Annotated in this window: 61 protein-coding genes (1 of these 61 only partly in view); 43 read left to right on the top strand and 18 right to left on the bottom strand. The window is 65.9% G+C overall.

The genetic code is table 11. The features are described from left to right. Positions 1–521 (bottom strand): carboxyl transferase domain-containing protein (locus tag R4P95_RS06295; protein ID WP_317756798.1); only part of this gene is annotated, 521 nt, incomplete at its 3' end. 104 nt (positions 522–625) lie between these two features. Here R4P95_RS06295 and R4P95_RS06300 point away from each other — a divergent pair. Genes R4P95_RS06300 through R4P95_RS06320 form a run of 5 tightly spaced genes read left to right on the top strand, consistent with a single transcriptional unit; the run spans position 626 to position 4,697 of the window. Continuing rightward, entirely contained in the window at positions 626–1,486 is an 861-nt protein-coding gene (locus R4P95_RS06300; protein WP_213577269.1) for a biotin--[acetyl-CoA-carboxylase] ligase, read from the top strand. A 16-nt stretch (positions 1,487–1,502) separates the two neighbouring features. Beyond that, positions 1,503–2,060: an HdeD family acid-resistance protein gene (locus tag R4P95_RS06305; RefSeq protein ID WP_213577270.1), complete on the top strand. Its 558-nt coding sequence runs from the start codon at positions 1,503–1,505 to the stop codon at positions 2,058–2,060. A 16-nt stretch (positions 2,061–2,076) separates the two neighbouring features. After that, entirely contained in the window at positions 2,077–2,634 is a 558-nt protein-coding gene (locus R4P95_RS06310; protein ID WP_213577271.1) for a PH domain-containing protein, read from the top strand. Positions 2,635–2,673: 39 nt separating this feature from the next. Then, positions 2,674–3,354: a response regulator transcription factor gene (locus R4P95_RS06315; RefSeq protein WP_109331309.1), complete on the top strand. Its 681-nt coding sequence runs from the start codon at positions 2,674–2,676 to the stop codon at positions 3,352–3,354. 8 nt (positions 3,355–3,362) lie between these two features. Beyond that, positions 3,363–4,697, top strand: a complete 1,335-nt coding sequence (locus R4P95_RS06320) for a HAMP domain-containing sensor histidine kinase (protein WP_317746421.1) — start codon at positions 3,363–3,365, stop codon at positions 4,695–4,697. A gap of 15 nt (positions 4,698–4,712) precedes the next feature. Here the strand turns inward: R4P95_RS06320 and R4P95_RS06325 are convergent, their stop codons facing one another. Further along, entirely contained in the window at positions 4,713–5,255 is a 543-nt protein-coding gene (locus R4P95_RS06325; protein ID WP_109331307.1) for a GtrA family protein, read from the bottom strand. A gap of 131 nt (positions 5,256–5,386) precedes the next feature. Between R4P95_RS06325 and R4P95_RS06330 the strand changes: the two genes are divergently transcribed. The 3 genes from R4P95_RS06330 to R4P95_RS06340 are packed head-to-tail and all read left to right on the top strand — an operon-like array spanning position 5,387 to position 7,585. After that, positions 5,387–6,646 carry a 5-(carboxyamino)imidazole ribonucleotide synthase gene (locus tag R4P95_RS06330; RefSeq protein WP_317746422.1) on the top strand — a complete coding sequence of 420 codons (1,260 nt, stop codon included), beginning with the start codon at positions 5,387–5,389 and terminating at the stop codon, positions 6,644–6,646. Further along, entirely contained in the window at positions 6,630–7,157 is a 528-nt protein-coding gene (gene purE, locus R4P95_RS06335; protein ID WP_317746423.1) for a 5-(carboxyamino)imidazole ribonucleotide mutase, read from the top strand. The genes R4P95_RS06330 and purE overlap by 17 nt, the downstream gene beginning before the upstream one ends. A gap of 47 nt (positions 7,158–7,204) precedes the next feature. Then, positions 7,205–7,585: a hypothetical protein gene (locus R4P95_RS06340; RefSeq protein ID WP_213577274.1), complete on the top strand. Its 381-nt coding sequence runs from the start codon at positions 7,205–7,207 to the stop codon at positions 7,583–7,585. Here R4P95_RS06340 and R4P95_RS06345 read toward each other — a convergent pair. Together R4P95_RS06345 and R4P95_RS06350 are read right to left on the bottom strand one after the other, a co-directional pair. Next, complete coding sequence (locus R4P95_RS06345) at positions 7,570–8,289, bottom strand: TIGR03089 family protein (protein WP_317746424.1); 720 nt, start codon at positions 8,287–8,289, stop codon at positions 7,570–7,572. The genes R4P95_RS06340 and R4P95_RS06345 overlap by 16 nt on opposite strands. A gap of 23 nt (positions 8,290–8,312) precedes the next feature. Beyond that, positions 8,313–9,767, bottom strand: a complete 1,455-nt coding sequence (locus R4P95_RS06350; protein WP_317746606.1) for an LCP family protein — start codon at positions 9,765–9,767, stop codon at positions 8,313–8,315. A gap of 127 nt (positions 9,768–9,894) precedes the next feature. Here R4P95_RS06350 and rfbD point away from each other — a divergent pair, with 127 nt between their 5' ends. The 3 genes from rfbD to R4P95_RS06365 are packed head-to-tail and all read left to right on the top strand — an operon-like array spanning position 9,895 to position 12,747. After that, the gene (gene rfbD, locus R4P95_RS06355) at positions 9,895–10,743 is read left to right on the top strand and encodes a dTDP-4-dehydrorhamnose reductase (protein ID WP_317746425.1); all 849 of its coding nucleotides are present in this window, start codon (positions 9,895–9,897) and stop codon (positions 10,741–10,743) included. Between the two features lie 34 nt (positions 10,744–10,777). Continuing rightward, positions 10,778–11,671 (top strand): glycosyltransferase family 2 protein, encoded by an 894-nt coding sequence (locus R4P95_RS06360; protein WP_213577278.1) that lies wholly within the window; start codon positions 10,778–10,780, stop codon positions 11,669–11,671. Further along, complete coding sequence (locus tag R4P95_RS06365; RefSeq protein ID WP_159925857.1) at positions 11,668–12,747, top strand: sugar phosphate nucleotidyltransferase; 1,080 nt, start codon at positions 11,668–11,670, stop codon at positions 12,745–12,747. Before R4P95_RS06360 ends, R4P95_RS06365 begins: the two co-directional genes overlap by 4 nt. A gap of 53 nt (positions 12,748–12,800) precedes the next feature. Here R4P95_RS06365 and R4P95_RS06370 read toward each other — a convergent pair whose 3' ends face one another. From R4P95_RS06370 to cofD, 3 genes are read right to left on the bottom strand one after another with little or no spacing between them, the layout of a single operon-like run. Then, positions 12,801–13,349 (bottom strand): NUDIX hydrolase, encoded by a 549-nt coding sequence (locus R4P95_RS06370; RefSeq protein WP_213577280.1) that lies wholly within the window; start codon positions 13,347–13,349, stop codon positions 12,801–12,803. A gap of 10 nt (positions 13,350–13,359) precedes the next feature. Continuing rightward, positions 13,360–14,700 (bottom strand): coenzyme F420-0:L-glutamate ligase, encoded by a 1,341-nt coding sequence (locus R4P95_RS06375; protein ID WP_317746426.1) that lies wholly within the window; start codon positions 14,698–14,700, stop codon positions 13,360–13,362. After that, positions 14,697–15,683: a 2-phospho-L-lactate transferase gene (cofD, locus tag R4P95_RS06380; RefSeq protein WP_317746427.1), complete on the bottom strand. Its 987-nt coding sequence runs from the start codon at positions 15,681–15,683 to the stop codon at positions 14,697–14,699. The genes R4P95_RS06375 and cofD overlap by 4 nt, the downstream gene beginning before the upstream one ends. 466 nt (positions 15,684–16,149) lie before the next feature. On the opposite strand from cofD, the gene R4P95_RS06385 reads away from it, so the two are divergent. Then, positions 16,150–16,410 carry a WhiB family transcriptional regulator gene (locus R4P95_RS06385; protein WP_201453656.1) on the top strand — a complete coding sequence of 87 codons (261 nt, stop codon included), beginning with the start codon at positions 16,150–16,152 and terminating at the stop codon, positions 16,408–16,410. On the opposite strand, the gene R4P95_RS06390 is transcribed toward R4P95_RS06385, so the two are convergent. Continuing rightward, on the bottom strand, positions 16,411–16,902 hold the full coding sequence (locus R4P95_RS06390; RefSeq protein WP_201453459.1) for a metallopeptidase family protein: 492 nt from the start codon (positions 16,900–16,902) through the stop codon (positions 16,411–16,413). 80 nt (positions 16,903–16,982) lie between these two features. On the opposite strand from R4P95_RS06390, the gene R4P95_RS06395 reads away from it, so the two are divergent. From R4P95_RS06395 to secA, 17 genes are all read left to right on the top strand, one after another. Next, positions 16,983–17,378 carry a DUF3499 domain-containing protein gene (locus R4P95_RS06395; RefSeq protein ID WP_109331273.1) on the top strand — a complete coding sequence of 132 codons (396 nt, stop codon included), beginning with the start codon at positions 16,983–16,985 and terminating at the stop codon, positions 17,376–17,378. 114 nt (positions 17,379–17,492) lie between these two features. Next, positions 17,493–18,860 (top strand): phosphomannomutase/phosphoglucomutase, encoded by a 1,368-nt coding sequence (locus R4P95_RS06400; RefSeq protein ID WP_317746428.1) that lies wholly within the window; start codon positions 17,493–17,495, stop codon positions 18,858–18,860. Positions 18,861–18,945: 85 nt separating this feature from the next. After that, positions 18,946–20,019 (top strand): tobH protein, encoded by a 1,074-nt coding sequence (locus tag R4P95_RS06405; RefSeq protein WP_213577283.1) that lies wholly within the window; start codon positions 18,946–18,948, stop codon positions 20,017–20,019. Then, the gene (manA, locus tag R4P95_RS06410) at positions 20,019–21,251 is read left to right on the top strand and encodes a mannose-6-phosphate isomerase, class I (protein WP_213577284.1); all 1,233 of its coding nucleotides are present in this window, start codon (positions 20,019–20,021) and stop codon (positions 21,249–21,251) included. Before R4P95_RS06405 ends, manA begins: the two co-directional genes overlap by 1 nt. A 135-nt stretch (positions 21,252–21,386) precedes the next feature. Then, entirely contained in the window at positions 21,387–22,895 is a 1,509-nt protein-coding gene (locus R4P95_RS06415) for an amino acid permease (RefSeq protein WP_213577285.1), read from the top strand. Positions 22,896–23,092: 197 nt separating this feature from the next. Then, positions 23,093–24,316, top strand: coding sequence for an alkane 1-monooxygenase (locus R4P95_RS06420; RefSeq protein WP_213577286.1), 1,224 nt, complete (start codon positions 23,093–23,095; stop codon positions 24,314–24,316). After that, positions 24,313–24,498, top strand: a complete 186-nt coding sequence (locus R4P95_RS06425) for a rubredoxin (protein WP_213577288.1) — start codon at positions 24,313–24,315, stop codon at positions 24,496–24,498. The genes R4P95_RS06420 and R4P95_RS06425 overlap by 4 nt, the downstream gene beginning before the upstream one ends. Next, positions 24,495–24,677 (top strand): rubredoxin, encoded by a 183-nt coding sequence (locus tag R4P95_RS06430; protein WP_109331265.1) that lies wholly within the window; start codon positions 24,495–24,497, stop codon positions 24,675–24,677. The genes R4P95_RS06425 and R4P95_RS06430 overlap by 4 nt, the downstream gene beginning before the upstream one ends. Before the next feature lie 76 nt (positions 24,678–24,753). Then, positions 24,754–25,380: a TetR/AcrR family transcriptional regulator gene (locus tag R4P95_RS06435; RefSeq protein WP_109335204.1), complete on the top strand. Its 627-nt coding sequence runs from the start codon at positions 24,754–24,756 to the stop codon at positions 25,378–25,380. A gap of 84 nt (positions 25,381–25,464) precedes the next feature. After that, complete coding sequence (gene ahcY / locus R4P95_RS06440) at positions 25,465–26,949, top strand: adenosylhomocysteinase (RefSeq protein WP_213577289.1); 1,485 nt, start codon at positions 25,465–25,467, stop codon at positions 26,947–26,949. 57 nt (positions 26,950–27,006) lie between these two features. Continuing rightward, positions 27,007–27,705 (top strand): dTMP kinase, encoded by a 699-nt coding sequence (locus tag R4P95_RS06445; RefSeq protein WP_249354533.1) that lies wholly within the window; start codon positions 27,007–27,009, stop codon positions 27,703–27,705. Positions 27,706–27,750: 45 nt separating this feature from the next. Beyond that, positions 27,751–28,428 carry an MtrAB system response regulator MtrA gene (gene mtrA, locus R4P95_RS06450; protein ID WP_213577290.1) on the top strand — a complete coding sequence of 226 codons (678 nt, stop codon included), beginning with the start codon at positions 27,751–27,753 and terminating at the stop codon, positions 28,426–28,428. Then, positions 28,425–30,239, top strand: a complete 1,815-nt coding sequence (gene mtrB, locus R4P95_RS06455; RefSeq protein WP_213577292.1) for an MtrAB system histidine kinase MtrB — start codon at positions 28,425–28,427, stop codon at positions 30,237–30,239. Before mtrA ends, mtrB begins: the two co-directional genes overlap by 4 nt. Then, complete coding sequence (lpqB, locus tag R4P95_RS06460; RefSeq protein WP_317746429.1) at positions 30,236–32,026, top strand: MtrAB system accessory lipoprotein LpqB; 1,791 nt, start codon at positions 30,236–30,238, stop codon at positions 32,024–32,026. Before mtrB ends, lpqB begins: the two co-directional genes overlap by 4 nt. Before the next feature lie 45 nt (positions 32,027–32,071). Beyond that, a complete protein-coding gene (locus R4P95_RS06465) occupies positions 32,072–32,770 on the top strand; it encodes a ComF family protein (RefSeq protein WP_213577295.1) in 699 nt (232 codons plus the stop codon). Between the two features lie 212 nt (positions 32,771–32,982). Then, positions 32,983–33,666: a ribosome hibernation-promoting factor, HPF/YfiA family gene (hpf, locus tag R4P95_RS06470; protein ID WP_213577297.1), complete on the top strand. Its 684-nt coding sequence runs from the start codon at positions 32,983–32,985 to the stop codon at positions 33,664–33,666. A gap of 151 nt (positions 33,667–33,817) precedes the next feature. After that, complete coding sequence (gene secA / locus R4P95_RS06475) at positions 33,818–36,685, top strand: preprotein translocase subunit SecA (protein WP_317746607.1); 2,868 nt, start codon at positions 33,818–33,820, stop codon at positions 36,683–36,685. Positions 36,686–36,694: 9 nt separating this feature from the next. Here secA and R4P95_RS06480 read toward each other — a convergent pair whose 3' ends face one another. Next, positions 36,695–37,216 (bottom strand): Rv3235 family protein, encoded by a 522-nt coding sequence (locus R4P95_RS06480; protein WP_317746430.1) that lies wholly within the window; start codon positions 37,214–37,216, stop codon positions 36,695–36,697. 104 nt (positions 37,217–37,320) lie between these two features. On the opposite strand from R4P95_RS06480, the gene R4P95_RS06485 reads away from it, so the two are divergent. From R4P95_RS06485 to R4P95_RS06510, 6 genes are all read left to right on the top strand, one after another. Beyond that, a complete protein-coding gene (locus tag R4P95_RS06485; protein WP_213577301.1) occupies positions 37,321–37,758 on the top strand; it encodes an HAD-IA family hydrolase in 438 nt (145 codons plus the stop codon). Further along, a complete protein-coding gene (locus R4P95_RS06490) occupies positions 37,752–39,173 on the top strand; it encodes a WS/DGAT/MGAT family O-acyltransferase (RefSeq protein ID WP_213577303.1) in 1,422 nt (473 codons plus the stop codon). The genes R4P95_RS06485 and R4P95_RS06490 overlap by 7 nt, the downstream gene beginning before the upstream one ends. Before the next feature lie 30 nt (positions 39,174–39,203). After that, positions 39,204–39,713, top strand: coding sequence for a DUF6912 family protein (locus tag R4P95_RS06495; RefSeq protein ID WP_317746431.1), 510 nt, complete (start codon positions 39,204–39,206; stop codon positions 39,711–39,713). 108 nt (positions 39,714–39,821) lie between these two features. After that, a complete protein-coding gene (locus tag R4P95_RS06500; protein WP_213577307.1) occupies positions 39,822–40,937 on the top strand; it encodes a ferredoxin reductase in 1,116 nt (371 codons plus the stop codon). Between the two features lie 64 nt (positions 40,938–41,001). Continuing rightward, positions 41,002–42,258: an acyl-CoA desaturase gene (locus tag R4P95_RS06505; RefSeq protein ID WP_317746432.1), complete on the top strand. Its 1,257-nt coding sequence runs from the start codon at positions 41,002–41,004 to the stop codon at positions 42,256–42,258. 111 nt (positions 42,259–42,369) lie between these two features. Further along, the gene (locus R4P95_RS06510) at positions 42,370–43,608 is read left to right on the top strand and encodes a fatty acid desaturase family protein (protein ID WP_213577311.1); all 1,239 of its coding nucleotides are present in this window, start codon (positions 42,370–42,372) and stop codon (positions 43,606–43,608) included. 34 nt (positions 43,609–43,642) lie between these two features. On the opposite strand, the gene rsgA is transcribed toward R4P95_RS06510, so the two are convergent. After that, entirely contained in the window at positions 43,643–44,632 is a 990-nt protein-coding gene (rsgA, locus tag R4P95_RS06515) for a ribosome small subunit-dependent GTPase A (protein WP_109335200.1), read from the bottom strand. Then, a complete protein-coding gene (aroA, locus tag R4P95_RS06520) occupies positions 44,629–45,945 on the bottom strand; it encodes a 3-phosphoshikimate 1-carboxyvinyltransferase (RefSeq protein WP_317746433.1) in 1,317 nt (438 codons plus the stop codon). The genes rsgA and aroA overlap by 4 nt, the downstream gene beginning before the upstream one ends. Before the next feature lie 101 nt (positions 45,946–46,046). Here aroA and R4P95_RS06525 point away from each other — a divergent pair, with 101 nt between their 5' ends. After that, entirely contained in the window at positions 46,047–46,799 is a 753-nt protein-coding gene (locus tag R4P95_RS06525; RefSeq protein ID WP_317746608.1) for an SOS response-associated peptidase, read from the top strand. Here the strand turns inward: R4P95_RS06525 and ybaK are convergent. Then, complete coding sequence (gene ybaK, locus R4P95_RS06530) at positions 46,786–47,280, bottom strand: Cys-tRNA(Pro) deacylase (RefSeq protein ID WP_109331250.1); 495 nt, start codon at positions 47,278–47,280, stop codon at positions 46,786–46,788. The two genes, R4P95_RS06525 and ybaK, sit on opposite strands and share 14 nt — an antisense overlap. A 201-nt stretch (positions 47,281–47,481) precedes the next feature. On the opposite strand from ybaK, the gene R4P95_RS06535 reads away from it, so the two are divergent. Then, positions 47,482–48,138, top strand: a complete 657-nt coding sequence (locus R4P95_RS06535) for a sigma-70 family RNA polymerase sigma factor (RefSeq protein WP_374432561.1) — start codon at positions 47,482–47,484, stop codon at positions 48,136–48,138. Next, positions 48,135–48,416 carry a mycothiol system anti-sigma-R factor gene (gene rsrA, locus R4P95_RS06540; protein WP_109331247.1) on the top strand — a complete coding sequence of 94 codons (282 nt, stop codon included), beginning with the start codon at positions 48,135–48,137 and terminating at the stop codon, positions 48,414–48,416. The genes R4P95_RS06535 and rsrA overlap by 4 nt, the downstream gene beginning before the upstream one ends. Positions 48,417–48,487: 71 nt before the next feature. Here the strand turns inward: rsrA and R4P95_RS33535 are convergent, their stop codons facing one another. Further along, positions 48,488–48,562, bottom strand: a complete 75-nt coding sequence (locus R4P95_RS33535; RefSeq protein WP_022597109.1) for a 50S ribosomal protein bL37 — start codon at positions 48,560–48,562, stop codon at positions 48,488–48,490. A 92-nt stretch (positions 48,563–48,654) separates the two neighbouring features. Between R4P95_RS33535 and R4P95_RS06545 the strand changes: the two genes are divergently transcribed. Both R4P95_RS06545 and R4P95_RS06550 read left to right on the top strand, forming a co-directional pair. Next, positions 48,655–48,870 (top strand): biotin/lipoyl-binding carrier protein, encoded by a 216-nt coding sequence (locus R4P95_RS06545; protein ID WP_005240095.1) that lies wholly within the window; start codon positions 48,655–48,657, stop codon positions 48,868–48,870. Between the two features lie 24 nt (positions 48,871–48,894). Continuing rightward, positions 48,895–50,406, top strand: coding sequence for a sensor histidine kinase (locus tag R4P95_RS06550; RefSeq protein WP_317746434.1), 1,512 nt, complete (start codon positions 48,895–48,897; stop codon positions 50,404–50,406). Positions 50,407–50,486: 80 nt separating this feature from the next. Here R4P95_RS06550 and R4P95_RS06555 read toward each other — a convergent pair whose 3' ends face one another. Both R4P95_RS06555 and R4P95_RS06560 read right to left on the bottom strand, forming a co-directional pair. Further along, entirely contained in the window at positions 50,487–50,741 is a 255-nt protein-coding gene (locus R4P95_RS06555; RefSeq protein WP_005240099.1) for a WhiB family transcriptional regulator, read from the bottom strand. Between the two features lie 239 nt (positions 50,742–50,980). Further along, on the bottom strand, positions 50,981–51,934 hold the full coding sequence (locus tag R4P95_RS06560) for a diacylglycerol kinase family lipid kinase (RefSeq protein WP_317746435.1): 954 nt from the start codon (positions 51,932–51,934) through the stop codon (positions 50,981–50,983). Between the two features lie 75 nt (positions 51,935–52,009). Between R4P95_RS06560 and R4P95_RS06565 the strand changes: the two genes are divergently transcribed. Next, entirely contained in the window at positions 52,010–52,423 is a 414-nt protein-coding gene (locus tag R4P95_RS06565) for a hypothetical protein (protein ID WP_109331244.1), read from the top strand. A 3-nt stretch (positions 52,424–52,426) separates the two neighbouring features. Here the strand turns inward: R4P95_RS06565 and R4P95_RS06570 are convergent, their stop codons facing one another. Further along, positions 52,427–52,906 (bottom strand): GNAT family N-acetyltransferase, encoded by a 480-nt coding sequence (locus R4P95_RS06570; protein ID WP_159925907.1) that lies wholly within the window; start codon positions 52,904–52,906, stop codon positions 52,427–52,429. Continuing rightward, a complete protein-coding gene (locus tag R4P95_RS06575) occupies positions 52,903–53,517 on the bottom strand; it encodes an acid phosphatase (protein ID WP_317746436.1) in 615 nt (204 codons plus the stop codon). The genes R4P95_RS06570 and R4P95_RS06575 overlap by 4 nt, the downstream gene beginning before the upstream one ends. Positions 53,518–53,586: 69 nt before the next feature. On the opposite strand from R4P95_RS06575, the gene R4P95_RS06580 reads away from it, so the two are divergent. Beyond that, positions 53,587–54,384 carry an AAA family ATPase gene (locus tag R4P95_RS06580; protein ID WP_317746437.1) on the top strand — a complete coding sequence of 266 codons (798 nt, stop codon included), beginning with the start codon at positions 53,587–53,589 and terminating at the stop codon, positions 54,382–54,384. Here the strand turns inward: R4P95_RS06580 and R4P95_RS06585 are convergent. Continuing rightward, a complete protein-coding gene (locus R4P95_RS06585; RefSeq protein WP_317746438.1) occupies positions 54,356–55,186 on the bottom strand; it encodes an SDR family oxidoreductase in 831 nt (276 codons plus the stop codon). The two genes, R4P95_RS06580 and R4P95_RS06585, sit on opposite strands and share 29 nt — an antisense overlap. A 69-nt stretch (positions 55,187–55,255) precedes the next feature. Between R4P95_RS06585 and R4P95_RS33540 the strand changes: the two genes are divergently transcribed. Further along, on the top strand, positions 55,256–55,635 hold the 5' portion of the coding sequence (locus R4P95_RS33540) for a hypothetical protein (RefSeq protein WP_397517647.1). Its footprint extends 43 nt past the window's final position; the window shows 380 of its 423 coding nt (coding positions 1–380); it begins with the start codon at positions 55,256–55,258; its stop codon lies off the right edge, out of view.

The raw sequence follows: 55,635 nt of genomic DNA on the forward strand, positions 1-55,635 counted from the left end.
GAGGCCTGGACGTTGCGGTGGAAGATTTCGCCGTACAACCCGAGGGAGACGACGCCTTCCTGGATGCGGGCGCCGGCACCTTCGTTGATGCCGATCAGGGGGCGGCCGGTCTTGAGGGCGAGGTCCATGACCTTGACGATTTTTTCGCCGTAGATTTCGCCGAGGGAGCCGCCGAAGACGGTGGCGTCCTGGGAGAAGACGCACACGTCGCGGCCGTCGATGGTGCCGTAGCCGGTGACGACGCCGTCGCCGACGGGGCGGTTGTCGGCGAGGCCGAAGTTCACGCTGCGGTGGCGGGCGAGGGCGTCGAGTTCGACGAAGCTGCCCTCGTCCAACAATGCGGTGATGCGTTCGCGGGCGGTGAGCTTGCCCTTGGCGTGGACCTTCTCGACCGCTGCTTCACCGCTGGGGTGCTGCGCCTCGGCCTGACGATTACGCAGGTCGGCGAGCTTTCCCGCGGTCGTGTGAATATCGGGCGTGCTCGCCGACTCCGGCGCGCTCGGCTCCTGAACAGTGGTCATGACAGGTCAGCTTAACGAGAGTGGCGGGGCCGTGGCCAAGGGAGGTGGGCGTCCGAACGCGGCTACTGACCAGTACATTTTCCGGCCCACCATAGGCTGGAGAAATGTGGACTGATCTGAACCGACCCCCGCTCGACGCCGACGCACTGCGTAAAGCCCTCGTCCGCGGCGACGACGAAGGATCCGCCGGCGGCGATCCGCGCGCGTTCTGGTCGCGGCTGGACGTCGTGCAGGAGACCGGTTCCACCAACGCGGACCTCCTTTCGCGGGCTGCTCACGCGGACTGTGACCGGCACGTCCTGCTGGCCGAATTTCAGGGGAGCGGGCGTGGGCGCCACTCGCGCGCCTGGGTCAGTCCACCACAGGCGCAGATCGCCGTCTCCGCGCTGCTGACGATGCCCGGCATGAGCGTCGGCGACATGGGCTGGCTGCCGTTGCTGACCGGAGTTGCGGTGGTCGACGCGGTGCGCGCCGTCGCGAAGGTGCCCGCCGAGTTGAAGTGGCCGAACGACGTGCTGATCGACGGCCGCAAGGTGGCCGGAATTCTTGCCGAAGTGGCCACCACGACGCCTGATCCGGCGGTCGTCGTCGGAATCGGGATCAACGTCACCCTCGCCCGGGACGAGCTGCCCGTTCCACACGCGACGTCGTTGATGCTCGAAGGCGCGGAGGTCACCGACCGGAACACACTCGTGCGAGCGGTGCTGCGCGCCATCGCGGGTCGGTGGCAGCAATGGCACGACACGAACTGGGACGTCACCGATCTCGCGGACGCCTACCGTGCCCGCTGCGGCACACTCGGTCAGCGGGTGCGCGCCGAATTGCCCGGCGGCACCGAACTTCTCGGGATCGCGACGGACATCGACACCGAAGGGCGGGTGGTGATCGCGCCGGACGGCCGAGCCGACACGGTAGCGGTCTCCGCGGGCGACATTACACATTTGCGTCCGGTGCGCAAGGAGTGATGCCACACTGTGGTATATGAGTACCTCGACTCCCAAATCGGCCGACCTCACCGTTCGGCGCACAATGACCGGTCTCACCGTGGTACTCGGACTGCTGACACTGGGTCTCGGGGTCGCGGTGCTGGTTTGGCCGGACGTCACGCTCACGGTGGTCGCCGTCCTCATCGCCATCCAGTTCTTCGGTTTCGGTCTGGTTCAGATCATCCGGGCGTTCGCCGACGTCGACGCGGGCGGGGCCGCTCGAACGCTCGTCGGCGTATCCGGCGCGCTCGCAATACTTCTGGCGTTCCTGGTGCTGCGGAGCCCGCTCCAGACGGTGGTGATCATCGCCCTCGTCGTCGGTGCGTGGTGGGTGTTCCGTGGTGTGCTCGAGATCGTCGAGGGCGCATCGGGAACTGCCGCGGACCGTGGGCTGAGCATCGTGCTCGGCGTCATCAGCGTCGTGGCCGGAGCGATCGTACTGCTGCAACCCGAACTCTCGCTCGAGGTATTCGTCATCGTCGTCGGAGTATGGATGGTGCTGTACGGCATCGTCATCGTCATTACCCCGATCGTGCTGAGCCGTATGCGGTGAGGGCAGACTCTTCCGTATGGGATACCCCGAGGACGCCCTCGCCGACGACGAGGAACTCTTACTCCATCGTCATCCGCACTGGAAGATGTTGCTGCTGCCCGCCGTCACCCTGGTAGCGGCAACGGCTGTTGCAGGATTCGCGCTCGGCTTCGCCGGGAACAAACTCGACGGGTCGTCGCTGAACGTCGCAATGATCGTCGTGGCCGCGCTCTGGCTCGCGGTCGTGATCTGGCGATGCCTGGCGCCGTTCCTCAGCTGGAAGTCCACACACTTCATCGCCACCGACCGTCGGGTACTCATCCGGCACGGCGTGCTGACCCACACAGGCATCGACATTCCGATGGGACGAATCAGCAACGTCCAGTTCAGGCACGGCCTGCTCGACCGGATGCTGCGTACCGGCACACTGGTCATCGTCTCGTCCTCCGACGATCCCCTCGAGTTCGACGACATTCCCGACGTGCAGCGTGTCCACTCGCTCCTGTACCACCAGGTGTTCGATGCGATGGATCTGCACCGTGGTCGCGAGCGCGAAGACCCCCGCGGGGACGTCGATCCCGGCAAAGGCTGGTAACCGGTCACAGCTGTTCGCGCATCTCCGTACCCTGTGTAGGTGACCGCCGTATTGCTTGCCGAAGATGACGAAGCCATTGCCGCCCCGCTGTCGCGGGCACTGGGTCGGGAGGGATACGACGTCACCATCGAGCACACGGGGCCGGCGGCGTTGGAACAGGCGCTCGACGGTGCGTACGACCTCTTGATCCTCGACCTCGGACTACCGGGAATGGACGGTCTCGAGGTCTGCCGGCAAGTCCGCGCCCACAGTTCCGACCTGGCGGTGCTCATGCTCACCGCCCGCACCGACGAAGTGGATTTCGTCGTCGGTCTCGACGCCGGCGCCGATGACTATGTCGGCAAGCCGTTTCGGCTGGCTGAGCTGATGGCGCGGGTCCGCGCCCTCCTGCGTCGCCGCGGCGGCGGCGAGGATTCCGTCGTCGAGGTCGGGGGCATCCGTCTCGAACCGGCCGCCCGGCGAGTAATGGTGAACGGCGCCGAAATCGCGCTGGCCAACAAGGAGTACGAACTGCTTCGGGTCCTGCTCGAGCATGCGGGACAGGTGGTCTCGCGCGACACCATCCTGGCGGAGGTGTGGGGCGACGTCGAGCTGCGAGGGTCCAAGACGCTGGACATGCACATGTCGTGGCTGCGCCGAAAGATCGGTGACGAGGGGCCCGCCGCCGAACGTCGGATCGCGACGGTCCGCGGCGTCGGTTTCCGGATCAACACCGACTAGGCCGGTTCGTGCGCCGCAGAATTCTCCAGTCGATCCTCGCTGTCGTCATCCTCACGGCGTTACTGCTCGGTGTCCCGCTGATCTACACCGCCTGGTTGTGGGTCGAGGACTTCACCCGCAGTGACCTCCAAATCCGCCTCGACCGGATGGCGACGGAAATCATCGCTCAAGAAGGTGCGGACGGTGTCGTGGAGGGGGCCCTCGACATTGATTCGCTGCGTCTTCTGACCCCGTCGGACGGCCGGTTGGTGGTGGTATATCCGACCCCCGACGACGGTGCCGCCCGCGTTGATATCGGGGAACCCGTCGTCCCCTCACCGTTGGTCGAGTCGCTGGCGATGGGCACGTCCGGTTCCCTGCGCCTCGAGGTGCCGTCCGACGAGATGCGCACTCAGCAACGCCAGGCGGTGGGCGCCGTGGCGCTGCTGGTCCTGGTGTCGGTCGCAGCCGGAACCGTGGTCGCGGTCGTCACGGCCAACCGGCTCGCCGACCCGCTGCGGGACGTGGCCGGCCGAGCTGCCCGTCTCGCCGAGGGCGATTTTCGCCCGGACAGTCGTCGCCACGGCATTCCCGAACTGGACAGGGTGTCCGATGTCCTCGATTCCGCCACCGTCGAGATCGCCGGCAGGCTGCAGCGTGAGCACGCCCTCGTCGCCGATGTGTCGCACCAGTTGCGTAGCCGCCTGACTGCTGTGCGCCTGCGCCTCGACGAACTGTCGGAGCACTCCGATCCCGCTGTCGTGGTCGAGGCGGAAGAGGCGATGGCGCAGGTGGACCGCCTCACAGTCGCGATCGACGAACTGGTGCGCTCCTCGCGTAACAGCGGTACCGAAAACCATGTGTCCGTGATCCGGGAACTCGGCGTCGTCATCGCCGACTGGAAGCGGCCTTTCGAGGATGCCTCCCGCGACCTGGTGCTGCGCGGTGATGCCACGGTGATGGCGTCGACCACGGGCTCACGGCTGCGTGAGGCCGTCGCGGTGCTCGTCGACAATGCCCTCATGCACGGCGCCGGTACCTGCACTGTCGCGGTGCGGCTGATTCACGGGCAGACGCTCAGGGCGGCGGGTCCGGATGCTTCCATCCGCGAAGCGACAGTGTGCGTGGAGGTCTCCGACGAAGGCGACGGGGTGAGTAACGACCTCGCGCCGCACATCTTCGACCGCGGGTTCTCCGGGGCCGGATCCACCGGTGTCGGGCTCGCGCTGGCCAGGGCGCTGATAGAGGCCGACGGGGGCCGGCTCGAGTTGCAGCGGCGCCGGCCGGCGCTGTTCGCGATCTTCGTCCCGGTCGCGCGGGAGCACGTGCCGACCCGGGTGGCCGGGATCAGGGAGCCACGGTAGGAGCGCTCCCTCGGCTCACGCGTGGCCGATTTCTTCCTCGGCGGCCTCGTCGACCAGATCTGGATCGATGCGGACGGTCTGTTCCGGGAAGGCGAACCGGCGCAGTGCCCAGAACCGGAAGACCATCTGCAGAAGATTCCCGATGATGTAGTTGAGCACGAAGTCGACGATCACCAGAGTGGTGAGATTTTCCTGGTTTGCACGGATATCGAAGACGTTGTTGGCGGTCCACAAGGGTGCAGCGGCGATGAGAACTCCGATGCCGCTGATGGTGAAGAACAGCAACGCCTCGTGGTGGCGCTCGCGTCCACCGCGATTCTTGAAGGACCATTCGCGGTTGAGGATGTAGCTCAGCACTGTCGCCAGGACGCCGGAAAGAACCTTCGCGACGACCGGCTTCTCTTCCAGGATCGTGAGGCTGAGCGAGTAGAAGATGGCCAGGTCGAAGACCATGGTGGTGCCGCCGACGATGGCGAACTTGATCAGCTCGTGATGCCGCAACGCGAGAGCCCGGAAGGGCTGGGGTACGCGTGCAAGGACACCATCGACGAATGACACAACGGAGAAGTTTACGAAAGCAGGACGCAATACCACTAACTGGCGGTGAAATCATCAGGAGAATCACAGAAACTGGCGTGCTACCACCTCGGCGCGGGGACCCGGCAACCGACGTGACAAACTTATGACCCGTGACCGGCAACTCTGACTCCTCACCGCGTCCCACGACCCCCCGCGATCTGCACGCCGGGCAACCCGTCGTGACGATGATCGGCGGTGGCCAACTCGCGCGGATGACGCACCAGGCCGCGATTGCGCTCGGGCAGACGCTGCGCGTGCTCTCGGGTGCACTCGACGAACCTGCCGCACAGGTGAGCCCCGACGTCGTTCTCGGCAGCCACACCGACCTGAACGCGCTGCGTGAGGCGGCAGTCGGTTCGCATGCGCTGACCTTCGACCACGAGCACGTCCCGACCGAGCACCTCGACGTCCTCGTCGCCGAGGGCGTCAATGTGCAGCCGCCGCCGCAGGCTCTGGTGTATGCGCAGGACAAGCTGGCGATGCGTCGCAAGCTCGGCGAGCTCGGTGCGCCCGTCCCGGCCTTCGCCGAAGTGACATGGGCCGAGGACGTCGTGAAGTTCGGCGCGCAGCACGGATGGCCGCTGGTGATCAAGGCCGTCCGCGGCGGATACGACGGCCGGGGTGTCTGGATCACCGACGATTCGGACGAAGCCGAGCGCATCGTCACGCAGCAACTCGACAACGGTGTCGCCCTCCTAGTGGAGGAGAAGGTCGACATGCGCCGCGAGCTGTCGGCGATGGTGGCACGGTCACCGTTCGGCCAGGGAGCCACGTGGCCGGTCGTGGAAACCGTTCAGCGGCACGGCCAGTGCGCCGTCGTCCTGGCTCCGGCTCCGCAGCTGCCCCAGTCCCTCGCCGCAGAGGCAGAGGGACTGGCGTTGCGGCTCGCCTCCGAACTCGGTGTGGTGGGCGCCATGGCGGTAGAGCTCTTCGAAACCTCCGACGGCACCCTCGTGGTCAACGAACTGGCGATGCGCCCGCACAACTCGGGCCACTGGACCATGGACGGCGCCCGCACCTCGCAGTTCGAGCAGCATCTGCGTGCCGTCCTCGACTACCCCCTCGGTGATACCGCGCCGATCGCGCCGCTCACCGTCATGGCGAACGTCCTCGGGGCGCCCACCGCTCCGGAGATGAGCATGGACGAACGGGTCCACCACCTGTTTGCGCGGATGCCCGACGCCAAGGTGCACCTCTACGGCAAGGGCGAACGCAGGGACCGCAAGATCGGCCACGTCAACATCGTGGGCGGCCCCGGGTCCCTCGACGACCCCGAGTACGTGGCCGCGGTGCGTGAGCGGGCCGAGCGGGCGGCGCATTGGCTTTCACACGCGGAATGGACCGACGGATGGGATGTACACGGTGAGTGAATCGGCAGCAGAGCAGGGCGCGCAGGTCGGGCTCATCATGGGCAGCGACTCCGACTGGCCCACCATGGAAGCCGCCGCCGAGGCCCTCGCGGAGTTCGGTGTCCGGTTCGAGGTCGGTGTGGTGTCCGCCCACCGCACACCGCAGCGGATGCTCGACTACGCGAAGTCCGCCGCCGGTCGCGGCATCAAGGTGATCATCGCCGGCGCCGGCGGCGCGGCCCATCTGCCCGGCATGGTCGCCTCGGCCACCCCACTGCCCGTCATCGGTGTGCCCGTTCCGCTGAAGTACCTCGACGGCATGGATTCCCTGCTCTCGATCGTGCAGATGCCTGCGGGCGTTCCCGTCGCGACGGTCTCCATCGGCGGAGCCCGTAATGCGGGTCTGCTCGCCGTCCGCATCCTCGGTGCCGCCGACCCCACCCTGCAACGGCAGATGGCCGCGTTCCAGGACGGGCTCGAATCGATGGTGCTCGACAAGGACAAGGCCCTGCGCGAGAAGCTCCTCGGCTGAGTTCGTCTGCACTCCGGTACCGAGCCGCAAGCACCTATCCTCCACGAATGAGACGCAGTCGTGGGATCGCGGTCATCCGTGCGTCACGGGGTAATGCACAGTCGGTGGCGATCACCCGCTTGGCGTTGGTGTATGGGCGGGCGTGGGGTGGACGGATTGCCTTCGACGACGAGTTCGGCATCTTCGTGTGCAGCGGCATGAGGGGCGGCTTCGCGCGTGGGGGCACCACCATCGGTGGCGCGTTCCTCACAGGCCGGATGCCGGCGCGACCGCTACTGCGACACGAGTCGGTGCATGCCGACCAGTGGGCGACGTACGGGTGGACCTTCGCGCTGCGGTACCTGTTCGAGGAGTTACGGCACCCCGGGAGGCGCAACAGATTCGAGATCGCCGCGGGACTGGCGGACGGTGGCTACCGCGTCAGCTGACGCGTGATTTTCTCGGTATCGATCCGCCGCGCGTGAGCCGACGGGTCGGCGTTGGCAACCTGCACCAGCGACGCGCCGGCCGCGAAGACGGCGATCAGCCCGGCGATCAGTGCATCGGGCGAATCCCAATCGGCATCGGACGACACCCGATCCGTCGACGTGATTCCCTGCGCTTCGGCCGACGCTCGTGCGGCCTCGAGAACATCGTCCACGCCGGCCCCGGCGAGCGCCGGTCCGGCGACGGTCGGCCGGAACTGGTCGCCGTGGACGCGGACGGAGGTGGCGTAGTCGGTAATGCCGACCGGGAGATCGGGGACGGGGCGTCCGAATGCGTCGAGAGAGAGCACCGCGACCTCAGGTACGTCGTCGACGTCGTCGAGACGGTCCACCGAGACAAGTGCGACTTCCGCCCGCTCGTCGGGCTCGAGGACGACCTCGGCCCCAGCCCACCAGGCACCGAGGAGGACTGCGGCGGTCTGCCAGTGCGCGGGCAGCAGCACGCACACCCGTGCTCCCGGTTCGAGGGCGAACTCGTCCCGCAGCAGATTGGCGGTCTTCGCCGCCCAGTTGGTCAGGGTGAGCGCGGAGAGTTCGACCCGTTCGCCGGTGGCGTCGTCGTAGAACGTCACTCGTGGGCCCGCCGGGTCGCTCGCCAGGATGGGGTCGAGAAGGGCATCGGTCAGCGTGCGGGAGGCATGGTTCATGGACACAGCTCGTTTCTCGTTCTCTAGTTCACGCAGCGCGGGCCGGAGGAGCCGGCGTCGATGGGCGGGCCGGACGGTGCCGGAGTGGGCGAGGTGCCTGCCGCGGAGGACGTGCCGGCGGTCTCGGTCGTTCCGTTCGTGGAGGTGGTCTCCGCGGAGGTCGGGCCGTCGTAGTCGTCGGACAGCACCACGCGAACCGAGCCTTCGGGCAGAGACGAATCGGTGTCGGTGGGCAGCCCACCGAGTGCCGATGCAACCGCCTTGGCGCTGTCGTCGTCCGCGGAGTGGGCGAAGACCGTGGTGGAACTCACCGAGGTGCCGGTGTAGTTACCCACCTCACCCTGTGCGTAGCCCAGCGCGGTGAGCGCATCGGAGACACCGGTGGCGAGGCCCCCGATGTCGCTGGCGTTCGCGACATCCACGGTGACACTGGACGCGTCGATGTTCGGTGTGGTGGTGGACGTGTCGTCCGAGTCGCTCGGTTCATCACCGACGAGACCTGCCACATACTTCTTCACGGCCTTCGGATCGACCTCGACGATGGACTCGCCGTAGTCGGTCATGCCGTTGAGATCGGCCACCGGAATGGTGTCGAACTGCACCTTGCCACCGGCAAGGTCCTGCAGTTGGGTGGCGAATTCGATGATGTCCCAGTCGTCGTCGAGTACGACGGAACGCTGGACCGCAGCGCTCAGTTCGTTCAGCTTGCCCGGATCGCTGAGGGTTTTCGCGGACAGAACCTTGCCGACGAGCGACGCCATGAACACCTGCTGGCGCACGATGCGGTCGAGGTCACCCCGGGGGAGGTCGTGGCGTTGCCGGACGAAGCTCAACGCGTCGGCGCCCTTCAGCGACTGCTCACCAGCGGGGAAATGTGCCCCGGACATGTCCTCGTCCACCGGCTCGTTGAGGCACACGTCGACGCCGCCCACCGCGTTGGTCAGGAGGACGAATCCGAGCAACCCGACTTCGGCATAGTGGTCGACGGTGATACCGGTCAATTCCGCGACCGATTTGATGAGTGCCTCCCGGCCGGACTCCGTCGACTGCTCCTCGGCCTCCTCATCGGTCGCGCCGCCCTCGACGAGCTTCAACCGCTCCGTTTCTTTGGTGGCGCCGTATGCCGCATTGATCTTGGATTTGCCGATTCCCGGAACGTTGACGTAGGAGTCGCGGGGGATGGAAATGGCGGTGGCGGAACTGCCGTCGTTCGGTACGCGGATCAGGACGATGGTGTCGGTATTGGACGCCACCTCCTCGCCGGCCCGCAGCGAATCGAGTTCCTCCTGGGACAGCGGGTTGCCGTGCGCGTCGGTGCGGCTGTCCGTACCCACCATGAGGATGTCGACGGCGCCGTCGGCGCTTCCGCCGAGTCCGAGACCGCCCGCCGTCGCCAGATTGTTCCGCAACGAATCGATGCTCCGCCACGCGAAGCCCGTGACGACGAGTGCGAGCACCGACAGCACGGCCGCCGCGATGTGGACGGGATGCCGGCGCGTCCTCGGGGGGTCGCCCGGAACGGGTTGCTCGTGTGACACGCAAACCAGGCTACTGGTCGGCGCGTTCGGAGTCGGGACGCGGCGATCGGCGTGCCAGACTGACCGCGTGACGGAAATACTGGTGACCGGTGCCCGGGGACAACTGGGCAGACACCTTGTCCGATGCGCGGAGGCGGCAGGAATCGCGGTGCGCGGCGTGGGATCGGACGAGCTCGACATCACCGACCGCGGCGCCGTGGACGCGCAGGTGGAGAGCGGATCGGTCGTGATCAACTGCGCTGCGTACACCGCAGTGGACGCCGCCGAATCCGACGAGGCGACGGCACTCGCCGTCAACGAGCGAGGCCCGGCGAATCTCGCGGCGGCGTGTGCCCGTGCGGGTGCCCGGCTGGTGCACGTCTCCACCGACTACGTGTTCGCCGGCCAGGCGGACACGCCGTACGAGGTGGATTCGCCGACCGGGCCGGCGACAGCGTATGGGCGCACCAAACTGGCGGGTGAGCGCGCTGTACACGCAGCGCTTCCCACCGCCCACGTCGTGCGGACCGCGTGGGTCTACAGCGGTGCGGGTTCCGATTTCGTGGCCACCATGCTCCGCCTCGAGCGTGAGCGCGACACGATCGACGTGGTGAACGATCAGGTGGGTTCGCCCACCTTCGCCGGGGACCTCGCGGCTGCCCTCTTGGAACTGGTGCTCCGCACCGATGTCACGGTCCCGGTGCTGCATGCCACCAACGCGGGGAAGGCCAGCTGGTACGACCTCGCCCGGGCGGTTTTCGAGGAGGCAGGGGCCGACCCGGAGCGGGTTCGTCCATGCTCGAGTGCGCAGTTCGTGCGCCCCGCCCCGCGCCCGGCGTTCTCTGTTCTTTCACAGAACGCCTGGGTAGGCGCAGGGCTCACTCCTATGCGGCCGTGGCGTGAGGCCTTGCGCGCAGCGCTGACAACGGTCGTGTGAGGCGGAGCGCGCCGGAACGGCTACGCTTGCCCGCGTGAGTTCGAAGCTGGCCGTGGTGACGGTGACCTATTCGCCAGGCGAGCATCTGGAGCATTTCCTGGACACTCTCGCCGAGGCGACGAAAGAAGAGCCGCAGGTCGTGATGGCCGATAACGGTTCGACGGACGGCGCTCCCGAGGCTGCGGACAAGGCGTACGACCATGTGCGCTTGTTACGCACCGGCGGGAACATCGGTTACGGCGGTGCCGTCAACCGGGCTGTGGCGGAGATCGACGAAGAGATCGAGTTCGTCGTCGTGGCCAATCCGGATGTTCGGTGGGCGCCCGGATCGATCGACGTTCTTCTCGCGGCTGCGGAGCGGTGGCCACGGGCGGGAGCCCTCGGTCCCCTCGTGCTCGAACCCGACGGAAGCGTGTATCCCTCGGCGCGCCAGGTGCCCGACCTGGTGTCGGGGGCAGGCCACGCGGTCCTGGGCACAGTGTGGCCGTCCAATCCGTGGACCGCCGGTTACCGTCAGGAGAACGAGTCGATCAGCGAGCGCGCGGTCGGCTGGTTGTCCGGTTCATGCCTGCTGATGCGCCGGGCGGCATTCGATTCGATCAACGGTTTCGACGCCCGCTACTTCATGTACATGGAGGATGTCGATCTCGGTGACCGGTTGGGCAAGGCGGGATGGCTCAACGTCTACGTCCCGTCCGCCGAGGTCACGCACGCCAAGGGGCATGCAGCCGGGAAGCATCCCGAATTGATGTTGCCCGCCCATCACCAGAGTGCCTACCGCTTCCAGGCAGACCGGCACCCGCACTGGTGGCAGGCGCCGTTGCGGTGGGCCCTCCGCGGAGGATTGGCGGTGCGGTCGAGGTTGGCGGTGGCCGCGGCAGTGCGCGAACGACACAAGAATGACCAACGAGGGGGCGACGTCCGATGACAGGTGAACAGAAGACCGATGCGGTGGTGTTGGTGGGGGGCAAGGGCACTCGTCTTCGCCCACTGACGTTGTCGGCGCCCAAGCCGATGCTGCCGACGGCAGGTCTGCCGTTCCTCACCCACCTGCTCGCGCGTATCGCGGCGGCGGGAATCAACCACGTCGTCCTGGGCACGTCCTTCAAAGCGGAGGTGTTCGAGGAGTACTTCGGTGACGGGTCGAAGCTGGGTCTCGAGATCGACTACGTCACGGAGACCGAGCCGCTCGGAACCGGTGGCGGCATCCGCAACGTGCTTCCGAAACTGCGCGGTGAGAACACCATGGTGTTCAACGGTGACGTGCTCGGTGGCACCGACCTCGGTGGGATCCTCGACACACACCGAACCACCGAAGCCGACGTCACACTGCACCTCGTGCGGGTGGGCGATCCGCGGGCGTTCGGTTGCGTTCCCACCGACGCGGACGGACGCGTCACCGCATTCCTGGAGAAGACTCAGGACCCGCCGACAGACCAGATCAACGCTGGCTGCTACGTGTTCAAGCGCGACATCATCGAACAGATCCCATCCGGACGACCCGTGTCGGTGGAGCGCGAGGTCTTCCCGGCTCTCCTTGCGGAGGGCGCCCGGGTCTACGGGCACGTGGACTCGTCGTACTGGCGTGACATGGGCACTCCGGAGGACTTCGTCCGCGGCTCGGCGGACCTCGTCCGGGGCATTGCCCCCTCGCCCGCACTCGACGGGCCCCGCGGCGAATCCCTGGTGCACCCCGGAGCGGGTGTCGCCCCGGGTGCCTTGCTGATCGGCGGCACCGTGGTCGGCCGAGGGGCCGAGGTCGGGGCGGGTGCACGCCTCGACGGCGCCGTGCTGTTCGACGGTGCGGTCGTCGAGGCAGGGGCGACCGTGGAACGGTCCATCATCGGTTTCGGTGCGCGCATCGGTCCGCGGGCTCTGGTCCGCGATGCGGTGATCGGCGACGGAGCCGACATCGGTGCCCGGTGTGAGCTGTTGCGTGGGGCCCGGGTGTGGCCGGGTGTGACGCTTCCGGACGGCGGAGTGCGGTTCAGCACCGACGTGTGAAAGGCCTAGGCACACAGGACTACTGCGCCACCTGGCGCAGGTAGTCCTGCTGCTCAGCGCAGCCCGGCGAGCTGGACCAGGTGGTCGATCGTCGACTTCTCCGCGGCGGGCGGCAGCGCGTCCACCGGCCACCAGCGCAGGTCTGTGGATTCGGAACTGCGCACGATGTGTGCGTCGGGCCGGGCCCGTACGAGGAAGCGCAGATCGAGATGCCGGGTCGGCTGTCCCAGTGAGCAGGTGATGGGATGTGTGTGCGCCGAAAGCAATTCGGGGTCGATCCGTAGATCGGGAATACCCGACTCTTCGCAGGCCTCGCGCAGAGCCGCGTCGACGACGGTCTCGTCGGTGGCCTCGCAGTGCCCGCCCAGCTGGATCCACCGGCCGACACGGGGATGCAATGTGAGGAGCACGTGGCATCCGCCTTCGTCCAAAACCAGCGACGACGCCGTGATGTGACCGGGGGCGTGCTCGCGAAGACAGCCGAGGGGTGCGGAACCGAGGAACGCAAGCATGGTGTGGCGTAACGATTCGTCGCTCTCGCTACCTGTTTTCCAGGACTCGAGTACCTCGGTCGCAGACCGGTGCAGAGATTCGGCGCTCATGTCGCGGCGATCACCGTTCGAGAAGGGCGTCGGCGGGGTCGGGAGCATCTCGCGGCGCGAGCGGGTCCAGAGGATGACCGATCGCGACGGCACCGAGCGGCTGCCAGTCGGCGGGCAGTTCCAGGACGCTGCGCACGACGTCGGCGGCGAAAATTGTCGAGCCGATCCAGCAACTGCCGATTCCCTTGGTGGCCAGGGAGACGAGCAATCCCTGCACAGCCGCGCCGACGGCCACGGTGAACATGGTGGATTCGGCCGCTTGCCTGCGCGCGTCGGGATAGCTGTGGGCGCCGTCGGGAACACAGAAGGGGATGACGACCTCGGGGGCGTCGAACAGAATATTTCCCCGCGCCACACGGGCTTCGACGGCGGCCGCGTCCATGCCGTCGGAGGTGAGATCGGCCCGCCACTGATCCCGCATGCGGGACAACAGTTCGTCCCGGATCGCGCGGGTCCGGATCCAGACGAACCGGACCGGGCGAGTGTGGTGCGGCGCAGGAGCGGTGAGCGCTTCGGAGATCGAGGCGCGAACGGCGACGGCGTCGACAGGCTCGTCGGAGAATTGCCGGATCGAGCGCCGCAGCAGAAGGGCCTCGGATCGGCCCTGAGCCAGCGATTCGGCGGTGCCGAGCCAGAACAAGTCTTCCGGTCCGCGCCGGATCAGATCCGCCCCGCGGGATCCGTCGTCGCCGACGTCGAGGCCGCGCACGACAGCGACGGGCACGCCGCCGAGCTTTCCCTTCACGAGATCGCCTGCCGCGGCGATCTCGTCGGCGATCGCCACTTCGGTGACGATCAGCTCGTTGCCCTGGCCGTCTCGGGCCCCGGCATACGCGTGCAGGACGGGAAGACCGGCCGCGCCGATCGCGGCATCGATCTGACCATTACGCCACGCCCGTCCCATCGTGTCGGTGACGACGACAGCGACGGTGACACCGAGGGCGGCCTTGATCGCGTCCCGGAGACCACGAGCGCTGCGGTCCGGATCCTCGGGCAGCAGAGCGAGTTCGGACCCCTCGACGTTCGAACCGTCGATCCCCGATGCCGCTTGGACGATCCCGAGGCGATTCTCGGTGATCAGCGTGCGTCCCTTCCTGGCGACGATGCGGACGGCTTCCTGTTCGACGAGGCGCCGCCGGGCAGCGTCTCGTTCGTCGGGATCGGTGGGGGAGGCGACGATGCGGCCCTCCACCTTGGAGAACACCTTGCTGGTGACCACCAGCACGTCGCCGTCGCGAAGCCACGATGCCGCCGCAACCACGGCGGCGGCGAGATCGTCGCCGGGGCGGAACTCGGGCAGACCGAGGACCGGCAGGATTTCGAGCGGGCCGCCCGGCGCGTGATCGTTCACAGCGGCACCCCTGCCACGTCCAGGGCGGCCCGGACCATTGCCGCGGTCGCGTCGGGGTCGGTCATGACCAACGGCACGCTCCGGACCTCGACCCCGGGAACGTCGGCGGTGTCGGTGTCGTGTACCAGCCAGCCGTCGAGGATTCCGGTCCCGCTGCGCGCCCCGTAATAGCGTCCGATCGCCTCCGCCGACGTCTCGACCCCGATGACGTCCAGGCATTCGTCCGCCATGCCGCGCAACGGCTTTCCGCCGATGATCGGGGAGACGCCGACCACCTTCGCGGCCGTCGTGCGCAAGGCCCCGCGGATACCCGGGACGGCGAGGATCGCCCCGATGCTGACCACCGGATTCGACGGGGCGAGCAGGACGATGTCCGCGGACTCGATCGCCTCCACCACTCCGGGGGCAGGCTTCGCCTGCTCGGCGCCGATGTGCGCGAAACTGTGTGTCGGGACCTGGGCGCGGTGCCGGACCCACCATTCCTGGAAGTGGATTGCGCGCTGCTCACCGTCTTCCGGATCCGTGATGACGACATGCGTCTCACTGCGGTCGTCGGTGACCGGCAACAGGGCGACACCCGGCTGCCAGCGATTGCACAGGGCCTCGGTCACAGCCGACAACGGGTACCCCGTACGCAGCATCTGGCTGCGAATCAGGTGTGTGGCGATGTCGCGGTCGCCCAGACCGAACCAATCGGGTTTGGCACCGTACGCCGCAAGTTCCTCCTTGGCGTTCCAGGTCTCTCCCGCATGACCCCATCCACGCTCGGTGTCGATGCCGCCGCCGAGGGTGTACATGCAGGTGTCCAGGTCGGGGCAGATGCGCAGGCCGTGCATCCACACGTCGTCACCGACATTGACGACAGCGGTGATCCGAGGGGTGGGGGAGTCGCCATCCTGCGCCCCGTCGGTGCCGAGGAGTTTGCGTACGCCTTGCAGGAATCGAGCCCCACCGACTCCGCCAACCAATACAGTCACGTTCACGAAGCAAAGCCTAGGCGGTGCTCCGGGGGAGGCGATCGGCCGCTTCCCCCCGCGAATTCGAGCGCGAAATAGTAATGGACAATTTCGGCTTAGCTTGACCGCGACACGCTGGGCGTGTCTAATCACAAATATGTCATTCCGACGTTGTGGGCGTGGAATCGCTTGCAGCGGGGATCAATTCGAACGGTTGTTCGAACGGATGGCAGGGGTGTTCGGTTCGGGGTACGTGAACGATCGAAATTTTCTGCGCTATCACAGGTGAGGAGGCGGAGCGATGCCCAATGAGCAGGTCGAGTCGGAGACTCGCTGGAGCACAGTAAGCGACGAACCGCAGACCAATTCCGAAGCAGGCGCAGCAGACGGCGTCTGTGTTCAAGAAGTCTGTGTGCAAGAAGACAAGGTAAGTGAAAATCCGGTGCGACAACTCGTCGCGCAGGAGATCGAGACGGCAGGCACTCGCCCGGCGTTGAGCGTGGTGACGGGTTTCGACCATCTTTTCGAGACCATCGAGGATCAGTGGCAGGAACGCGCGCTGTGCGCGCAGACCGATCCTGAGGCCTTCTTCCCGGAAAAGGGCGGCTCCACGCGGGAGGCGAAGCGAATCTGCTTGGGCTGTGAAGTCAAGGACGAGTGCCTGGACTACGCGTTGGCCAACGACGAGCGGTTCGGCATCTGGGGTGGGCTGTCGGAGCGCGAGCGCCGTCGGCTCAAGCGGGGGATCGTCTAGTCAGTCCTCCTCGCCCGGCAAATCGGGGTCGATGATCTCTGGTTCGACGCCGAGGTAGGTGCTCACCTGCTGTACGAGCACGTCGTGCACCAAGTCGGTCAGATCGTCCGGGTCCTTAGCACGCTGTTCGAGCGGACGGCGGAACAGGACGACCCGCGCGCGGGTAGCGGTGCCGTGCCGGTCGATGCCTGCGGGTATCAGTCGCGACAGCGGCACCGGTCCGTCCGCCACGACCTCCGGCGGCCAGTTCACCGAATCCGGATCGAGCGCATGAATTTTCGGGACCTCGTCCACGGCGATGTCCAGCTTTGTGAGGCGCTCACGCCACTGTGCGTCGATCGGCGCAAACGCTTCGAGCACCACGAGATCGAATTTCTCCGCGCGACTGCGCCGTGCGGGCGCGTCCGGCGGAAACACCGACCCGCGAATTCCGCGTCCCCGACGGTCGACTGATCGGGTGGTCACCGGACGCCTGCGTCGTGCTCTGGACATGGACTGGACATTACGACAGCCGCACACTCTCGGTGTGTCCGAGTAGGTGCCGGGCCTCCGTGGGGCTAGGCTCCCTAGCTGTGAGATCTCTGCGTCGATGCTGCCGCCCCGGGTGTAAGAACCCCGCTGTCGCGACGCTCACGTACGTCTATTCGGATTCCACCGCCGTCGTGGGTCCTCTGGCCACCGTCGACGAGCCCCATTCCTGGGATCTGTGCGACACCCACGCTTCGCGGATCACCGCACCGAAGGGGTGGGAACTGGTCCGGTACGAGGGCGGATTCTCCTCGAGCACGCCGGACGAGGATGATCTGACCGCGTTGGCGGAGGCCGTGCGCGAGGCTGGGTTGGGCGAGCGCGGGCGTTCCGAACGAGCCGCCTCCGCCGAAGAACGTGCCGACACCGGCATGCACACCCCACCGGTCCGAACCGGTCGCCGTGGTCACCTGCGGGTTCTTCCCGACCCGGCCAACTGACTTCCCGGTCGTCGGTCCTGGCGTGAGCGCCGTCTCGCGGTTGCCGGGACGTGCCCGCGCCGGGCAGGCATTAGGCTGGCGCCAGCACTGGTGCTCGTAAAGGAGAAAACAGAAGTGGCGCGATCAGCCGAGTCCGTACATGCCGTGATCAAGGCTTACGACGTGCGTGGTGTGGTCGGTGAACTCATCGATGCCGCGTTCGTCCAGGATGTCGGCGGCGCCTTCGCGCGACTCGTACGCGACGACGGGGCGAAAAAGGTGGTCGTCGGCCACGATATGCGGGCATCCTCCCCGGACCTCGTGAAGGCCTTCGCCCACGGTGTCACCGCGCACGGTGTCGACGTGGTTCTCATCGGCCTGGCGTCGACCGACCAGCTGTATTTCGCGTCGGGGCTGTTCGACTGCCCGGGTGCGATGTTCACTGCGAGCCACAATCCCGCCGAGTACAACGGGATCAAACTCTGCCGTGCCGGGGCCAAGCCGGTCGGTCAGGAGACCGGCCTGGCGACGATCGCCGCGGAGGTGACCGAGGGAGTTCCCGAGTTCGACGGCGCGCCCGGCGCGGTGACGGACGAGGACGTACTCGAGCGGTACGCGAGCTTCGTTCGCGGCCTCGTCAATCTCGCCGACATGCGACCTTTGAAGGTCGCGGTCGACGCGGGGAACGGGATGGGCGGGCACACTGTGCCCGCCGTGCTCGAGCCCATGCCGGTGACCTTGGAACCGCTGTTCTTCGAACTCGACGGCACGTTCCCCAACCACGAGGCGAATCCGCTCGACCCTGCCAATCTGGTCGATCTGCAGGAGCATGTGCGGAAGACGGGTGCCGACATCGGTCTGGCATTCGATGGTGACGCCGACCGCTGCTTCGTCGTGGACGAGCTGGGAAATCCCGTTTCGCCGTCGGCGGTGACGGCCCTCGTTGCCGAGCGGGAGCTGGCGAAGGAGCCCGGCGCCACCATCATCCACAACCTCATCACGTCGCGGGCGGTCCCGGAACTGGTCACCGAGCTGGGCGGGTCGCCGGTGCGTACAAGGGTCGGCCATTCCTTCATCAAGCAACAGATGGCGGAGACCGGTGCGGTCTTCGGTGGTGAGCACTCCGCGCACTATTACTTCCGCTCGTTCTGGGGCGCCGACTCGGGGATGCTGGCGGGACTGCACGTGCTCGCTGCGCTGGGGGAGCAGGAGCGTCCGTTGTCCGAGCTGATGGCCAAGTACGAGCGGTACGCGGCCTCCGGGGAAATCAACTCCACCGTCGCCGACGCTGCGGAGCGCACCGCTGCAGTCGTGTCTGCGTTCGCCGATCGCACCACGGGTGTCGACCGGCTCGATGGCGTGACCGTCGATCTGGCCGGCGGTGCCTGGTTCAATTTGCGGGCCTCCAATACCGAACCGCTGCTACGGCTCAACGTGGAAGCGCCCACGGCGGAAGACGTAGACGCACTCGTTACCGAGATACTGGGCATCGTCCGATCCTGACTGCCATAGTTAAAATAACAGGTTTTGCACGCACACAAGTTTCGATGAGGCTTGTTCCGAGAAAAGAGAAAGGGGGTGCGGTGTCATGACAGCGCCGACGCCCCTGTTGGATCTCGACGACGGTGACGCACTGGTTGCCGCGGACACCGTGGGAGTCCTTCGGTCCGCGGCGATGGGCGGCGCCCAGATCCGGGCCACCAGAGCCGCCGTCGAGGAGGGGGTTCTCGAACGCCTGCACGGTCTTCGGCCGCGCAGTGTGGTGGTGGTGACCGGCTCGGGACGGGCAAGCCGTGGCGCGGCGATCCTCACGGCGGTCCTCGCCGAACGGATCGGGTTCCCCCTCGTGCGTGCCGCCAGTACGCCGGTATGGGTCGGACCCCTCGACGTGGTCGTGGTGGCCGGCGACGACGCCGGTGATCCTCGACTCGTGCAGGCCATCGATGCGGCGGTGCGCCGGGGCGCCGAGGTGGTGGTGGCTGCACCCGATGAGGGGCCTCTGCAGGCGGCCGCGGCGGGGCGCGTGCTGATGTTCGCGCCCAGGGTTCGGGCTCTGACCCGTCATGGTCTGCTGCGGTACTTCGCGGTCCTCCTCGCGGTCCTGCGCGTGGTGGGATCCGAGCGGTGGGGAGACGAGGTGCCCGATCTCGAGCAGCTCGCCGACGCCGTCGACAGCGAAGCCCTCCGCGATCGACCGACGAACGAGGTCTTCCACAATCCGGCGAAGTCTCTCGCCTCGCGGATGCAGGGACGACGGGTCGTACTCACCGGCGACACGGAAAGCGCGATGGAACTGGCGCGTCACGGCGCCGAGGCGCTACTGCACGCGGGCCGGGTGGCAACCGCGTCCGAACTGTCGGACGTCCTGAGTGCGGCGAGCACCTTCCGTGCGCCGGCGGCCGTTCCCGATTCGATCTTCCACGATCCGGAACTCGACGGCCCGTCCTCTGCCAGTCCTGTCCGCACCTTTGTCTTCTCGGCCGAGGCCGAGCTGATGCTGACCGAACGCAAGACCGCGGTGCTGGGGGACGCCGACATCGTCGTCGCAGCTTCCGACGAGGGCCCCTCGCCGTCGCAGCGGTCGGAACTCGAGCAGGCAGCTGTCCTCGTAGGGCGGCTCGACATGACTGCCGCATACCTGCAGCTGATCGGCGGTATCTAGTGCACCGACTCGAAGGTGCGCTGCGATCCTATGCATGGGGATCGCGCACCGCTATCGCTGAGCTGCGCGGACTGCCCGTTCCGACGGCACATCCGGAGGCGGAACTGTGGCTCGGTGCTCATCCGGCGGATCCCGCACGCGTCGTCACCGACGAAGGGGAGCGGTCGCTCCTGGACTTGGTGCGCACCGAGCCGGAGCGCCAACTCGGTCGCCGCAGCGTCGAGACCTTCGGCGAACGCCTTCCGTTCCTCCTCAAACTGCTTGCCGCCGAGGAGCCGCTGTCGCTCCAGGCGCACCCGAGTGCGGAACAGGCCCGCGAAGGTTTCGCGCGCGAGAACGAGTTGGGCATCCCGCTCGGATCCTCGATCCGCAACTACAAGGACGACAGCCACAAACCGGAGCTCGTGGTCGCGCTGAGCCGGTTCGATGCCCTGGCCGGTTTCCGGGATCCGAAGCGGACGGTGGAGCTGCTCGACGCGATCGCGGTGCCCGAACTCCAGCCCTACGCCGGGCTCATTGCGGGGCAACCCGACTCGGACGGGTTGCGTGCCCTGTTCACCACCTGGATCACCCTGCCCCAGCCCGTCCTCAGTGCGCTGATGCCGCGTGTGCTCGACGGGTGCGTCGAGTATTTGTCGGGAGCCAAGGACGGCGACTTCGTTGCCGAGGTCCGAACCGCACTCGAGTTGAGTGAGGTGTATCCCGGTGATGCGGGCGTCCTCGCCGCTCTCCTGCTGAACAGGGTCACCCTCGAGCCTGGGCAGGCGCTCTATCTCGACGCGGGGAACCTCCACGCGTACCTGCACGGGATGGCCGTGGAGATCATGGCGAACTCCGACAACGTTCTCCGCGGTGGACTCACTCCCAAGCACGTCGACGTTCCCGAACTCCTCCGGGTGCTCGACTTCGATTCCGTCGACATCCCTGTCCTCGAGGCCGAGGAGTTGCCCGGCAGCGCCGAGCTCATGTACGTCTCGCCCGCTCCCGAATTCTGTTTGACGAGGATCGATCTGTCGTTGAACGGTGCTGTCGAACATCGCTTCCGGACGGAAGGTCCGCAGATTCTGCTCTGCACCGCGGGTTCGGTTCAGGTGGCGTGCGGTAGCGAGCGCCTCGATGTGGAACAGGGCAGTGCAGTCTGGATCGCCGACGAGGACCCCGACGTGTCGGTCACCGCGACATCGGACCGGGTCCAGCTGTTCAATGCGAGAGTCGGCGCACCCATCGCGTAGCCTGTGAGCCGCCTTTGCGGACCGAGTCCGGGTGCGACGAGCGGTTCCGGCGGCCGTCCCATCTACCTCGAACCCGACCTGTTCAGGGCCGCCGAAGCATAGGCTGAACCGCAACTTTCGAATGAGGAGGCTGATGTGGCCATCCAGGACAAAGGCAGTGGACCGGAGGTGAGCGGTCGCGCCAATGGACTGTTCCGGACCAAGTCGATCGAGCAGTCGATCCGCGACACGGACGAGCCCGAGACCAAGCTCCGGAAAGATCTCACGGCGTGGGACCTCACGGTGTTCGGTGTCGCCGTCGTCATCGGTGCCGGCATCTTCACCCTTACCGCCCGGACCGCCGGGAACGTCGCGGGACCTGCTGTGTCGGCGGCGTTCGTGATCGCCGCAATCGCGTGTGGTCTCGCGGCCCTGTGCTATGCCGAGTTCGCGTCGACCGTTCCGGTGGCAGGCAGTGCATACACCTTCTCGTACGCGACGTTCGGTGAGTTCGTCGCCTGGATCATCGGCTGGGACCTCATCCTGGAGTTCGCCCTCGCCGCCTCGGTCGTCGCCAAGGGATGGTCCCTCTATCTCGGCGAGGTGATCGGCAATCACACGCCGATCGCCCAGTTCGGGTCGTGGAAATTCGACTGGGGCGCGGTGCTGATCGTCGCGGTTATCACCGTTCTGCTCGTCACCGGTACCAAGCTGTCGTCACGCGTGTCGCTCGTCATCACGACGATCAAGGTGGCGGTCGTGCTCGTGGTGGTAGTCGTGGGCGCGTTCTATATCGAGAGTGACAACTATTCGCCGTACATCCCGCCGTCCGAGCCCGCCGAGACCGGTGAGGGTATCCACCAGTCGCTGTTCTCCTATGTGACGGGCGCCGGTGGCAGCACGTTCGGTTGGTACGGGCTCCTCGCCGCGGCCAGTCTCGTGTTCTTCGCATTCATCGGTTTCGACATCGTTGCCACCACCGCCGAGGAGACCAAGGACCCGCAGAAGGCTCTGCCCCGCGGCATCCTGGGCTCACTCGCGATCGTCACCGTTCTCTACGTCGCGGTCACCCTGGTTCTCACCGGGATGGTCGACTACAAGGAGTTGGCCGGCGACACATCCAATCTGGCTACCGCCTTCGACATTCACGGCATCACGTGGGCGAAGAATCTCATCTCGTTCGGTGCACTGGCCGGTCTGACGACGGTCGTAATGGTGCTCATGCTTGGCCAGACCCGGGTGCTGTTCGCCATGTCGCGTGACGGCCTGATGCCGAGGCGTCTCGCGCCGACCGGCAAGCACGGCACGCCGGTCCGCATCACCGTGCTCGTCGGTGTCGTGGTAGCTGTTCTCGCCGGCTTCTTCCCGATCGGCACCCTCGAAGAGATGGTGAACATTGGCACGTTGTTCGCTTTCGTCCTGGTCTCGGTCGGCGTCATCGTGCTACGCCGGACCCGGCCCGACCTGCCCCGTGGGTTCCGCGTCCCGCTGGTGCCGTGGGTGCCGATTCTCGCGGTACTGGCCTGCCTGTGGTTGATGTTCAACCTCTCCGTCGAAACGTGGATCCGGTTCGTCGTGTGGATGCTGCTCGGCGTGATCATCTACTTCGCGTACGGCCGCAGACATTCCATGATGGGCAGGCGCAGTCGCGGCGAGGTGATCTGACCCGCAACCCGCCTCGGATATCCGGTCCGCCGGGAAAGCACAACGGTGCTTTCCCGGCGGATTTGTTTTGCCGCGACCTTCTTGATCGATCAAGTTTACAAAATTGTCTATTTGTATAGATCAAGAACGAAAACGCAGATAGTGTCTAACTCATTGGTGACCTGCCTCACGTATGAGGTGAAAGCGAAGGAGCGGACATGGCAATACGTCCACAGGCGGAACCGGCGATATCGACCGAACAGTGGCGGGACAAGAAGCGCTATTTATGGCTACTGGGACTCATACCGCCCACTGCGGTGTTTCTCGCGATCGGCCTCGTGTGGGCCTCGGGTCGAATCGGACTCGACGCGGTGGCGCCCGTGTGGTGGTGGATCGGCCCACTGCTCGTCTACGTCCTGCTGCCGATTCTGGACGTGTTCTTCGGCCCGGATGGCGAGAACCCGCCCGACGAGGTGATGGACCGGCTCGAGAACGACAAGTACTACCGGTACTGCACCTACGCCTACATTCCCTTCCAGATTCTCAGTCTCGTGACGGCCTGCTACCTATGGTCCGCATCCGATCTCGGGTGGCTGGGTATCGAGGGTGGCCTCGGGGTGCTCTCGAAGATCGGCCTCGCGATCAGCATCGGCTGTGTGGCAGGAATCGGGATCAATACCGCACACGAGCTGGGCCACAAGAAGGACGAGCTCGAACGGTGGCTGTCGAAGGTGACCTTGGCGCAATCGTTCTACGGCCACTTCTACATCGAGCACAACCGCGGTCACCACGTGCGGGTCGCCACGCCCGAGGATCCCGCGAGTTCCCGCATGGGCGAAACGTTGTGGGCATTCCTGCCGCGCAGCGTGTGGGGGAGCCTGACGTCGTCGTGGCGACTCGAGAAGGCCCGGCTGGACCGCCTGGGTAAGGGACCGTGGACGATTCACAACGACGTCCTCAACGCCTGGGCGATGTCGGTGGTGCTGTTCGGTGCTCTGCTGGCGACGTTCGGCCTCGGCATCGCACCGTATCTGGCGATCCAGGCCGTCTTCGGCTTCTGCCTGCTCGAGACGGTCAACTATCTCGAGCACTATGGGCTGCGCAGGCAGAAGACAGCCAGTGGTCGCTACGAACGTTGCACTCCCGAGCACAGTTGGAACAGCGACCACATCTGCACCAACATCTTTCTGTACCACCTGCAGCGACACAGTGATCACCACGCCAACCCGACCCGGCGATACCAGACGCTGCGGAGCATGGACGGCGCCCCCAATCTGCCCAGCGGTTACGCGAGCATGATTACGCTCGCCTACTTCCCGCCGCTGTGGCGCAAGGTGATGGATCCCCGGGTCCTCGCTCACTACGACGGGGACGTCACCCGCGTCAACATCCACCCCGCGAAGCGCGCCGCAGTTCTCGCGAAGTACGGAGCCCGGGCATGAGCGCGTACCGCTGTCCGGTCTGTGAGTACGTGTACGACGAGGCGACCGGCGCACCCCGGGAAGGATTCCCCCCTGGCACGCAGTGGGATTCGATCCCCGAGGACTGGTGCTGCCCCGACTGCGGGGTGCGGGAGAAGCTCGACTTCGAGAAGGCGGCGATCACAACAGGAGGCACGACATGACCGAGTACAAGCTCTACCAGTGTGTGCAGTGCGGGTTCGAATACGACGAGGCGCTGGGGTGGCCGGAAGACGGCATCGAACCCGGAACTCGTTGGGACGACATACCGGAAGACTGGAGTTGCCCGGATTGCGGCGCTGCGAAAGCTGACTTCTTCATGGTCGAGATCGAGCGGAGCTGACTTCCGGATGACAGTGCCCGGCGTGGAAACGTGCCGGACGCACCGGCGTGCGGTGCCGGGCACTAATGTCGTGAACATGACTTCGTCGCGTGTCAGAGTGACCTACCAGGAGGCCACGCGGCTGCTGCTGCGTCAGTCGGTGCTCGACGCCATGCGCGATCTGTTGTTCGAGAAGGACTGGTCCGACATCACGATGTCGGACGTCGCGGCCGGTGCCGGGGTAAGCAGGCAAACCCTGTACAACGAGTTCAAGTCCCGTCAGGGGCTTGCGGAGGCATACGCCCTTCGGTTGGCGGACGAATTGGTCGATGCGGTCGACGAGGCGCTGGTCGCCCACGTCGGGCAGGGGCGAGCCGCACTGCTGTCAGGCTTCACCGCGTTCTTCGCCGCGAGTCTCTCCGATCCGCTGGTGCAGTCGCTGCTACGCGGTGAGACCAAACCGGACCTGCTGCGGTTGATCACGACCGAGAGTGCACCCATCATCGAGCGTGCATCGACGCGGCTGGCAGAAGTTTTCCACCGTAGCTGGGTGCGAGCGAGTGTGGTGGACGCGGGAATTCTGAGTCGCGCCATCGTGCGGCTGGCTATGAGTTACATCTCGATGCCCCCCGAGTCGGAGGCCAACGTTGCCGAGGATCTCGGTGCTCTTCTCGGACCTTTCGTGGACAGGGCAGTCGACGGGGCCGATCGGTTGGAAGGCTGAGTGCGCGGACGGTCGTCTGAGTGTCACCCTTCGGCGGCCGTACCGATAGCCTTGATCGAAACAGCAGCCAACCAGGAGAGGCAGATGACGACCTCAGTTTCAACCACGCCCGTGGCCGAGAGCCGTAACGGGATCGATTTCAAGGTGGCGGACCTTTCGCTCGCGGAGTTCGGCCGCAAGGAGATCCGGCTCGCCGAGCACGAGATGCCGGGACTGATGGCGCTTCGCCGCGAGTACGCGGAGGTGCTCCCACTGAAGGGCGCACGGATCTCCGGATCGCTGCACATGACGATTCAGACCGCAGTTCTCATCGAGACGCTCACCGCGCTGGGCGCCGAGGTCCGCTGGGCATCATGCAACATCTTCTCCACCCAGGATCACGCCGCTGCCGCCATCGTGGTCGGTCCACACGGGACGCCGGAGGAGCCGAAGGGAACCCCGGTCTTCGCGTGGAAGGGCGAAACACTCGAGGAGTACTGGTGGGCCGCCGAGCAGATGCTCACCTGGCCGGACGCCGACAAGCCGGCGAACATGATTCTCGACGACGGCGGTGACGCCACGATGCTCGTCCTCAAGGGTGCGCAGTTCGAGAAGGCCGGCGTCGTGCCCCCCACCGACGACGAGCAGGATTCCGACGAGTACAAGGTCTTCCTCAACCTGCTGCGCCGCTCCCTCGAGGCCGACAAGGGCAAGTGGTCGAAGATCGCTGAATCCGTGCAGGGTGTCACGGAGGAGACCACTACCGGAGTTCTGCGCCTGTACCAGGTCGCGGCTGCCGGTGAGCTCACCTTCCCGGCGATCAACGTCAACGACTCGGTCACCAAGAGCAAGTTCGACAACAAGTACGGCACCCGCCACTCGCTGCTCGACGGCATCAACCGCGGTACCGACGTCCTGATCGGTGGCAAGGCCGCGCTGGTCTGTGGCTACGGCGATGTCGGCAAGGGCTGCGCCGAGGCGCTCCGCGGACAGGGTGCGCGCGTCGCAGTGACCGAGGTCGACCCGATCAACGCGCTGCAGGCGCTCATGGACGGCTTCGAGGTGAAGACGGTCGAGCAGGCCATCGGCTGGGCGGACATCGTGATCACGTCCACCGGCAACAAGGACATCATCACCTTCGAGCACATGAAGCAGATGAAGCACCAGGCCATCCTGGGCAACATCGGTCACTTCGACAACGAGATCGACATGGCCGGTCTCGAGCGGTCGGGCGAGGTGACCCGTATCAACATCAAGCCCCAGGTGGACGAGTTCCGCTTCGGGGACGGTCACTCCATCATCGTGCTGTCCGAAGGACGACTCCTGAACCTCGGCAACGCCACCGGCCACCCGTCGTTCGTGATGAGCAACAGCTTCTCCAACCAGGTCATCGCTCAGATCGAGCTGTGGACCAAGCCGGACGAGTACGACAACGAGGTGTACCGGCTGCCCAAGCACCTGGACGAGAAGGTCGCGAAGATCCACGTCGAGGCACTCGGTGGCACGCTCACCAAGCTCACCAAGGAGCAGGCGGAGTACATCGGCGTCGATGTCGAGGGACCGTACAAGCCCGAGCACTACCGCTACTAGAGATGATGGCGTCCCCCGGTCCGCTGCGTGCGGGCCGGGGGGATAGCCTTCTTCCCCGTGGGAACCACTTCTGTCGGAACGCTCGTCGCGCTCGAAGGCCTCGACGGCGCAGGCAAACGGACACTGGTCACGGCCGTCCAGAAGCGACTTGACGAGGCGGGGCTCCGGGTCGGCACCCTCGACTTCCCTCGATACGGTCGCTCCGTCCATGCCGATCTGGCATCGGAGGCGCTGAAGGGGGCACACGGCGATCTCAGCGGATCGGTGCACGCGATGGCGGTGATGTTCGCCCTCGACCGGTCCGGCGCGATCGCGGAGATGTCCGAACTGCTCGCCGGCTGCGACATCGTCCTCCTCGATCGCTACGTGGCGTCCAACGCCGCCTACGGGGCCGCTCGGTTGCATCAGGGCGCAGACGGCGAATTCGTGGACTGGGTACGGGAGCTCGAATACGGTCGCCTGGCACTGCCCCGGCCCGACCTCCAGCTGTACCTCGATGTGCCCGTGGCTCTGGCCGAACAACGTGCGCGCGGACGTGAGTCGGAAGACGCGAGCCGGGCGCTCGACGCCTACGAGCGCGACCGCGGGCTGCAGGAACGCACCGGTGAGGTGTACCGACAACTGGCCGCGGCCGACTGGATATCGCCGTGGTGGGTGCTGTCCCCGGACACCGATCCGCTCACGCTCGCCGAAAACCTGGCACTCTTGAATGACGGCACGGGACGCCGTGGCGTGAAAGAACACGGCACGCCGTAACGGCGAACGGGCTGTTACGGGCTCCGAAGATGCAACGATAGGGACATGAAGCCAAGGATTCTGGTTGTCGACGACGACACTGCGCTCGCGGAGATGCTCACGATCGTTCTCCGCGGCGAAGGTTTCGACCCGTACGTGGTGGGGGACGGGACCCAGGCGCTCACCGCAGTCCGGGAGACTCGCCCGGACCTGGTGTTACTCGACCTGATGCTGCCCGGGATGAACGGTATCGACGTGTGCCGGGTGCTCCGCGCCGACTCCGGTGTGCCGATCGTGATGCTGACGGCGAAGACGGACACTGTCGACGTGGTTCTGGGATTGGAATCCGGCGCGGACGACTACATCATGAAGCCGTTCAAGCCGAAGGAGCTGGTGGCGAGGGTTCGCGCGCGGCTTCGCCGGACCGAGGACGAACCTGCCGAACTGCTCAGCATCGCCGACATCGTCATCGATGTTCCCGCTCACAAGGTGAGCCGGGGCGAAGACCTGATTTCCCTCACACCCCTCGAATTCGATCTCCTGGTTGCGCTGGCCCGCAAGCCGCGGCAGGTGTTCACCCGTGAGGTTCTGCTCGAGCAGGTGTGGGGTTACCGTCATGCAGCCGATACCCGACTGGTCAACGTGCACGTTCAGCGTCTGCGCGCCAAAGTCGAGACTGATCCCGAGAATCCCGAAGTGGTTTTGACGGTCAGGGGGGTCGGCTACAAGGCCGGACCGCCGTGACAGGTGTTTCCCGATGGCGGCGTCGTGTCAACCGACGCGTATCGCCGATCCTTCGGTGGGGTCACTCACTGAGTAATACCCTCGCGCACACGTGGCGTCGCTCGCTGCAGTTGAGGGTGGTCGTGTCGACGCTGACGTTGTCGCTCATCGTCATCGTCGTCCTCGGAGTCGTGCTCACCAGCCAGATCACCGATCGGCTGCTCGAGACGAAGATCAACGCCGCGACCGAGGAGATGGACCGCGCTCGGAGCACGGTCGAAGGGCAGCTGGCCGGGGCCGAAGACACCAGTTCGCCCACCACACAGCTCGACGGTGCCCGCGCTGCACTCACGAACAGGGAGCCGGACGCCGGTCAGGATTCCGGATCGGCAGGCACATTCGACCCGGTGCTGATCGTGCCCGGTGACGGGTCGCGCGCGCCGACCTCGAGTGGTCCTGCGGATCAGATACCGGAGTCGCTGCGGGCGTTCGTGCAGGCGGGTCAGGTGAGCTACCAGTTCGCCACCGTGAACGACCCTGAGGGATACTCCGGCCCCGCGCTGATCGTCGGAAGCCCGACGGCCTCGGCCATCTCGACACTCGAGCTGTATCTCATCTTCCCGTTGGCGAGCGAGGACCGCAGCCTGTCGCTGGTACGCGGGACTCTGCTCGTCGGTGGCGCGGTGCTTGCCGTGCTCCTGGCGGCCATCGCGCTCCTCGTGGCCCGGCAGGTGGTCCTCCCGATTCGGTCCGCCTCCCGGATCGCGGTGCGGTTCGCCGACGGCCGTCTGAAGGAGCGCATGCCCGTGCGCGGTGAGGACGACATGGCCCGGCTGGCGATGTCGTTCAACGAGATGGCAGAAAGTCTGTCCAAGCAGATCACCCAGCTGGAGGAGTTCGGCAACCTGCAGAAGCGCTTCACCTCGGATATCAGCCACGAGCTGCGCACGCCGCTCACCACCGTGCGGATGGCGGCCGATCTCATCCACGACGGCAGCGACGAACTCGACCCCGTGCTCCGGCGCTCCTCCGAGCTACTCGTCGCCGAACTGGACCGGTTCGAGGGCCTGTTGGTCGATCTGCTCGAGATCAGCCGCCACGACGCCGGTGTCGCCGAGCTGGCGGCCGAGCAACTCGACCTGCGGATGTGCGCGCGAGCCGCCGTGTCCACGGTGCGGCATCTCGCGCGCGAGAGCGGGACGGAACTGATCGTCGACCTGCCGGACCAGGCTGTCATGGCGGAGGTGGATCCGCGCCGCGTCGAACGGATACTGCGCAACCTCCTCGCCAATGCCATCGACCACGGGGAGGGCAAACCGGTGCTGCTGCGTCTGCGTGCCGACGACAGTGCCGCAGCGTTCATCGTGCGTGACCAAGGTGTCGGGTTGCGGCCGGGCGAGGAGAAACTTGTGTTCAATCGGTTCTGGCGGTCGGACCCCTCGCGAGTGCGCCGCTCCGGCGGCACCGGACTCGGACTGGCCATCAGTGTCGAGGACGCGAACCTGCACGACGGCCGGCTCGAGGCGTGGGGTGAGCCCGGCCAGGGGGCTTGCTTCCGGTTGACGTTGCCGAGGGTGCGGGGCCGGAAGGTGGTCTCGAGTCCGCTGCCGCTCAAACCCGGCACCGGCAAATACGTTCAGGGACAGCCTTTCCCAGGGGACACGTCGATGCCGCTGCGTAACGACAGCCCCGAAACCGCCGTCGACGAATCCCGGACCGTGCCGCAGAAACGCGAGTTGCCTGAACACTCAGGGCCCCCCGGGCCACGCGAGCGCGAGAGTGCCCACGTCGGCGATCGTGAAGGGTCGCATACAACGGAGCGGGACGGATGATGCGCTCGGCGTCGTCGCCCGTGATCCGGTCGATCTGGGCTGTTGTGGTGGGAGCCGTGCTCGTCACGGTCGGTGGATGTGCCAGCCTGCCGGATTCGTCGACACCCCAGGCGATCGGCACCATTAACCGCGATTCGCCGGGATCGAGCGTGGCCGCACCTGCACCGGGTAGGGAACCGGACCTACTCCTGCGCGACTTCTTCAAGGCCAGCACCGATCCGTCGAGCCGCCACCTTGCTGCACGGCAGTTCCTCACCCCCGGGGTGTCCGGCAGGTGGGACGATGCGGCGAGCGCCACCATCGTCGACAAGGTCGACGTTCTGCCCGAGGCCCGGTCTACCGATCGCGCGACCTACACCATCCGTGCCAACAAGGTGGGGCAACTGGAACCGGGCGGACTGTACGTCGCAGAAGAGGGAAGTTTCGAGACGAAGATCAGTCTGGAGATGCAGGGCGGGGAGTGGCGGATCTCGGAGCTGCCGTCCGGGGTGATTCTCGACCGGGCCCAGTTCCTCAACACCTATCAACGGAAATCGCTGTACTTCCTCGACCCTGCCGGGACGACGGTGGTGCCGGATCCACGCTGGGTGTCGGGCGCGCAGGATCAGATGGCGGCCCAATTGATGGGTCTGCTGATCGACGGGCCGAAGTCGGCACTCGCCCCGGCCGTGCGTAACGAGCTCGGCGAGGGTGTGTCGATCCGGGGACCGATCACGAAGGCGGACGGGCGCACCGCTCAGGTGGGTGTGGGGCTAGGGGGCATCCGGATCGACTTCTCCGGTGTACGGCCGATGGATCAGCAAGCGAAGGGTTTGTTTGCGGCGCAGGTGATCTGGACCCTCGCGAACGCGGAAATCTCCGGTCCCTACGTGCTGCTCGCGGACGGTGAGCCCTTCGACGATCGTTTCCCCAACGGCTGGACCACCGCCGACGTCGCGTCGATGAATCCGTTCGCGACCTCGAGTGCCACAGTGGGTCTGCATGCCCTCCGCGACGGGTCGATGGTGAGTGTCACCGAGACCGGGGTGACCCCGGTGCCGGGATACTTCGGTTCGGCGCGGAACATGCGTTCTCTCGCGCTGTCGCAGGACGGCAAACTCGTGGCCGCCGTCGCGGACACCGGACGTCCACCGCCCGAGCCGGCGAGCGCCCTGATGGTCGGCGCCTATGAAGACGGGGCGGCGTCCGTGCTCGAAGGGGGCGCGATAACCCGTCCGACGTGGGCGCCCGACAACTCGGCGATCTGGGCGGCGGTCAACGGCAATGCCGTGATCCGGGTGCTGCGCGAGCCCGGAACAGGGCGGACCTCGGTCGAGAACGTGGATGTGGGTGCCGTCACGGCGCTGGGGTCTACCATCACCGAGCTTCGGCTCTCTCGCGACGGTGTGCGTGCGGCGCTCATCGTGGACGGCAAGGTGTATTTGGCCATCGTGGCCCAGAAGCCCGGTGGCGGGTACGCCCTCACCAACCCGCGCGCGGTGGCGATCGGCCTCGGAAGTCCGGCTCTGTCGCTCGACTGGAGCACGAGTGACACGATCGTCGTCGCACGTGCGGCCTCGGATATTCCGGTGGTGCAGATCGCGGTCGACGGCTCACGGATGGACGCCCTGCCGAGCCGTAACCTCACGGCCCCGGTGGTGGCTGTGGACGCCTCGACGACGACGGAGTTCGTCGCCGATTCGCGCGCCGTCTTCCAGTTGAACAACAACGATCCGGCGGGGGATCGGTACTGGCGAGAGGTTCCCGGGCTGACGGGCGTGAAAGCGATACCGATTCTGCCGGGCTGATTCCGGCGGGGCGAGTCTGTCGGTGGGGGTGCGGAAGATGACGGCATGCGCATACTGCCCGGCTCACGGACGCTGCTCGATCTGATTCTGCCGGCAGAATGCGGTGGGTGCGCAGATCCGGGTACGCAATGGTGCCAGGGCTGCGCCGCCGAGTTGGCGGACGATCCGATTCTCCTGCAGCCGCGGGTCGATCCGGGAGTTGCGGTGTGGGCGTTGGGTCCGTATTCGGGTCCACGTCGCCGGGCGGTGATCGCTGCGAAGGAACGGGGCCGACGCGACCTCGCGGTGCCGCTCGGTTCCGCTGTCGCGGGCGCACTCGCGCGGCTGCACCAGTGGGGTGAACTGGCGCCGCCCGAGGTCGCGCCGGTGGTCCTCGTGCCCGCTCCCACGCGTTCGCGGGCGGCCAGGATGCGGGGTGGCGATCCCGTAACCCGGATCGCTGTCGCCGCGGTGGGAGCGTCCCGGGTGTGTCCGGCGCTGGCCATGCGCAGAGGGGTGCGTGATTCCGTCGGACTGTCCGCGGATCAACGTAGAGTAAACCTCGAGGGTGGTGTTCTCCTCACCCCGCGCGGCCACCGATTCGCACAGCATTTGTGTTCGGAAAGGTCTGCGGCGCAACGTAAGACGGTAGTCCTGATCGACGACGTCTCGACCACGGGGGCGACCGCGGCCGAGTCGATCCGGGTGCTGTCCGGCGCCGGCATTCCGGTTTCCTCGGTGGTAGTCCTTGCCGGTGTCGGCTGACCTCGCGGCGAGGCCGCGACAATCTCGGTGTCGGTCGTATGAAATTGCGCCGAACAGTGGCACTCGCGCGAGTTACGTACTAGCGTCGCGGACACACCCGAAACACAGGTAGGAGGTGGTACTTCGAACCTGGTGCCGGGCGGACCCCTTCCCGGCATTGCTCAAATCCGCCGCCGCCCATTTCGGGGCGGGGCCGTAATCGGGAGGTACGAGTGACGACCCCTTCGCAAGCTTCGGTTTTCATCGACGAACGCACCACGGATGCACAAGAGAAGACCGATGCCCCTAGCGCCGATATCGTCGTCAAGGGACGCAACGTCGAGGTTCCCGACCACTTTCGTGTGTACGTCTCCGAGAAGCTGTCGCGCCTCGAGCGCTTCGACCCCTCCATTTTCCTGTTCGATGTCGAACTACAGCACGAACGCAATCGACGCCAGAGGAAGAGCTGCCAGCGCGTCGAGATCACTGCCCGAGGCAAAGGGCCGGTAGCCCGAGCCGAAGCGTCGGCCGACAGTTTCTATGCAGCATTCGAGTCGGTCACCGCGAAGCTCGAGAGCAGGCTCCGCCGCACCAAGGACCGAAAGAAGGTCCATTACGGGGAGAAGACCCCGGTATCTGTGGCAGAGGCCACTGCTGCACTCGCCGAGGACGAGAGTCTCGGTATCAATCCCGACATCTCCCTCGACGGCCAGGAATCGCAGTCGCATGAGCACAGGCCGGGTCAGGTGGTGCGGACCAAGGAACACAAGGCTACACCGATGACCATCGACGATGCTCTGTACGAGATGGAGCTGGTAGGACACGATTTTTTCCTGTTCCACGACAAGGAGTCGGACAAGCCTTCCGTCGTCTACCGGCGGCACGCGTTCGACTACGGACTCATCCGCCTGGCGTGATCTGCACTCGTCCCACGTGACGGTGTGAGCGGTCGGTCTACTCGTCCGCACCGAAGAGCGCCTACCATGGAATCCGGCCGGGGTTCTCGGACCTCCGGCCGGATTTTGTGTGTCACCCACCCACCGCCGAAGATTGAGGACGAACAAGACTGTGCCGTCGCTGTCGCTATCCAAGCTGCTCCGTGTTGGTGAAGGTCGCATGGTCAAGCGGCTCAAGCACATCGCCGACCACGTTTCCTCGCTGTCGTCCGAGGTCGAAGACCTGACCGACGAGCAGTTGCGGGCGAAGACCGACGAGTTCCGCTCGCGCTACCGCGACGGTGAATCGCTCGACGAGTTGCTCCCCGAGGCGTTCGCGGTGGCCCGCGAGGCGTCGTGGCGCGTCATCGACCAGCGGCACTTCCATGTGCAGATCATGGGTGGGGCTGCGCTGCACTTCGGCAACATCGCCGAAATGAAGACCGGTGAAGGCAAGACCCTCACCTGCGTTCTGCCCGCCTATCTCAATGCCATCGCCGGCGACGGCGTCCACGTCGTGACGGTCAACGACTACCTCGCCAAGCGCGACTCGGAGTGGATGGGACGAGTTCACCGTTTCCTGGGTATGGAGACGAGCGTGATCCTGTCCGGAATGTCTCCCGCCGAGCGGCGCGCCGCCTATGCCGCAGACATCACCTACGGCACGAACAACGAGTTCGGATTCGACTACCTGCGCGACAACATGACGCACTCGCTGGACGATCTCGTTCAGCGTGGTCATGCCTTCGCCGTCGTCGACGAGGTCGACTCCATCCTGATCGACGAGGCCCGAACCCCCCTCATCATTTCCGGACCCGCCGATGCGTCGAGCAAGTGGTATGCGGAGTTCGCGCGTATCGCGCCGATGCTGAAGCGAGACGTCCACTACGAAGTCGACATCCGCAAGCGCACGATCGGTGTGCACGAAGCGGGCGTCGAGCTCGTCGAGGACCAGCTCGGTATCGACAACCTGTACGAGGCTGCCAACTCGCCGCTTGTGAGCTACCTCAACAACGCCATCAAGGCGAAGGAGCTCTACACGAAGGACAAGGACTACATCGTCCGCGACGGCGAAGTGATCATCGTCGACGAGTTCACCGGTCGTGTCCTCGTCGGTCGCCGCTACAACGAGGGCATGCACCAGGCGATCGAAGCCAAGGAGAAGGTGGAGATCAAGGCCGAGAATCAGACGCTCGCCACGATCACGCTGCAGAATTACTTCCGGCTGTACGACAAGTTGTCGGGCATGACGGGTACTGCGGAAACCGAGGCCGCTGAGCTGCACCAGATCTACAACCTCGGTGTCATCCCGATCCCCACCAACCGGCCGATGGTCCGCGTCGACAACGGTGACCTCATCTACAAGACCGAAGAGGCCAAGTTCGACGCCGTGGTCGACGATGTGGTGGAGCGGCACGAGAAGGGGCAGCCCGTCCTGATCGGCACCACGAGCGTCGAGCGGTCCGAGTATCTGTCGAAGCAGTTCACCAAGCGGGGCGTGCCGCACAACGTGCTGAACGCGAAGTTCCACGAGCAGGAAGCCACCATCATCGCCGAGGCAGGCCGGTCCGGGGCTGTCACCGTGGCAACCAACATGGCCGGTCGTGGAACCGACGTGGTGCTCGGCGGCAACCCCGACATCATCGCGGACATCGCCCTGCGCAAGCGGGGACTCGATCCCGTCCACACGCCCGAGGAATACGAGGCGGCGTGGGACGAGGTTCTCGAGCAGGTCAAGGCGGAGGTGAAAGCCGATGCGGACAAGGTCCGGGAAGCGGGCGGACTGTACGTACTCGGTACCGAGCGGCACGAGTCCCGGCGAATCGACAACCAGCTTCGTGGTCGCTCCGGACGTCAGGGCGATCCGGGCGAGTCACGGTTCTACCTCTCGCTCGGTGACGAGTTGATGCGACGGTTCAACGGCGCGGCGCTCGAGTCGATCATGACCCGGCTCAACCTGCCCGACGACGTTCCGATCGAGGCGAAAATGGTCTCGAAGGCCATCAAGAGTGCACAGACGCAGGTGGAGCAGCAGAACTTCGAGATCCGGAAGAACGTTCTCAAGTACGACGAGGTGATGAATCAGCAGCGCACGGTCATCTACAAGGAGCGCCGCCAGATCCTCGAAGGCGAGGACATGGAGGGCCAGGTCGAGAAGATGATCACGGACGTGGTCACCGCGTACGTCGACGGTGCCACTTCCGAGGGGTACGTCGAGGACTGGGATCTCGAACAGCTGTGGACCGCGCTGAAGACGCTCTACCCGATCGGCCTCGACTACAAGGAAATCGTCGGAGACGGCTCCGACGGTGAGGTGAAGGACGTCACCAGCGACGAACTCCGCGAGATGCTTCTCGAGGATGCACACCAGGCGTATGCACGCCGGGAAGCAGAAATCGACGCCGCAGCCGGTGCGGGTGCCATGCGCGAACTCGAGCGGCGGGTGCTGCTGAGTGTGCTCGACCGCAAGTGGCGCGAGCACCTGTATGAAATGGATTACCTCAAAGAGGGAATCGGTCTGCGTGCGATGGCGCAGCGCGACCCGCTGGTCGAGTACCAACGCGAGGGTTTCGACATGTTCACCGGCATGCTCGAGGGCCTGAAGGAGGAGTCGGTCGGATTCCTGTTCAATCTGCAGGTCGAGGCCGCTGCGCCGCAGCAGGCGGCCGCCCCCGGCGTCAATGTGACGGCGTCCTCGGCGGCCGCGACGGCGTCTGGTTCGCCGACGCCCGCTCCTGCCCGGCCGCTGCCCACCCAGGAGGCGGCACGTCAGGCTCAGGGCACCGCTGCACCGTCTGCCCTGCGCGCGAAGGGACTGGACGAGGCGGAGCCGCGTGGTCTGACCTATTCGGGTCCGGCGGAGGACGGCAACGCCCAGCTCAGCCGCCGCGGCACCGGCAGCGACACCAACTCGGACCCGGGAACCCGGCGCCAGCGACGTGATGCTGCACGGTCGCAGTCGAAGGGTAAGAAGGCGCCGCGGTCCAAGCGCAAGCGCTGAGCCGCTTCGTCAGCCGACCACCATTGAGGTGACGATCCAGCCCGTGTCGGATTTCCGTTCGACACGGGCTGCTATCACGAACACCCGCGGTCCCCGTCCGTAGGTGCCGAAGGCCTCGAGTGTGTTGTCGTCGAGTACCCGAAGGTGGACACGGAGCAGGGTTGCCACTCCGAGCCGTCTCGACGGTGACTCGGCAAGAGCGAGAGTCCGTGCCACGTCCAGCAGTGAGGGAACGACCACGGGCCGCAGCTGCCGCACGTTGCGCCGCCGATCCAGTACTTCCAGCACCAGCCGGAATGCGTGTTCGGTGAAGCGCTGTGCGTCGGGTGCGGCGCGAGGACGAGTGACGTCGGGCGAGGAGCGCGGCGAGGTGCCGGAGTGCGCCGAGCTACGCGCCGGTGAGGAGTGACGGCCCCGACCCGGTGCTCGCCGGGTGCCGGACAATACGGCCGGACCGGCCGCGCCCAGCGCCTCACCGGCCGCCGGTTCGTAGTTGGGCACGCGTGACAGGAACGTGTAGGACTCACTCATTTCTTCCCCCCGGTTTCGGCATGAGACGGCCGTCGTAGCGGCCATCCTTGCACGGATTCAACGGTCGTGTCGCCGAACCACGCAGGGAACCTTAGGGTGGGGTCGTGCGGGGATTGATTGTGGACGTCGGTGGTGTGCTCGTGGGCCCCGGTTCGGACTTCGACGGGCTGTCGGCGGTCCTCGCCGACGCGCGGCGTCGCGGCGTCCGGACCGCGATCCTGAGTAACGACCCCGGCGGTCCCGGGGGTGAGTGGTTGCGGAAACTCGGTGACGGCCGGCTGGTCGACCGGGTGGTGCTGTCCGGCGATGTCGGTGTGGCCAAGCCCGATCCGCGCATATACCGGTTGACGGCCGAAGTGCTCGGTTTGGAACCGCGGGACTGTATCTTCGTCGACGACCTGGCGGTCAACGTTCGCGGTGCGGTGGCTGTCGGGATGGTGGGTGTGCACCACGTCGACGGCGTGGTGACCGCGAGCGAGCTGGCGGTGCTTCTCGACGTGGATCGAGACGGAATGCAAGGGGAACAGGCGTCGACATGGTGACGAGACTGACAACGCAGGACGCGTCGTTCTATTTTCTCGAGGCAAGTAGCACGCCGATGCACGTCGGTTCGCTCGCCATCTTCCGCAAGCCCCGAAATGGGTTGTCCTACGAGGAGTTACTTCGTCTCGTCGAGGAACGCCTGAGTCTGGTGCCGCGGTACCGGCAGAAGGTGCGGGAGGTGGCGTTGGGATTGTCACGTCCGGTGTGGGTGGACGATCAGGATTTCGACATCGAGTACCACGTCCGGCGATCGGCGTTGCCGAAGCCGGGTTCGGACGCGCAGCTACATGATCTGGTCGCGCGCCTCACGTCGCGGCCTCTCGACAACACCCGCCCCCTGTGGGAGATGTACTTGGTGGAGGGCTTGTCGAACAACCGCTTTGCGATCTTCACCAAGTCGCATTCCTCCCTCGTCGACGGGGAGACGGCACCCGAAATCGGTCAGGTCATTCTCGATTCGGCGAAGACACGCAGACCCATGGCGGAGGAATTGTGGATGCCCAGCCCGGAGCCGAGCGAGACCACCCTCGTCGCCGGCGCCCTCGCCGACATCCTGGCGCGGCCCGGGGAGGGGCTGGCGTCGTTGCGAATGACCCTGAGCGGCATGGCGTCTGCGTTCGGCGAGACCGTGCGCGCGGTGGGGAAGTTGGCCGCTGTGGTGCGTACCGCCACACAGGTCGCGCCCGCGACCCCGCTGAATGCGACCATCTCCCGTAACCGGCGCTTCGCCGTGGTCAAGACCGAACTGGGGGATTATCGAAAGATCCGCGCACGGTATGGGTGCGAGGTCAACGACGTCATCCTCGCCGTAGTGTCGGGTGCCCTGCGGAACTGGTTACTCTCGCGCGGCGAGCCGGTCGCCGAATCGACCACGGTGCGCGCCATGGTACCGATGTCGGTGTACGTCGACCCCGACACGGACGTAGACCTGGGCCAGCGTGGTGAGTGGTCGGATCCGCGGAGCATGGTGTCGTCGTTCCTCATCGACCTGCCCGTGGGGGAACCGAATGCGGTGGTGCGACTCTCACACGTGGCGCATGCGATGGAGGCGCACGCGAAGCAGAGTCGGCGCGTGACGGCTCAGACGCTCGTGCGGCTGTCCGGGTTCGCGCCTGCCACCCTGCACGCGATGAGTGCCCGTGCGGCGAGCAGCTTCTCGCAGCGGATGTTCAATCTGATGATCACCAATGCGCCCGGTCCGCAGATGCCGCTGTACGTCGGCGGAGCGCGCATGCTCGAGATGTACCCGGTGTCGCCGCTTCTGAAAAATCAGACATTGAGCATTGCGCTGACCTCTTACGACGGCAACGTCTACTACGGTTTGAATGCAGACCGTGATGCGATGGCCGATGTGGACGTGGTGGCGGCGCTGCTGTACCAATCTCTCGAGGAGTTGTTGGATGCCAGCCGGTGAGAAGTCCGCGTTGCGAATGACGGGTGACACATGACGAGGGTGTACGTTCCCGCGACGATCGAAATTTTGCACGAGCTGGTGACCGAGTCGAAGTTCGATCCGATGAGCCGGACCGCGTTCGCTGTCACCGCCACCCTGCGTGAGGCTTACTCGTCGGGCGACGACGAGGAGCTAGCCGAGGTGGCGATGGGTGAGGCCGCGCGGGCTTCGCTCCGGTTGATCGCGGGCCGGTTGGCGGAGGGCAGCGACGGCGTCCGTTTCCGGCGGGTGGTCGTGGCAGCAGACGTGGACGACGTCACGCCGCGCCCCGATCTCGACGATGCCGTGGTGCGGTTACCGGGGCCGGTGACTCTCGCTCAGGTGGCGTCGGTCCATGTCGATCTGGCGGAGGCCGAACCGGACATCGAGCGGGCCGTCGCGGCGATCGACGAGGCGGACCTCGGCGACCCGGATGCGGAATTCGTGCTCGGCGACGCCGAGGATCACGTGCTCGCGTGGTATGCCACCCAGGAGATTTCTTTTCTCCTGGAATTGCTCTGACCTCAGGGTCGTCCCGGGAGGACCGCATCCCTACCTCGAGGTAACCTACGGTACCGTAAGTCGGTAACCTACGGTAGCGTAGGTCACGACGAGACAGGTGGAGGTTTGATGGGTCTGAAGGATTGGATCGAGGCGCCCGCAGCAGCGGTGGTGCCCGCCAAGCGGTCCAAACTCAATTGGTTGCGTGGTGCGGCCGCACGGCTCACGACGCCGTTGCTCCCGGACGATTATCTACATCTGGCCAATCCGCTGTGGTCGGCCAGGGAGCTGCGCGGCCAGATCGTCGACGTGCGCGCCGAGACGGCCGATTCCGCCACGATCGTCATCAAGCCCGGCTGGGGATTCGACTTCAACTACGAGCCCGGTCAGTACATCGGCATCGGACTTCACGTGGACGGCCGATGGCACTGGCGTTCGTATTCGCTCACCTCCCCGCCCAACTGGGACGACAAGCTCATCTCTATTGCGGTCAAGGCGATGCCCGAGGGATTCCTGTCCAGTCACCTCGTCAACGGCGTGCCGTCCGGGACGATCGTGCGACTCGCGACGCCTACCGGGAACTTCGCCCTGCCCGACCCCCCGCCGGAGCGCATCCTGTTCCTCACCGCCGGCAGCGGAATCACTCCGGTCATGGCCATGCTGCGCACGATGAACCGCCGCGGCCAGCTTCCCGACGTGTTCCACGTCCACTCGGCGCCCACCGATGCCGACGTCATGTTCGCGGAGGAACTGACCCGCCTGCACGACGAACACGACGACTTCCGGTGCAAGATCCAGCTCACCCGCACCGAAGGCAAGTTTGCGCTGTCCTCCCTCGACGACGTGTGTCCGGACTGGCGGGAGCGGCAGACGTGGGCCTGCGGGCCGCTGCCGATGCTGGACGAAATCGAGACGCTGTGGCGGGACGAGGACATCGAGGATCGCTTGCACCTCGAACGGTTCGCGGTCTCCCGGGCGGACACCTCGGGTCAAGGCGGCACCGTGACCTTCGCCAAAGCGGACAAAGTGATGACGATCGACGGCGCCACCACCCTGCTCGAGGCCGGCGAGAAGGCCGGGGCACTGCTGCCCTTCGGCTGCCGGATGGGTATCTGCCAGACCTGCGTCGTGCCGATTCTGTCGGGACATGCCATCGATCTGAGGTCCGGGAAGCAGCACGCCGAGGGAGACCGCGTCCAGACGTGCATCTCGTCCGCGGCGGGTGACTGCACACTCGACGCGTAAGCGTCGGCGTGTTGTTCATCTGTCTCGGCTATTCTCGGAGTCTCTGACCAGACGGAGGAGCACGGTGGCAATCACCGACATCAAAGAATTCACACACCTCACCGAAGCGGACATCGAATCGCTCGGGCGGGAGCTGGACGCGATTCGGCTCGATGTGGAGGATTCGCGAGGCGTTCGCGACGCCCGCTACATTCGCCGAGCGATCCGGACCCAGCGGCTGCTGGAGCTCGGTGGCCGGCTCGCGTTGTTCGGAAGCAAGTACCGCCCGGCCTGGCTCGTCGGCACCGCCATGCTGTCCCTCTCGAAGATCATCGAGAACATGGAACTCGGCCACAACGTGATGCACGGCCAGTGGGACTGGATGAACGATCCGGAGATCCACTCGATGTCCTGGGAGTGGGACCAGACGGGTCCGTCGGAGCATTGGAAGCGCGCCCACAACTACTCCCACCACACGTTCACCAACATCGTGGGAATGGACTCCGATGTGGGTTTCGGCATTCTCAGGATGACCCGCGACGAGGAGTGGCGGCCGATCAATCTGCTGCAGCCGATCGCGAATATCGTTCTGGCAGCTACCTTCGAATGGGGTATCGCGCTGCACGACCTCACGTTCGCGGCCGAGCTCGAGGGTGTGGAGAAGGGTCAGCTCAACTCGCAGGCGAACAAGGATTTCGCACGCAAGATCTTCCGTCAGGTCGGCAAGGATTTCCTTCTCTTCCCGGTGCTCGCGGGACCCGCATGGAAGTCGACGTTGTCGGCGAACGCCACCGCCAATCTGGTCCGCAACCTGTGGGCGTACGTGGTGATCTTCTGTGGCCATTTCCCGGACGGTGCCGAGAAGTTCACCGTGGAGGAGTACGAGAACGAAACCCGGCACGAGTGGTACCTGCGACAGATGCTCGGCAGCGCCAATTTCGATTCCGGTAAGGTCATGGGTTTCATGAGCGGGAACCTCAGCTACCAGATCGAGCATCACCTGTTCCCGGATCTGCCCAGCAACCGCTACCCCGAGATCGCGGTGAAGGTGCGGGCGCTGTGTGAGAAGTACGACCTGCCCTACACGACGGGCTCGCTGGCCAAGCAGTACCTGCTGGCGCTGCGCACCATCCACAAACTTGCGCTACCCGACTGGATGCTCAAGGCGACGGCGGACGACGCTCCGGAGACCTCCTCGGAGCGCAAGTTCCGCGACGCTCGCGACGCTGGTGCCGCCATGGTCGAAACGCTGCGTACGGATCCTGTGACGGGGCAGCGCCGAGGTCTGCTGTCGGCCCTCCGGGCCCGCGCGGAGGCCAAGATTCCTCGCCGTCGACGGTGATTCCCATCACACCTACGCTGAGGTAACCTACGGTGTCGTAACTTACGGTACGGTAGGTCATGTCAGCGCCTACGGGTGTGAACTGTCGACCCAGCCAGGAGGAGGTTCCCCATGGCGATTGCAGACGTCAAGGAATACGCACATCTCACCGAAGCCGACATCGAGGCGCTCGGACGCGAGCTGGATGCGATCAGGCGCGATATCGAGGAATCCCGCGGCGAACGTGACGCACGGTACGTCCGCAATACCATTCGGTTGCAGCGGTCGCTCGAAATCGGTGGCCGGGCCGTTCTCTTCGCGAGCAAACGCCGCCCGGCCTGGTTGGCGGGCACCGCCATGCTCGCCCTCTCGAAGATCATCGAGAACATGGAACTCGGCCACAACGTGATGCACGGCCAGTGGGACTGGATGAACGACCCGGAGATCCACTCCACGTCGTGGGAGTGGGACGTCACGGGGCCGTCCGCCCATTGGAAGCAGACCCACAACTACATTCACCACAAGTACACCAACGTCCTCGGTATGGACGACGACGTGGGATACGGGCTGCTGCGTGTCACCCGTGATCAGCGGTGGAAGCCGTTCAATGCCGGCAACCTCGTGTACAACACCTTGCTGGCACTGTTCTTCGAATACGGCATTGCGGCCCAGCACCTCGAGCTCGGCAAGGTCGCCAAGGGGCGCGTGCCGAAGGAGGAGACTCAGCGCAAGCTCCGCGAGGTCGGCGAAAAGATCGGCAAGCAGATCCTCAAGGACTATGTCGTGCACCCGGCGATTACCGGCCCGGCGTGGAAGAGCACGCTGACGGCCAACGTCAGCGCCAACATGATCCGCAATGTGTGGACCAACGCCATCATCTTCTGCGGTCACTTCCCGGACGGTGCAGAGAAGTTCACCAAGGCGGACATCGACAAGGAAACGCCCGCCGAGTGGTACCTGCGCCAGATGCTCGGTAGCGCAAACATCGAGGGCGGCAAGGTCATGGACTTCATGTCCGGCAACCTCAGCTACCAGATCGAGCATCACCTGTTCCCCGATCTGCCGAGCAACCGCTACGCCGAGATCGCGGTCCGCGTGCGTGAGCTGTGCGACAAGTACGACCTGCCGTATACGACGGGACCGTTCCTCGTGCAGTACGCGAAGTCGTGGCGCACCATCGCCAAGTTGTCGCTGCCGAACAAGTACCTCAAGGCCACGGCGGACGACGCACCGGAAACCGCATCGGAGCGCAAGTTCGGTGGAAAGACCACAGCCACAATCGATCCCGTGACCGGTCGTCGGCAGGGGCTCCGCAGCGCGATCCAGCGCTCACGCGGGCGCCGCGGCCTGCGTGCGCTGTTGTCGCGCTAGAAGAAGTTTTCACCGGGCGCGGTTCGCCCCTTCGTCACCACGCTTCGTTGGAAGCGATCGCGGTGAGGAGGTGGCGGACCGCGTCGACGCGTCGGGCCGCTTTCCCTTCGAGCTGATCGAGCGCGCACTCCGGATCGGCGGGCGGGCCCAGATGGGTGCACCCGCGCGGGCAGTCTTCGATCGCCGCGGCCAGGTCGGAGAAGGCGGCCACCACATTCTCGGGGGAGATGTGGGCAAGCCCGAACGACCGGATTCCGGGGGTGTCGATCACCCATCCACTCGTCGGTAGGGACAGCGCCACGGATTGTGTCGAGGTGTGCCGCCCTTTCCCGACCCCGGACACCACACCCACCGCCCGATCGGCATCCGGAACGAGCCGGTTGACCAGCGTGGACTTGCCCACACCGGAATGACCGATCAGTGCGGTGAGCTTTCCCGACAACATGGTCATGACGTCGTCGACGGGATCGTCTCGTCCGGCGACCACCACGGGAACATCGAGATCCGCGAAAGCGCTCGCGAATTCCTCGGGCGGCTCGAGGTCACTCTTGGTGAGGCAGATGATGGGGTTCAACCCGCCGACATAGGCGGCGACCAGCGCGCGCTCGACGAAACCGGTGCGCGGTGGGGGATCGGCGAGCGCGACCACGATCAGCAACTGCTGGGCGTTGGCGACGACGATCCGCTCGTACGGATCGGTGTCGTCGGCCGTCCGGCGCAGAACGGTGGAGCGCTCGGCCACCCGCACGATCCTGGCGAGAGTGTCGGGCTTGCCGGAAAGATCGCCCACTACACTGACCTGGTCTCCCACCACGATGGGGGTGCGGCCCAATTCTCGGGCGCGCATGGTGACGATCAGGCGCTCTGGATCGCCGCCCAGTACGCAGCCCCACCGTCCCCGGTCCACCGACACGACCATCGCCGACTCCGCGCTCAGGTGCTCCGGTCGGGTCTTGGTCCGCGGCCGCGTCCCCCTACCCGGACGGACCCGCACATCGGACTCGTCGTACTCGCGGCGGCTCAGAAGCTCGCCTTCCGACCGGTGCCCGCAGCTGCGGTCACCATTGCGGCCCAGAGGTTTTCGAAGCCCGGCAGCGTCTTGGCCGTGGTGCCCACGTCCTCGACTGCCATGTCGTCGACGACGAGTCCGATGATGGCGCCTGCCGTCGCCATCCGATGATCGGCGTAGGAGTGCCACGTCCCGCCGTGCAGCGTCGTGGGAACGATGGTGAGACCGTCCTCTGTCTCGGTGACGTTCCCGCCGAGCGCGTTGATCTCGGTGGAGAGCGCTGCCAGCCGGTCGGTCTCGTGACCGCGCAGATGCGCGATTCCCCGCAGATGGGAGGGCCCTTCGGCCAGGGCCGCCAGGGCGGCGACGGTGGGAGTGAGTTCGCCGACGTCGTGCAGATCGATGTCGATTCCGGTCAGAGTGCCCGGTCCGGTGACCGTCAACTCGTCGCCGTCGAGCCGCACCTGCGCACCCATGGCGAGGAGAATCTCGCGTATCGCATCACCGGGCTGCGTTGTGCGGCCGGGCCAGCGTGGCACCGTCACCTCTCCGGCGGTGACGGCGGCCGCCGCGAGGAAGGCCGTGGCGTTCGACAGGTCCGGTTCGATCGCCCAATCGACGGCCCGGATCACGCCTGGACTCACCCGCCACGTGTCGGCGTCACCGCCGCTTGCCGGCGTGGACACCGCGACACCGGCTGCGCGCAGCATCTCGACGGTCATCTCGATGTGGGGCATCGAGGGAACGGACTTGCCGTCGTGGTGCACGGTGACACCTTCGTCGAATGCAGCCGCCGACAGCAGCAGGCCCGAGACGAATTGTGAGGAACCGGACGCGTCGATCGTGACGTGTCCGCCTCGGAGCGAGCCGCGGCCTTCGACCGTGAACGGCAGTGCGTTCCCGTCGATGTCCGCGCCCAGGCTGCGCAGCGCGTCGAGAATGGTGCCCAAGGGGCGTGTGCGGGCCTGTTCGTCCCCGTCGAACCGGACCGTGCCCGACGCGAGTGCCGCCACCGGTGGCAGGAAGCGCATGACCGTGCCCGCCAGACCACACTCCACCGATCCACCGCGGAGGGGTCCGGGGGTGACCTCGAGCGTCGTGGTGTCGTCCTGCTCTTCGACAGTGGTCCCGAGAGTGCGGAGAGCGTCGATCATGAGGTCGGTGTCGCGACTGCGGAGCGCACCGCGCAAAGTCGAGGGGCCCTGCGCGAGCGCGGCGAGGATCAGTGCACGGTTGGTGATGGATTTCGATCCGGGCAGGACAACCGTCGCAACGACGGGCTCTTCGGCGCGGGGGGCTTTCCACAGGCTCAGGCTCACGGTCTCCATCTTCGCCTACGCGAGGGGTGAGGGGCACGGCTGGGCGGCGTGTCGGGTGGGTGGATGGACGGCTCGGCACGGTGTCGGTGGTCCGTGCCACTCTGGTGGGTATGTGTGGCAGGTATGCGACCACTGCGGATCCGGCAACGCTGGCGACCGACCTCGATGCCATCGACGAGGTGGGGGAGGAGCCAGGTCGACCGGATTTCAACGTCGCCCCGACCACCGAGGTACTCACTGTCCTCGACCGCCACGACGCGCGTCGTGTCCGGCGGATGAGGTGGGGGCTCGTCCCGCCGTGGTCGAGGAAAGTCGGCGGCGGACCCGTCCTGTTCAACGCCCGCGCCGACTCGATCGACAAACCCGCGTTCCGGAACGCGTTCACACACACGCGGTGTCTGGTGCCGATGGACGGGTGGTTCGAGTGGAAGAACGAAGCCACGGGCGGCCAGGGACGGGCGTCGCGCCGAACCGAGAAGATTCCGTACTATCTGTCGCCGCAGGACGGTTCCCGTCTGTACGTGGCAGGGCTGTGGTCCGTATGGCACGACCGGTCGGTGCGCGCCCCCGCACCTGTCCTGAGTTGCGCCATCGTCACGGTCGACTCCGCTGCCCAGTTGGCGGATGTGCACGATCGGATGCCGCTCGTGTTGCCGCGCGATCGGTGGGACGCCTGGCTCGATCCTCGGCAACCCGCGTCGGCCGACCTACTCACGGTCTCGACCGAGGCCATCGCCGACATCGGGATCCTCCGGGTGTCGACGCGAGTGAACAGTGTCCGGAACAACGGACCCGAGCTACTCGAGCACGATCCGGGCATGCCCGACCAAGCGCAGGCCGGAGAGCAGCTCAGCCTGCTGTGACGGCGGCGACCACCGCTCCGCTCAGCCGCACCAGGTCGGCCGGCGCGAGTTCGATCTCCACACCCCGGCGACCCGCACTGCACAGCACCCGATCCCAGTTCATGGCGGAGGCATCGATCACGGTCGGAAGGATCTTCCGCTGCCCGAGCGGCGAGATGCCCCCGAAAACGTAACCGGTCGACCGCTCCGCCTCGCTCCGCTCGGCCATCACCGCTCTACCCGCCCCGAGTGCCGCCGCTGCGGCCTTCAGCGACAGCATGTCCGGCACCGGCACGACCGCGACGGCGAGCTTGCCGGTGTCGAGTTTGATCACGAGGGTCTTCAGAATTTGATGGGCCGCGACCCCTACCGTTTCGGCGAGCGCGTCGACGGCCTCGGAGCCGTACGACTCGGCGCGCGCGTCGTGCGCATAGCTGTGTACCCGGTGCGCGACGCGCTGTTTACCGAGCAGGGTGGTCGCGGGGGTCGCAGTTCCGGCCATGGATGAACACTGTGCCATCTCGTCCCGGCGGCCTCAGGAGTACGTCCCGGGAACACAGTCGGGGGCAGCCGTGTTGGTACGGGCAGAAGCAAGCGTCCAGTGAAGGGAGTGGTCCTACTCGTGATGGCCACGGTAGCGGAGCCCACGTCGCGTCTGCAGTTGGCGGTAACCTTGACGCCCACGGCGACCGAAGGGATCAGCGTGCACGAACATGACCGTCCGAAGGCAGACCGACCCGAGCCCCAGGACGAGTTGATCGCGCGTTTCGAAAGGGATGCGCTTCCACTTCTGGATCAGTTGTACGGTGCTGCGCTGCGGATGACGCGCAACCCTGCGGATGCCGAAGATCTGGTGCAGGAAACGTACGTGAAGGCCTATACGGCATTCCGGTCGTTTCGTGAGGGCACCAATCTCAAGGCCTGGCTGTACCGGATCCTGACCAACACCTACATCAACTCGTACCGGAAGAAACAGCGGCAGCCCGCGCAATACCCCACCGACGAGATCACGGACTGGCAGCTGGCAGCGACGGCAGAGCACTCGTCTACCGGTTTGCGGTCCGCCGAGGTGGAGGCGCTCGATGCCCTTCCCGACGACGACATCAAGGAGGCGTTGCAGGCGCTTCCGGAGGAGTTCCGGATGGCCGTCTACTACGCCGATGTCGAGGGATTCCCGTACAAGGAGATTGCCGACATCATGGGTACCCCCATCGGGACCGTGATGTCGCGTCTGCACCGCGGACGTAAGCAGCTGCGCGGCCTGCTGAGTGACGTCGCACGTGAACGCGGCTTCAACCGGGGTGACGGAGAGCTGCCGGCCGAGGCAGCCGTAGGTGCGGATCAGGAGGTTTCCCGGTGAGCGAGCAGGACGAATTCGAGCAGCTCGACTGCTCCGCGGTGATCGCCGACGTCTGGCTGATGCTGGACCGCGAATGTGATGCGGCCTCGCGCGCGCGGCTGCAGCGGCATCTCGACGAGTGTGGCTCCTGCCTCGAGGCCTACGGGATCGAGGAGAAGGTCAAGAGCTTGGTGAGCCGCAAATGCGGTGGCGAGCACGCCCCCGAAAGCCTGCGGCAGCGGCTCTCCGTCGAGTTACGGCGGACCATCCTGATCACAGAGACCGAACGCGAGGCTTAGGGCGTCAGACAAGCAGTCAGGGGCCGGAAAGCGTGCTGCTTTCCGGCCCCTGATGTGCGTTCTACGGCGCGTCAGGCGTTGGGACGCTTGCCGTGGTTGGCGGCATTGCCCTTGCGACTGCGCTTCTTGCGACCACGCTTACCCATGAGTAGATCTCCCTTCTTTTCACTACAGTGTTCCACGTGTGGTTGGGTGTCTGTGCAACAGGGCTTTCTCGACCCCGGGAGTAAGGATCACGATGGCAGAAGACGTGCGCGCCGAGATGGTGTCGACGGTGTATCAGGTTGTGGTCAGTGCGGGTGACGAGGTGAAGGAAGGCGACACCCTCGTCATTCTGGAATCCATGAAGATGGAAATTCCCGTCATCGCCGAGGAGCCCGGCACCGTCACCTCCGTGGATGTCAAGGTCGGCGACGTGATCCAGCAGGGCGACCTCATCGCCGTCATCTCGTGAGCTGACTCGAAGTCCCCTCAGCCGATGTCCACCCTGAGCGATCTGCTCGCCGAGCACACCGATCTTCCCGGGTCCGCCGTCGATCACCTCCAGAGAGTGGTCGGGGAGTGGCAACTCCTGGCCGATCTGTCGTTCGCCGACGTGCTGTTGTGGGTCGAGGATTCTGCGTCCCCGAAAGAAACACGGACGGTGATCTGCGTCGCCCACTGCCGGCCCACCACTGCGTCGACCGCGTATCCCGAGGACGTCGTCGGAACGGTGGCCTCGGAGTCCCAGCATCCGCAGGTGTTGCAGGCCCTCGTCGAGGAGCGGGTTGTGCGGCCGACGGATGGTGGCACGCATGCCGGTCTGCCGCCGCGGGGCGAGGCCGTCCCGGTGCGCTGGGGCGGCGAGGTGATCGCGGTACTCAGCCGGGACACGAACCTGTCGCATCAGCGGGCGCAGAGCCCGCTCGAAGTGGCTTACCTCGACTGCGCCGAAGACCTGTGCCAGATGATCAGCGACGGTACCTTCCCGATCCGGGAGTCGCGGTCGGACACCAATTCCAGTCCCCGCGCCGGCGACGGCTTCATCCGCCTCGACACCGAGGGTCGCGTCGTCTATGCCAGCCCCAACGCCTTGTCCGCCTATCACCGCATGGGTCTGAGCTCCGACCTGGTGGGACGCAACCTGGCGGCCACGACGCGGTCACTGGTCACCGACCCGTTCGAGTCGCAGGAGGTTGCGGGCTATATCCGCGACACCCTGGCAGACATCCCCGGCAGGCGGATGGAGATCGAAGCGAGGGGAGCGACGGTGCTGTTGCGTGCGCTGGTCCTCAAGCCCGGCGGTAAAAGGGTGGGCGCTGCCGTCGTCGTCCGCGATGTCACGGAAGTCAAGAGGCGCGATCGAGCGCTCCTCAGCAAGGATGCGACGATCCGTGAGATTCATCACCGGGTCAAGAACAATCTGCAAACGGTGGCCGCCCTGCTCCGTTTGCAGGCGCGGCGCACCAACAACGAAGAAGCGCGCCAGGCGCTGACGGAATCCGTGCGCCGGGTCACCTCGATCGCGCTCGTGCACGACACGTTGTCGATGTCCGTGGACGAGGAAGTGAACCTCGACGAGGTCGTCGACCGGCTGGTACCGATCCTGTCCGACGTGGCAACCGTGAGCACACCCATCAAGGTCCGGCGTGTGGGAAGTTTGGGGGTGTTCTCCGCGGAAAGGGCCACACCGCTCGTCATGGTCCTGACCGAACTCGTGCAGAACGCCATCGAGCACGCCTTCGAACCCGGTGCACCCGGGACGGTCACGATGCGCGCCGAGAGGTCCGCACGCTGGCTCGACGTGGTGATCCACGACGACGGGAAAGGCCTGCCGCCCGGTTTCAGCCTCGAACGTTCCGATCGTCTCGGCCTGCAGATCGTCCGGACACTCGTGGCCGCCGAACTGAACGGTTCCCTGGGCCTGCACCCGGGAACGGACGGCGGAACGGACGCAGTGCTGCGGGTTCCGCTGGGCCGCCGCGGACCTCGGTACTGGAACGCGACGTGACGGCCCACAGAAGCAGGAGGGTGCACAAAGCAAGAGGCCCGGCACCATGTGGTGCCGGGCCCGTCTTCCTCGAAGTACTTCTATACGGTCGTGCGGGCCCGCGTGCGCGCGTTACGGCGCTTGAGTGCGCGTCGCTCGTCTTCGCTCATACCGCCCCAGACACCGGCGTCCTGGCCCGACTCGAGAGCCCAGGAGAGGCATTCGGCGGTGACCGGGCAGCGGTTGCAGACAACCTTGGCATCGGCGATCTGCGCGAGAGCCGGACCGCTGTTGCCTACGGGAAAGAACAACTCGGGGTCTTCGTCGCGACAGATTGCCTTGTGGCGCCAGTCCATCCTTCTGCTCCTTAACTGGGTGCGTAATGCACCATTTTGTCTTGGTGAGTTCATCTGTGCGTAGAGAATGTTTCCGCACTGTTGCTTGTGAATGCTTTCACGAACTGGCGGGATGTCAATAGAAATCCGCCGCACCGTGGGGGAACTCACTTACTAAGGTCGCCCTATGAGGCGCGCCGTCCTTTGTACCCCATGGCAGCCCGGCCCGCGAGGTGGAAACCCGATTTCTCGAGGTCTGCTCAGGATCTGGGCGCAACCACGTCCAGGGCCTCCGGCACCGACACGAACTCCACGTCGTTGCACAGGCCGATGTAATCGCCGTCCATCTGCAGTCCGATCGGCCGGGACGCCGAGATCCGCACCGACGGCACGTCGTCGACCCTGATGAGCTTCTTCGCGCGCGGACTGGCACCGGGGGTCAACAACTGGCGGGCAACACGAAGTGTGGTGACGATCGACGTGGAGGTCATGGCGAAGACGCCGAGGCCACTGTCGTAATTCGTGTCCGGGTTGGTGTGGACCTCCCGTTTGTTCAGATACGTCCACGGACTGGCATTCGACACGAATGCGTAGTGGACGCCCTCGACTCGTTCCTGCCCAGGAACGTGCACCGTGAGCGTCGGCTCGGCGTTCTTCGACCGGAAGAAGACCCGGACCGCTGCCCGCACGTACTGGGCGGGCGTGGCCGGTCGGCCGTTCTTGCGGTGGGCGTCCACGGCCTCACAGACCGCGGCGTCCCACCCGAGACCCGCGTTGAACGCAAACCAGCGGTTGTCGCAGTGGGCCAGACCGATCCTGCGCAGCTCGCCGCGCGCCAGCAGGTCGATGAGCTGGTTGGTGGCGTCGACAGGATCGGCGGCGATGCCGAGTGACCGGGCGAACACGTTCGCCGAACCCCCGGGTACGACGGCGATCGGCGGAACCGGTTCCACCGACTCGACTCGTGTCGACCCCGGCGGGGGCGTACCCAGGAGGCCGTTGACGACTTCGTTGACGGTGCCGTCGCCGCCGTGGACGATGATCAACCCCATTCCGTCCACACAGGCCTGCTGCGCGAGTTCGGCGGCGTGGCCGCGGTGCGTCGTGTGCGCCACCGTCAATCGCACTCTGCTCGACAGTGCATGAGCGAGGAGGTCGCGCCCGGCGGGGGTCGTCGAGGTGGCATTCGGATTGACGATCAGCAGCGCGCGCACAGGGACCAAGACTAGTGGGGCGTTGTGCGTCACCGTCCCGAGCCTGCCGGCGTCTCGGTGTTCTAGGCTTGCCGCGTGCCGAAGCCGCCTCTCAGCCAGTCCACGCCCGCAACGGTCCGCTCCGCGGGTGCACTGGTGTCGCTCGAGGGTGCCGTCGCCGTCGGGGTGGCCGTCGTGCTGGTCGTGCGTGGGCTGCTCGGCCACGATCAGAGTGTGAGCAGCGGCTACGGAACCGCGGCATGGTTCGCCATCCTCGGTGGCGCAGTGCTCGCCGCGGGCGTGGCGTTGATCTTCGGCAGGCGCTGGGGTCGGGCCATCGCGATCGTCGCGCAGTTGCTCCTGCTCCCGGTGGCGTGGTCGCTTCTCACCGATTCACACCAGCCCGTGTTCGGTGTCCTGCTCGGGGTCGTGGTGATCGGTGCTCTCGGCTGCCTGTTCAGCAGCCCCACGTCGAAGTGGATGGCCGCCGAATACGGTCAGGACGAATGACAGTCAGCTCACCTCGGATGCCAGCTTTCCCAGCGGGTCCCCGGTGAGCCGGTAGGTGGTCCACTCGTCCTGAGGATGAGCGTCGAGCGATTCGTAGAACTCGATCGACGGAGTATTCCAATTGATCACCGACCACGACAGTCGCGTGTAGCCGTTGTCGATGCACTCCTTGGCGAGTGTGGCGAGCAGCGCTTTGCCGTGCCCGGCACCTCGTTCGGAGGGGCTGACGAACAGGTCCTCGAGGTAGATACCGTGGGTGCCGTCCCACGTGGAGAAATTGCGGAACCAGACTGCGATGCCGACCACGCGCCCGTCGTCGCTCTCGGCGACGTGCGCGAAGGTGGACGGCTGCGGTCCGAAGAGCGCGTCCTGCATTTGCTCTGCCGTGACGGTGCACGCGTCGCGCGCCTTCTGGTGTTCGGCGAGCTCGTAGATCATGGCCGTGATGGCAGAGACGTCCTCGGGTCGTGCGCGTCTGATCATCGGGAACCTTCCTCGATCGTCACGTTGTGAGTGACCAGTTGTTGTGCGCCATGCTCGAAACCCAGTATCGAGTAGGCGCCGGGCGACAGTGCGAATCGGCGCCCCTCGCTTACCGGCAGATCCGCCCACCGCGCGATGAGGGCGCGAGAGAAGTGGCCGTGCCCTACGAGGATCACGTCGCGGTCGGGAAGCTGCGAATGGGCAACCGAGAGGACGAGATCGCACCGGGCATGAATCTGCTCCGCCTGTTCTCCGCGCGGACAGGGATGAGTCCACACCGTCCAGTCGGGCACCTTCGTGCGTATGTCCGGCGTCGTCAGGCCCTCGTAGGTGCCGTAGTCCCATTCGACGAGCGCGTCCCACGTGCGGTGGATCTTCAGTCCCGCGAGCTGAGCGGTGTCCTGGGCGCGGCGGCGGGGGCTGACGATCACGAGTGGATTGCGCAATCTCAGAGCGTCGAGTGCGGTGCCCAGCGTCCGGGCCTGCCGTTCGCCCACGTCGGTGAGCGGGATATCCGTGCGACCTGTGTGTTTACCGGCACGCGCCCATTCTGTCTCGCCGTGCCGGAGGAGGACGATCCGACGTTCTGACGGCGAATCACTCGGTGGCATTGATCCATCATGTCAGTCGAATCGCGTGTAAGGCTCGCCTCGAGGGGCGAAGTAGGACAGGATCGAGCCGTGACAACGGTTCTTGCAGTGGCAAATCAGAAGGGTGGGGTCGCCAAGACCACCACCGTCGCTTCTCTGGGTGCGGCGCTCGTTGCGCTGGGCAACAAGGTTTTGGTGGTCGATCTCGATCCACAGGGATGTCTGACCTTCTCCCTCGGCCACAATCCTGACCGTCTCGAGGCCTCGGTCCACGAGGTGCTGACCGGCGATCTCGCTGCGAAGGATGCCGTGATCCCCACCGCGGACGGTGTCGATCTGCTTCCTGCCACGATCGACCTGGCCGGTGCGGAAGCGTTGCTCCTGATGCGTCCCGGTCGCGAGTTCGCCCTCAAGCGCGCTCTGGCATCGCTACTGGACGACTACGACACCGTCATCATCGACTGCCCGCCGTCGCTCGGGGTGCTCACGCTCAACGGTCTCACTGCTTCGCAATCGGTGCTGGTCCCGCTGCAATGTGAAACGCTCGCCCATCGCGGTGTGGGCCAGCTGCTGCGGACGGTCCGGGAGGTCCAGCAGATCACCAACCCCGACCTCGTGCTGCTCGGTGCACTGCCCACGCTCTACGACGCCCGGACCACGCACAGTCGCGACGTACTGTCCGATGTGTCCGACAGATACGATCTGCCGGTCCTGTCGCCGCCGATTCCGCGGACCGTCCGGTTCGCGGAGGCGACGGCGTCCGGCGCCACCGTTCTGGCAGGGCGCAAGAACAAGGGTGCGCAGGCCTATCGTGACCTGGCGGACAACCTGGCGAAGCACTGGGCCGGGTCCGAGCTGGTCACGTTCTCGACTGGAAGTGCCGAGTAAGGTCCTCAGGGGTCGGGTTCCAGGCCGCAGGCCAATCCTGTTGCCGGAGTAATGCATCCGTGCCGCCGTCGGCGAAAACGACACTTCCGCAGAGGAGTGTGGAGCCCGGTCCCACCAGGAACTCGACCACGGCTGCGATCTCCTCGGGCCGGCCGCGGCGTCCCAGTGGTACTGGGTAGAAATCCAGGGCTTTCGCCAGCTCGGGGTCGAGGTCGGGCCCGTTCGTCATCGGTGTGTCGATCATCCCGGGTGCGACGGCGTTGAGGCGGATCTTCCGCCCGACCCATTCGGTGCGGACGGCTTCGCGCCGGACCCACCAGGCCAGCGCCAGCTTGGACGCCGGGTATGCCGGAATGGCGGTGGCCTCGTCCCCGAGTTCCAGGGCTCTGGCCTCGTCGCCATCGAGGCATGCGGCTACGAGGTGTTCCGAGATGCCCGGTTGGGTGGTAGTGCTGCTCGACGAGATCACGACCACCGACGCACCCTCGGCCCGCTCGAGTGCCGGCCGCAGTCCGGTGGCGAGGTCGACAGCGCCGAAGTAGTTGACAGCGACGAGTGTCCCGCCGGCAGCGTGGGAGAGCGGTCCGAGTCCCGCACAGCACACGAGCCCGTGCACGACTCCTTCGCTGACCTCGGTTACTGCCGCCACCGCCGCAGACCGGCCTTCAGGGGTCGACAGGTCGGCGACGACGTGGGTGTTCGCGAGGTCGACACCGATGACGTTGTGACCGGCCGAGATGAGTAGCTGACCGGTGGCGGCGCCGATGCCTGACGCGGCGCCCGTGATCACGTAGGTTGCCATTGAAGAATTAGAACACGTTACAGCTCGCGCGAGGGCGGAGTTCTGCTCGGATCGTGCCACTTCGCCATAATGAGCCCGGAATCCCGTGGGTTCCGGGCGAGCAATCGGCACGCAACACGAATTGGGAGTCGTAGTCGCCACCGTTCTGGGAGCGGAAGGCAGCTGGCTCCCGGCGCCCGTGTCGCGTCGATTTGCACGGGATCGTTCGTTCACGCGGCCGCCGGCCTGCTGCACAACCGTCGCGCGACCACGCTCGGGAAATCGGCCAACGCGTTCCGGCGGCTCTACCCCGACATCGATCTCGACCCAGGGGTGCTCTATACCCACGACGGCGAGGTGCTCACCGTGGCGGGCGTGGCGTCGGGAATCGACCTGTGTCCTTACATGATTCGGTGCGACCACGGGGCGTCGGTAGCGAACGAGGCTCTCCGGAACGGGTTCGGTCCGGT

The organism is Rhodococcus sp. IEGM 27 (genome assembly GCF_033142305.1).
Lineage (GTDB): Bacteria > Actinomycetota > Actinomycetes > Mycobacteriales > Mycobacteriaceae > Rhodococcus_F > Rhodococcus_F oxybenzonivorans.

Excerpts from the sequence above, each read along its gene's own strand:
- R4P95_RS06300 (WP_213577269.1), top strand. The coding sequence starts at position 626 with ATGTGGACTGATCTGAACCGACCCCCGCTCGACGCCGACGCACTGCGT.
- R4P95_RS06305 (WP_213577270.1), top strand. The coding sequence starts at position 1,503 with ATGAGTACCTCGACTCCCAAATCGGCCGACCTCACCGTTCGGCGCACA.
- R4P95_RS06310 (WP_213577271.1), top strand. The coding sequence starts at position 2,077 with ATGGGATACCCCGAGGACGCCCTCGCCGACGACGAGGAACTCTTACTC.
- purE (WP_317746423.1), top strand. The coding sequence starts at position 6,630 with ATGTACACGGTGAGTGAATCGGCAGCAGAGCAGGGCGCGCAGGTCGGG.
- R4P95_RS06340 (WP_213577274.1), top strand. The coding sequence starts at position 7,205 with ATGAGACGCAGTCGTGGGATCGCGGTCATCCGTGCGTCACGGGGTAAT.
- R4P95_RS06345 (WP_317746424.1), bottom strand. The coding sequence starts at position 8,289 with ATGAACCATGCCTCCCGCACGCTGACCGATGCCCTTCTCGACCCCATC.
- R4P95_RS06365 (WP_159925857.1), top strand. The coding sequence starts at position 11,668 with ATGACAGGTGAACAGAAGACCGATGCGGTGGTGTTGGTGGGGGGCAAG.
- R4P95_RS06370 (WP_213577280.1), bottom strand. The coding sequence starts at position 13,349 with ATGAGCGCCGAATCTCTGCACCGGTCTGCGACCGAGGTACTCGAGTCC.
- R4P95_RS06390 (WP_201453459.1), bottom strand. The coding sequence starts at position 16,902 with ATGTCCAGAGCACGACGCAGGCGTCCGGTGACCACCCGATCAGTCGAC.
- R4P95_RS06405 (WP_213577283.1), top strand. The coding sequence starts at position 18,946 with ATGACAGCGCCGACGCCCCTGTTGGATCTCGACGACGGTGACGCACTG.
- R4P95_RS06420 (WP_213577286.1), top strand. The coding sequence starts at position 23,093 with ATGGCAATACGTCCACAGGCGGAACCGGCGATATCGACCGAACAGTGG.
- R4P95_RS06425 (WP_213577288.1), top strand. The coding sequence starts at position 24,313 with ATGAGCGCGTACCGCTGTCCGGTCTGTGAGTACGTGTACGACGAGGCG.
- R4P95_RS06430 (WP_109331265.1), top strand. The coding sequence starts at position 24,495 with ATGACCGAGTACAAGCTCTACCAGTGTGTGCAGTGCGGGTTCGAATAC.
- R4P95_RS06435 (WP_109335204.1), top strand. The coding sequence starts at position 24,754 with ATGACTTCGTCGCGTGTCAGAGTGACCTACCAGGAGGCCACGCGGCTG.
- ahcY (WP_213577289.1), top strand. The coding sequence starts at position 25,465 with ATGACGACCTCAGTTTCAACCACGCCCGTGGCCGAGAGCCGTAACGGG.
- mtrA (WP_213577290.1), top strand. The coding sequence starts at position 27,751 with ATGAAGCCAAGGATTCTGGTTGTCGACGACGACACTGCGCTCGCGGAG.
- lpqB (WP_317746429.1), top strand. The coding sequence starts at position 30,236 with ATGATGCGCTCGGCGTCGTCGCCCGTGATCCGGTCGATCTGGGCTGTT.
- R4P95_RS06465 (WP_213577295.1), top strand. The coding sequence starts at position 32,072 with ATGCGCATACTGCCCGGCTCACGGACGCTGCTCGATCTGATTCTGCCG.
- R4P95_RS06480 (WP_317746430.1), bottom strand. The coding sequence starts at position 37,216 with ATGAGTGAGTCCTACACGTTCCTGTCACGCGTGCCCAACTACGAACCG.
- R4P95_RS06490 (WP_213577303.1), top strand. The coding sequence starts at position 37,752 with ATGGTGACGAGACTGACAACGCAGGACGCGTCGTTCTATTTTCTCGAG.
- R4P95_RS06495 (WP_317746431.1), top strand. The coding sequence starts at position 39,204 with ATGACGAGGGTGTACGTTCCCGCGACGATCGAAATTTTGCACGAGCTG.
- R4P95_RS06500 (WP_213577307.1), top strand. The coding sequence starts at position 39,822 with ATGGGTCTGAAGGATTGGATCGAGGCGCCCGCAGCAGCGGTGGTGCCC.
- R4P95_RS06510 (WP_213577311.1), top strand. The coding sequence starts at position 42,370 with ATGGCGATTGCAGACGTCAAGGAATACGCACATCTCACCGAAGCCGAC.
- aroA (WP_317746433.1), bottom strand. The coding sequence starts at position 45,945 with ATGGAGACCGTGAGCCTGAGCCTGTGGAAAGCCCCCCGCGCCGAAGAG.
- R4P95_RS06525 (WP_317746608.1), top strand. The coding sequence starts at position 46,047 with ATGTGTGGCAGGTATGCGACCACTGCGGATCCGGCAACGCTGGCGACC.
- ybaK (WP_109331250.1), bottom strand. The coding sequence starts at position 47,280 with ATGGCCGGAACTGCGACCCCCGCGACCACCCTGCTCGGTAAACAGCGC.
- R4P95_RS06545 (WP_005240095.1), top strand. The coding sequence starts at position 48,655 with ATGGCAGAAGACGTGCGCGCCGAGATGGTGTCGACGGTGTATCAGGTT.
- R4P95_RS06550 (WP_317746434.1), top strand. The coding sequence starts at position 48,895 with ATGTCCACCCTGAGCGATCTGCTCGCCGAGCACACCGATCTTCCCGGG.
- R4P95_RS06555 (WP_005240099.1), bottom strand. The coding sequence starts at position 50,741 with ATGGACTGGCGCCACAAGGCAATCTGTCGCGACGAAGACCCCGAGTTG.
- R4P95_RS06570 (WP_159925907.1), bottom strand. The coding sequence starts at position 52,906 with ATGATCAGACGCGCACGACCCGAGGACGTCTCTGCCATCACGGCCATG.
- R4P95_RS06575 (WP_317746436.1), bottom strand. The coding sequence starts at position 53,517 with ATGCCACCGAGTGATTCGCCGTCAGAACGTCGGATCGTCCTCCTCCGG.
- R4P95_RS06585 (WP_317746438.1), bottom strand. The coding sequence starts at position 55,186 with ATGGCAACCTACGTGATCACGGGCGCCGCGTCAGGCATCGGCGCCGCC.